The organism is Bradyrhizobium sp. 25ACV (assembly GCF_054863005.1).
In genome coordinates this window covers 1-57,671 of sequence record NZ_JAVAYO010000010.1, presented here as the reverse complement: position 1 = coordinate 57,671, position 57,671 = coordinate 1, and the positions used below count along the sequence as shown (strand labels likewise).

Below are 57,671 nucleotides of genomic sequence, written 5' to 3'. Positions count from 1 at the left end.
CCGCTTGATTGTGATCGGCTTCCACCCAAATTCCGTGTAAGCTTCCGCAACGCACAAACCCGACACGAAAGTCCCGATGGCCAACGCCTTCTTCTCCGATCTGCTCGCCACGATCTCCGAGCGCGGCCGCACGCTGCTTCGTCGAGGAGATTCCGCCGACACCAGACGGGATGCCGACGGACTGATCGATCTCTGCGATGCGCTGCTGTCGGGCCGGGGCGAGGCATCGGGCATAGCCATCGCGCGCGAGGTGCTCGACATCTACCGGGATCTGGATCCTGCGGGACGCCGCGCCTTCTTCCACGGGCTGGTGCGCGATTTCGGCCCGGACCGGGAGCGCCTGTCCAAGGCGATCGAGAAATGGCGCGCCGCGCCGAGCGACGAGGACGCAAGCTCGCTGCATTTCGCCTCGGAGCCGCGGCGGCAGGAGCTGATCCGCCGCCTCAACCGCGCGCCCGGCGGCACCGGCGATCTCGTCAACATGCGCGCCGATCTGCTCGGCATGATGAACGGCCAGTCCGATCTCGCCGCGCTCGATCGCGACGTCTCGCATCTTCTCTCTTCGTGGTTCAACAGGGGGTTTCTCGTGCTGCGCAGGATTGACTGGTCGACCCCGGCCAACATCCTCGAAAAGATCATCCGCTACGAGGCCGTGCACGAGATCTCCGACTGGGACGATCTGCGCCGCCGCATCGATCCGGTCGACCGCCGCTGCTACGCCTTCTTCCATCCCGCGATGGTCGACGAGCCCTTGATTTTCGTCGAGGTGGCGCTGACCGAGACGATCCCCGGCGCGATCGCGCCGCTGCTTGCGGTCGACCGCCAGTATCTGCCGATCGAGCGCGCGCGCACCGCCGTGTTCTATTCGATCTCCAACACCCAGCGCGGTCTCGGCGGCATCTCCTTCGGCAGCTTCCTGATCAAGCAGGTGGTCGAAGAGCTGCGCCGCGAAACGCCCAAGCTCGACACCTTCGTGACGCTGTCACCAGTGCCGGGCTTCATGCCATGGCTGAAGCAGGACAAGGACCTGCCGCTGTCGGACGAGGACCGCGAGGTGCTGAAGCGCCTCGACGACCCCAAATGGTTCGAGAGCCCCGAGACGACGGCACAGCTCCGCGCCGTGATCGAGCCGCTCGCGGCGCACTATTTCCTGAAGGCACGCACGCCGAAGGGCAAGCTGATCGATTCCGTCGCCCGCTTCCATCTCGGCAACGGCGCCAGGCTGGAGCGCATCAACTGGCTCGGCGATCTCTCACCGAAGGGCGTGCGGGAATCCGCCGGCGTGATGGTCAACTATCTCTACCGTCTCGACGACATCGAGAAGAACCACGAAGCGTATGCCAATGACGGCGAGGTCGTGGCGTCCAGCGCGGTGAAGAAGCTGCTGAAAGGTGAAGGGCGAAGGCTGCTGGATATGCGGCTGTCGTAAGCCGCGAACTCAACTGTCGTCCCGGACAAGCGAAGCGCAGATCCGGGATCCATAACCACAGGCTTGGGTTTGGCGAAGACTCGGAGTTATCAGCTCGCTCCATAACCTCTCCCTGGGGTTATGGGTCCCTGCTTTCGCAGGGACGACACTGAGTAAGTGGCGCGATTGTCGCGCGCCACTCGCGCTTAGCAACCCCTACTCCGCCAGAGCTTTCATCTCCTTGTAGAGATCCGACTTGCCTTCAAAACCGATGCCTGCAAGCTCCGGCATGGTGATGTGGCCGTTCTCGACGCGCACGCCATCCGGGAAGCCGCCGTAGGGCTGGAACAGGTCGGGGTAGCTTTCGTTGCCACCCAAGCCCAATCCCGCGGCGATGTTGAGCGACATCTGGTGGCCGCCATGCGGGATGCAGCGGCTCGGGGACCAGCCGTGGGTCTTCAGCACTTCCAGCGTGCGCTGGTATTCGCACAGGCCGTAGGACAGCGCGCAGTCGAATTGCAGCCAGTCGCGGTCGGGGCGCATGCCGCCGTAGCGGATCAGGTTGCGGGCGTCCTGGTGGCTGAAGAGATTCTCGCCTGTGGCCATCGGGCCCGGATAGAATTCGGCGAGCGCGGCCTGCAGCGCGTAGTCGAGGGGATCGCCGACTTCCTCGTACCAGAACAAGGGATAGTCGCGCAGCATCTTGGCGTAGGCGATGCCGGTCTCGAGATTGAAGCGGCCGTTGGCGTCGACGGCGAGCTGCGCGTCCTTGCCGATCTCCTTCAGCACCGCCTCGATGCGGGTGCGGTCTTCCTCGATTGCCGCGCCGCCGATCTTCATCTTCACGACGTTGTAGCCGCGATCGAGATAGCCGCGCATCTCGCCGCGCAGCATCGAGAGGTCCTTGCCGGGATAGTAATAGCCGCCGGCGGCGTAGACGAAGACGCGCGGATTGGCTTTGACGCCGTGCCGTTCGGCGAGCAGGCGAAACAGCGGCTTGCCCGCGATCTTCGCCACCGCGTCCCACACCGCCATGTCGATGGTGCCGACTGCGACCGAGCGCTCGCCATGGCCGCCCGGCTTCTCGTTGGTCATCATCGCGCCCCAGACCTTGTCGGGGTCGAGATTGTCGCCAGCCGCATTCAGCAGCGACTTCGGATCGGCCTCGGTGATGCGCGAGGCAAAACGCTCGCGGATCAGGCCGCCCTGCCCGTAACGGCCGTTGGAGTTGAAGCCGTAGCCGATCACGCGCTTGCCGTCGCGCACCACGTCGGTGACGACGGCGACGAGGCTCGTCGTCATCTTGGTGAAGTCGATATAGGCGTTGCGGATCGGCGATGAGATCGGCTTGGTGATCTCGCGGACGTCGACGATGCGGACGGACATGGGGGTTGCCTTTGGTGGTCGAGAGGAATTCGTCGGACTGTCTCCCCGTCATCCTGAGGTGCGAGTGATGGGGCGCTCAGCGCCCCATCGGGAGCCTCGAAGGATGAACGGCCGAGGTGCAGCCGGGCTGTCGCCCTTCGAGGGCCGCTGAAGGAGCGGCCACCTCAGGGTGACGGTTTTGCATTTGGACGCGCGGCGGATTCGCATCGCCCCAGAATGACGGCGGTCTATTTCTTATCCCTGAAATACGGCTCCACCGGCCCGTGCACCTTGATGGTCAGCGGGTTGCCGTGACGGTCCTTGGCGTTGCCGGCGGTGACGCGGACCCAGCCTTCGCTGATGCAGTACTCCTCGACATTGGTCTTCTCGACGCCCTTGAAGCGGATGCCGACGTCGCGCGCCAGGATGTCCGCGTTGTAATAGGGGCTGTTCGGATCGACCGACAGGCGGTCCGGAAATTCGTCGCTCATGATTGTCTCGCTCATAACAGGGTCTCGATTTGATTCCGTAATCCTTCCGGCCGTGCGGTCGGCGCGTAGCGCGCGATCACCTTGCCGGTACGGTCCACCAGGAATTTGGTGAAATTCCATTTGATGGAGGCGCCTAACAGGCCGGATTGCTGGTGTTTCAGGTACTCATACAGAGGGTGCGCATGGGCGCCGTTGACGTCGATCTTCTCGAACAGGGGAAAGGTGACGTCGTAATTGGTCGAGCAGAACGCCTGGATCTCGCTCGCCTGCCCCGGCTCCTGCGCGCCGAACTGGTTGCAGGGGAAGCCGAGCACCGAGAAGCCGCGCGGCGAGAGATCGCGATGCAGATCCTCCAGACCGCGATATTGCGGCGTGAAGCCGCATTTGCTCGCGGTGTTGACGATCAGCAGCACCTGCCCCTCGAAGCGGCGGAGCGCAACCTCCTCACCCGCGAGCGAGTTGGCCTTGAAATCGTAGATCGCGGACATCGCTAACCCACGGGATCGATCGGCGACGGCGGCACGCCGCCCGCCTCGATCGCTTCGCCGGCGAGCAGGCACAGATCCTCGCGATAGCGGCCGGAGACGATGTGCACGCCGACCGGCGCCTTGCCGACCAGACCCGTGGAGACCACGAGGCCCGGCAGACCCATGAAGGGAATGGCGATCTGCGGCAGCTGAGCTTCCCAGACCCGCTTGAAGGACTCATCGTCCTTGCGATCGAGATGATCGGGGAACGGCAGCTCGCCGGACACCGGCGTCAGCAGCACCGCGTATTTTTCGAAGAACAGCATCCAGTCGCGGGTCAGCGTGGCTCTGCGGGTCAGCGCCTTGGCGTAATTCGCCTGGTCCATCGGCGTGACCCTGCCGCGATTGCCGCGCAGGCACGCCAGCGCACCGGGATCGCCCTCACGCTCGGCCATCTCCAGCTGCGCCTCATAGCCGTCGCCGAGCCAGAGCTTGATCTGCCACTCGACCGCCTCGCGCATCGGCGGCGTGTCCTCGATGACGTCGACGGTCCAGCCCGCGCGCTCCAGCCGCTTGCCGGCATCGCTCACCGCTGCCTTCACCTCCGGCGTCGTGGCAAGGCCGCCCGGATTGAGGCAGAGCGCGGCGCGCTTGTCCCGTGCGGGGCCTTCCAGCGGCACTGGTGCGAACCAGGGATCGCGGATGTCGCGGGCCGACATCGCGGCCAGCGAAATCCTGAGATCGTTGACGGTGCGCGCCAGCGGACCCGACACCGCCATGATCTGCGGCCCGATCGGACGCTCCGGCAGCGCCGGGTTGAAGGCGGGAATGCGGCCCAGCGTCGGGCGCAGGCCGTGCACGCCGCAGGCATAGGCGGGGTAGCGGATCGAGCCGGCAATGTCGGTGCCGTGGGCGATGTGGCCGATGCCGGCCGCGACCGCCGAACCGGCGCCGCCGGACGAGCCGCCCGGGGTCAGAGAGGCGTCACGCGGATTCTTGGTGTCGCCATGGACGAGGTTGGTGGTGAACCAACGATAGGAGAAGGCCGGGCAATTGGTGCGGCCAAGGAGAATGGCCCCGGCTTTGCGGAAATTGGCGACCACCGGATTGTCCTCGCGCGCGATCAAATCGCGCTGGAGCTTCAGGCCGTTGGTGGTGGCAAAGCCCTCCTGGTCGACATTGGCCTTGATGGTGACGGGCACGCCGGCGAGCACGCCGGGGTCCTCGCCCCGCGCGATGGCGGCATCGACGGCGTCGGCCTGCTTGAGCACGTCGTCCGGCCGGTGGTCGATCACCGCGTTGAGCTGGGGATTGACGGCATCCAGGCGGGCAAGCCCGCCCTTGGCCGCCTCCCTGGCGGACACCTTTTTGGACTTGACGAGGGTGGCGAGGTCGGCAGCCGACAGGCGCCAGAGATCTTGCATGGCTTGCTCCGTGTAACCGGCGTCTTTTAGCGCCGGGAACGCGGCAAAGCCATGCGGATTTCGCAGGGGCGAAGGCGCTGGGGCGCCGGGTGGTGCCTCATTCTCCGTCGTCTTTGCGACGGGGAAAGAGTGGGGGCTAATGCCGCGTCGCGGACGCGTCCGGGATGTCCAGCAGCGCCTCGGTGAAGGGAAACTCCAGCACGATCTCGCCTTCGGCGTCGGTCACCTCGATCACGGCATCCAGCAGGGCGCGCTGGGTGCCCTCGGATTTCACCACCTCCAGGATCATCTGGCGGGCGACCTCCCAGGCGCGGTCGGGGTTGCGCAGATCCTCGCCTTCGGGATCCACGATCAGTTCGTCGCCGATACGGGTGTTGAAGTAGTATCTGGGCATCATCGAGATCCAGTTGGGTCGCCTGTACCGGATTGAAAGCTGCACTGCACTCACAACTGCTTTATCAGGACAGGGTTCGCGACCGAATGCGCCGAACGCAAGGCAGCGCCCCGGAAGTGAGAGTTCCCGAGGGCTTTTTTTCGCGGCGCAACATGGGCTTCTCGGGAAAATTTCACTGGCGAACTTCTCGGCGCGCACTAATTTAACGGGTGGGCGATACGTCCGAATTCGCGAAAATGGAGTGCCAAAATGGCCTGGAAAGCCCCGAAGATCGTCGAAGTGCCCTGTGGCATGGAAATCAACATGTATGTGAGCGCCACCCGCAAGTAAGCGGTTGGTGATCTGCGTTCAGCGCAGGTGGGTCTTTAGGTCACGACTGGTTTCCGAATGAGGGAAATCGTGTCGGCCTGAGATCCACCTCGTGACGTTGCTTCCAGGAGACGGATCATGCTTCGCGTCGTCGTCCTGGGCGCCGCAGCCGGCGGCGGAGTGCCGCAATGGAATTGCGGCTGCGAGGGCTGCCGGGCGGCCCGTGAGAACGGCCATGAGCTCTTGAGAACCCAGGCCTCGGTCGCCTTCAGCGGCGACGGCGAGCACTGGTTCCTGATCAATGCCTCCCCGGACCTGCGCCAGCAATTGAATGCCACTCCGCAACTGCACCCCAAGGCCGGGGCGTTGCGCCATACGCCGATTGCGGGCGTGATCCTGACAAACAGCGAAGTTGATGCGGTTGCCGGCCTGCTGTCGATGCGCGAGGGCTCGCCCTTCACGGTCTATGCGCACGAGAAGGTGCTGGCGATCCTGAAGAGCAACAGCATCTTCAACGTGCTGAATGAAAAGAACGTGCGGCGCCAGCCGATCGACATCAGCGAGCCGTTTGAGCCGCGGCTACCGGACGGCGCGCGATCGGGGCTGGAAGTGCTGGCCTTCGCAGTCCCCGGTAAATCCGCCTGGTATCTGGAAGGCAAGGCGCATCCCGGTGGCGCGAGCGGCGACGGCGATACGCTGGGCCTGAAGATCACCGACAAGGCGACCGGCAAGTGTTTCTACTTCATCGCGGCCTGCGCCGAGGTGACCGACACGCTGAAGGCCGAGATCGACGGCGCCGCTTTGGTGTTCTTCGACGGCACGGTCTGGCAGGACGACGAGATGATCAAATGCGGGCTCGGCCACAAGACCGGCAAGAGCATGGGACATGTCGCCATGTCCGGCGACGACGGCGCCATCGCGCGGCTGGCCGACCTCGCTATCGACAGGAAGATATTTCTGCATATCAATAACTCGAACCCGGCGCTGCTACCTGCCTCATCCGAGCGCAAGGCCGTCGAGGCGGCGGGCTGGCAGATACCGGCGGATGGAACGGAGATCGTGCTGTGAATGCGGCGTCAATGACTGGAATGACTGCGCTGTCGATCGGCAAGGATCTGAGGCTCAACTCGGCCGAGGAGCTCGAGGCGACGCTGCGCCATATCGGGGCGACGCGCTATCACAGCCTGCATCCGTTCCATAAGCTGCTGCACGGCGGCAAGCTGAACAAGGGTCAGGTGCAGGCCTGGGCGCTGAACCGCTACTATTACCAGAGCACGATCCCGATCAAGGACGCGGTGGTGATCTCGCGCTTCCGCGACCGCGCCACGCGCCTGGAGTGGCGCCACCGCATCGAGGACCATGACGGCGACGTCGGCAGCGAGGGCGGCATCGAGCGCTGGCTGAAGCTGACCGAGGGACTCGGGCTCGACACGGCTTACGTGGAATCGACCGAAGGCATCCTGCCGGCGACGCGCTTCGCGGTCGAAGCCTACGTCCACTACTGCCGCGAGAAGAGCCCGCTGGAGGCGATCGCCTCCTCGCTCACCGAGCTGTTCGCGCCAAATCTGCATGAAGAACGCATCTCCGGCATGCTGGAGCACTATGATTTCGTCAATCCTGACATCATGAGCTACTTCAAGCGCCGCCTGGCGCAGGCGCCACGCGATGCCGGCTTTGCGCTCGACTATGTCAAGGTGCATGCCACGACGCCGGAGCAGCGCGCGCAAGTGTGCAACGCGCTGATCTTCAAGACCAACGTGCTATGGGTGCAACTCGACGCGCTCCAGCACGCCTATGTCGAGGGCAACATTCCGCCGGGCGCGTTCGTGCCCAAAGAAAACTAAGAAGGCGAGTTGAGGGACAAGAGCAATGGCCGGGCCGCGGAACATCAGCGTCAGCGAGACAAGCCGCCCCGTGCTGCCGCGGCATGCCAAGCTGAAATATGACGAGACGCGGAAGGTCTGGGTGATCCTGGCGCCGGAACGTGTGCTGGCCCCGGACGAGATCGCAGTCGAGGTCCTGCAGCTCTGCAACGGCGAGCGCAGCGTCGGCGATGTCTCCGATCAGCTGGCGGCAAAGTACGCCGCGCCGCGCGAGGCGATCCTCGCCGATGTCATCGTCATGCTGCAGGATCTCGCCGACAAGGGCTTTCTCACGGAGGCCCGGGAGAAGACGTCATGAGCGATGTGCTCGGCAACCCCATGATCCCGCCTGATGCCAGCGACAGCCTCGCGGTGCTGGAGAAGCAGCGCTCGACGGCGGAGACCTTTGGCATTCCGCTCGCGGTGCTGCTGGAGATCACCCATCGCTGCCCGCTGCAATGCCCCTACTGCTCCAACCCGGTCGAACTCGATCGCTCGGGCAAGGAGCTAACCACCGAGGAATGGAAGAAGGTGCTCAGCGAGCTTGCCGAGATCGGCGTGCTGCAGGTGCATTTCTCCGGCGGCGAGCCGACGGCGCGGAAAGACCTCGTCGACCTCGTCAAGCATGCCAGCGACGTTGGTCTCTACACTAATCTCATCACCTCGGCCGTGCTGCTGACGCGCGAGAAGCTCAGCGATCTCGCCGATGCCGGGCTCTGCCATGTGCAGATCTCGTTCCAGGGCATCGAGGAAGGCCTCGCCGATCGCGTTGCCGGCTACAAGAACGGACACCGCAAGAAGCTCGAAGTGGCAAAGTGGACGCGCGAGCTCGATCTGCCGCTCACCGTGAACGCGGTGATGCACCGGCAGAACCTGCACCAGTTGCCTGACATCATCCAGATGTCCGTCGATCTCGACGCCGACCGGCTCGAGGTCGCCAATGTGCAGTATTACGGCTGGGCGTTGAAGAACCGCGCCGCGCTGATGCCGACGGTGGCGCAGCTGGATGAGTGTACGCGTCTCGTCGAGGAAGCGCGCGAGCGGCTGAAGGGCACGCTCGCGATCGACTACGTCGTGCCGGACTACTACGCCTTGCGGCCGAAGAAGTGTATGGGCGGCTGGGGCCGGCAGTTCTTCAACATCTCGCCCGCCGGCAAGGTGCTGCCCTGCCACGCCGCCGAGAGCATCACCGGGCTCGACTTCGAATCCGTCCGCTCCAATCATTCGATCGCCTGGATCTGGCAGAACTCCGAAGCCTTCAACCGCTATCGCGGCACCGGCTGGATGAAGGAGCCGTGCAAGTCTTGCGAATTCCGCGAGATCGATTTCGGCGGCTGCCGCTGCCAGGCCTTCGCGCTGACAGGGGACGCCGCCAACACCGACCCGGCCTGCGCGCTGTCGCCGCTGCACGAGACCATCTTCAAGCAGGCCGAGCGTGAGGCCGAGGGCGAGACCAATCGCTTCCTCTACCGCAATTTCGCCGGCGGCACCCTGGAATCCGAGAATGGGGCCTGACGCCGACGCAGGCACAGCGGCGAGGCGCGCCGATCCCTTTGCGCCGCTGACCTCCGACATGCTCGACGTCGGCGACGGCCATGAGCTCTATGTCGAGAGCGTCGGTCGCAGCGACGGCATTCCCGCGGTCTACCTGCACGGCGGGCCCGGCAGCGGCTGCCAGCCCGATCATCGCCGGCTGTTCGATCCCGACCGTTTCTGCGCCGTGCTGTTCGACCAGCGCGGCTGCGGCCGCAGCCGGCCCAAGGGATCGCGCGAGCACAACACCACGGCGCATCTGATCGCCGACATGGAGAAAATCCGCGAAAAGTTCGGCTTCGATCGCTGTCTGGTGGTCGGCGGCTCCTGGGGCGCGACGCTGGCGCTGGCGTACGCGCAGGCCCATCCCGAGCGCGTCTCCGGCATTGCGCTGCGTGCAACCTTTCTGGGCACGCGAGCCGAGGTCGAGACGGCCTTCACGGTGCGCCTGCAGCAATTCTATCCCGCGCTCTACGAGGATTTTCTGAGCGTGCTGCCGCCCGGGGAACGCGCACACCCGGTGGAAGCCTATTATCGCCGCATCCTCGATGCCGATCCGGCCATTCACGGACCGGCGGCCCGCGCCTGGCACGACACCGAGCGAGCCCTGTCGGAGCACAAGGCGGCAAAGACGCGGCTGGACCTGGCGTCGCTGAACGTCTGGCGCACGCTGCCGGCGACGCCGTTCATGGAGGCGCATTATTTCATCAACGACAGCTTCATGAACGAAGCCCAGCTGCTGCGGAACGCGGACCGGCTCGCCGGAATTCCCGGCATTATCGTGCAGGGCCGCTACGACCTGTTGTGCCCTCCTGAGACATCACACGCACTCGCGAAAGTGTGGCCGGGTTCCGAGATTCGCCTCGTGGAAGAAGCCGGACATTCGCTCTATGATACCGGCGTGAGGGATGCGGTGATGAGGTCGATTGCCGACCTTGCGTCGAAGGCCGCGCGCTAATGCGCGAAAAAGGACAAGAAGAATGCCGCTCGCCGGAAAGGGCATGCTGCTGACGTCGATGAACATCGACGCAGCCCATGAGGCCGATTTCAACCGCTGGTACGATCGCGAACATCTGGAAGAGCGCGTCGCGATCGAGGGCTTTCTGGAAGCGCGGCGCTATGTCGCGCATGCCGCCAATCCCAAATACCTCTCGCTGTATTCGACTGCGACGCTCGACGTGCTCGACAGTCCCGCCTATCGGGCGCGACTGGCCAACCAGACCGAATGGTCGCGGCGGAGCATGGCGCATTTCAAGGACATGCTCCGTGTCGTCGCGCGCATCACCATCAGCAACGGCACCGGCCGCGGCGCTGCGCTCGGCGTGGTACGCCTGCGGCCGACGCCCGACAATGCCGGCGCATGGCGTGATGCGCTGCAAGAAAAGCTGGCGCCGGCGCGGCGCGACGGCATCATCTCGATGCATCTGCTCGAGAGCGAGCCGGAGCTCTCGGGCGCTACCGCGGACATTCCGGCGGTGCGCAACGAAGGCGCGCGTGACTGGTTCGTGCTGATCGACGGCACACATGTCGGCGCGGTCTCGGCCGTCATCGCCGAGCGCTTCACCGGCCCTGCCGCATCGCCCTTCCCGCTGCCCGTCTCGGTCGGGACTTACAGCCTGATGTGGGACCTCGCGAAGAGCGATATCGCGCGCGGCTGAACATATCTGCATCGCAGCATATTGCACCGCACGCGCCTCGCGCGCGGCCGTTAATGCTGTGCGCGCGTAGCTCCCATGAAAGCGGGGACGCGCCGAACTTTGCCGTTGTACTTCGGAAAGGTTCTAATAAGCTAACCCAATGACGTCATTCAGAAACCAGATCGCAGCGCGTTAAGCGTTCGCCAAGCTCAGAAGAGGCCGCCGGGTCTTTGAGCCTGCGCGGACAGGGTAGGAATGAAACCGACCGATATCGCGGCCCCCGACTACTTTCACAAAGTGGTCGATTGCCAATGGGCCTGTCCTGCGCACACCCCGGTTCCCGAATACATCCGACTGATCGCACAAGGCCGCTATAGCGACGCCTACATGATCAATTGGAAGTCGAACGTGTTTCCCGGAATTCTGGGACGCACCTGCGATCGTCCATGCGAGCCGGCGTGCCGCCGCGGACGTGTCGAGGAGACGCCGGTCGCGATCTGCCGGCTCAAGCGCGTCGCCGCCGATTTCAAGGACGACATCAAGCAGCGCCTGCCCCGCCCCTCGCCGAAGAACGGCAAACGCGTTGCCTTCATCGGCGGTGGCCCGGCCTCGCTGACGGTGGCGCGCGATCTGGCGCCGCTCGGCTATCACTGCACCGTGTTCGATGGCGATCCTGAAGCCGGCGGCATGATGCGCACACAGATCCCGAAATTCCGCCTGCCCAACTCGGTGATCGACGAGGAGACCGGCTACATCCTGGGTCTCGGCGTCGAATTCAAAGGCGGCCACCGCATCGAGAGCATGAAGTCGCTGCTCGCGGAGAAATACGACGCGATCTTCGTCGGCTCCGGCGCGCCGCGCGGCCGCGAGCTCGACATTCCCGGCCGCAAGGAAGCAGCTGGTAATATCCATATCGGCATCGAGTGGCTGGCCTCGGTCTCGTTCGGCCATATCGACAAGATCGGCAAGCGCGTGATCGTGCTCGGCGGCGGCAACACCGCGATGGATTGCTGCCGCACCGCGCGGCGCCTCGGCGGCGAGAAAGTCACGGTGATCGTGCGCTCCGGCTTCGAGGAGATGAAGGCCTCGCCGTGGGAGAAGGAGGACGCGCTCCACGAGGACATCCCGATCCTCAACTACATGGTGCCGGTTGAATTCAAGCACGTTGCCGGCAAGCTCATCGGCGTCACCTTCCAGCACGTCAAAGCCGAATATGACGCCAAGGGCCGCCGTAACCTCGTGCCGTCGGGCGATCCCGATCAGACCATTCCCTGCGACGACGTGCTGGTCGCGGTCGGCCAGGAAAACGCCTTCCCCTGGATCGAGCAGGATTGCGGCATCGAGTTCGACAAATGGCACATGCCGAAGGTCGATCCCAAGACCTTCGTCTCGACCAATCCGAAAGTGTTTTTCGGTGGCGACGCCGCGTTCGGGCCGAAGAACATCATCTGGGCGGTCGCGCACGGCCATGACGCCGCATTGTCGATCCACAAGATGCTGTCGGGCGAGGACATCACCGAGCGCCCGCTGCCCGATGTGCATGTCTCATCGCAGAAGATGGGCATCCACGAATGGAGCTATGATAACGACATCTCGAACGACAAGCGCTACAAGGTGCCGCATCGCGACAAGGTGATTGCGCTGAAGGACATCCGTGCCGAGGTCGAGCTCGGCTACGACGTCAAGCTGGCGCTGGGCGAAGCCGAGCGCTGCCTGAACTGCGACGTCCAGACCGTGTTCTCGACCTCGCTCTGCATCGAATGCGATGCCTGCGCCGACATTTGCCCAATGGATTGCATCACCTTCACCGGCAACGGTGAGGAAGGCGATCTGCGCCAGCGCCTGAAGGCGCCGTCGCCGCATCCGGACCAGGACCTCTACGTCTCCTCGGATCTCAAGACCGGGCGCGTGATGGTGAAGGACGAGGACGTCTGCCTGCATTGCGGGCTGTGCGCCGAGCGGTGTCCCACCGGCGCCTGGGACATGCAGAAATACTTCATCGAGATGACCCACGCAGGTTCGACATGCCCGACAAAAAGCCGATCAGCAGCGTAAACGACTTCGTCGTCCGCTTCGCCAACGTCAACGGCTCGGGCTCGGCCAGCGCCAACGAGATGTTCGCGCGCGCGATCCTGCGCCACGGCGTTCCGGTGTCCCCACGTAACATCTTCCCCTCCAACATCCAGGGCCTGCCGACCTGGTACGAGGTGCGGGTGACCGAGGACGGCCATCTCGGCGCCCGCGGCGGCGTCGACATGATGGTGGCGATGAACCCGCAGACCTGGGACAAGGACGTCGCCGGCATCGAGCCCGGCGGCTATCTGTTCTACGATTCCACCAAGCCGATGCCGTCGACCAAATTCCGCGACGACATCACCGTGATCGGCGTGCCGCTCACCGCGATCACCAACTCGACCTACACCGATCCGCGCCAGCGCCAGCTGTTCAAGAACATCATCTATCTCGGCGCGCTCTCGGCGCTGCTCGACATGGATCCGAAGCTGATCGAGCAGCTGATCGGCGAGCAGTACAAGGGCAAGGAAAAGCTGCTCTCCTCCAACGTCCACGCGCTGCATCTCGGTCGCGACTGGGCGCTGCAAAATCTCAAATGCCCGCTCGGGCTGCGGGTGAAGAAGTCCGACAAGGTCGGCGACCGCATCTTCATCGAGGGCAACAGCGCCGCCGCGCTCGGCGCCGTCTATGGCGGCGCCACGGTATGCGCGTGGTATCCGATCACGCCGTCCTCGTCGGTGGCGGAGGCCTTCACCGCCCATTGCAAGAAGTACCGGCACGATCCTGAGACCGGCAAGGCGAAATACGCCATCGTCCAGGGTGAGGACGAGCTGGCCTCGATCGGCATCGTCATCGGCGCGTCCTGGAACGGCGCCCGCGCCTTCACCGCGACGTCGGGCCCCGGCATCTCCCTGATGACCGAATTCATCGGCCTCTCATACTTCGCCGAGATTCCGGCCGTCATCATGAACATCCAGCGCGCCGGCCCCTCGACGGGCATGCCGACCCGCACCCAGCAATGCGACATCATCGCCTGCGCCTATGCTTCGCACGGCGACACCAAGCATGTGCTGCTGTTCCCCGAGGATCCCGCCGAGGCCTTCGAATTCGCGGCCGCAGCGTTCGATCTCGCCGAGCGGATCCAGACCACGATCTTCCTGATGCTCGATCTCGACATCGGCATGAATCACCGGCTCTGCCGTCCGCTGAAGTGGGACGATGCCAAGCAGTATGACCGCGGCAAGGTGATGACATCAGAGATGCTGGACGAGGGCCGCGACTTCGGCCGCTATCTCGACGTCGACGGCGACGGCATTCCCTACCGCACCTACCCCGGCACGCACCCGACCAAGGGCTCCTACTTCACCCGCGGCACCTCGCGCGATCGCTATGCGCGCTATTCAGAGGAAGGCTCGGTCTACGCCGACAACATGCAGCGCCTGATGCGCAAATTCGAGACCGCGCAGGACCTGGTGCCGCGGCCGCTGCAGGCCAATGCGGAACGACCGACCAAATACGGTGTGATCTATTTCGGCTCGACCTCGCCGGCGATGGACGAGGCGATCGGCCTGTTGGAAGCGCGCGGGCATCAGCTCGACCGCCTGCGCATTCGCGCCTTCCCGTTCCACTCGAGCGTCGCGAGCTTCCTCGCCGAGCACGATTTCGTCTACGTGGTCGAGCAGAACCGCGACAGCCAGCTCCGCCAGCTGATCGTCAATGAGAACGGCATCGACCCGGTGCGTCTCGTGCCGATCGTGCACTATGACGGCTCGCCGATCACCGCCCGCTTCATCGCAAAAGCCATTGGCGACCACCAGGATCACCTCAAGGTGACCCCGCTCCGCAAGGCCGTGTCATGACCTACATCGCAAAGCCGAAATTCCATCATCCCGGCCTCAAGAAGAACGAGCTCGGCTACACCCATCGCGACTACGAGGGCAAGATCTCGACGCTGTGCGCCGGCTGCGGTCACGATTCGATCACGGCTTCGATCATCGAGGCCTGCTACGAGCTCTCGATCGAGCCGCACCGGGTGGCGAAGATCTCCGGTATCGGCTGCTCCTCGAAGACGCCGGACTATTTCCTCGGCAATTCGCACGGCTTCAACTCCGTGCACGGCCGCATGCCATCGGTCTTGACCGGCGCCAACCTCGCCAACCGCGATCTGATCTATCTCGGCGTGTCCGGCGACGGCGATTCCGCCTCGATCGGGTTCGGCCAGTTCGCGCACTCGATCCGGCGCGGCGTCAACATGACCTACATCGTCGAGAACAACGGCGTCTACGGCCTGACCAAGGGCCAGTTCTCGGCCACCGCCGACCGCGGCTCGAAGTCCAAGAAGGGCGTCACCAACACCGACAACGCCATCGACCTCGTTGCGATCGCGTTGCAGCTCGGCGCCACCTTCGTCGCGCGCAGCTTCTCCGGCGACAAGACCCAGCTGGTGCCGCTGATCGCGGCCGCGATCCGCCACAAGGGCGCGTCCTTCATCGACGTCATCAGCCCCTGCATCGCCTTCAACAACCACGCCGGCTCGACCAAGAGCTTCGATTATGTCCGCGAGCACAACGACGCCGTGAACCGCCTCGACGTGCTGGTCGGCCGCGATCCGATCGCGGTGGACTACGCGCCGGGCACGGTGCAAATGGTCGAGCAGCATGACGGCAGCAAGATCGCGCTGCGCAAGATCGACGCCGACTACGATCCGCATGACCGGCTGGGCGCCCAGACCTTCCTCGCGCGGCACGCCGCCAAGGGGCAGATCGTCACCGGGCTTCTCTACGTCGACCCCGACGCCGAAGATCTGCACGAGCATCTCAACACGGTCGAGACGCCGCTCAACACGCTGGAAGCGGACACGCTGTGCCCGGGCTCGGCGATACTGGACAAGATCAACGCCAGTCTGCGGTGATCATTTGCTCCGCGCCGAAGCCGGCGACCTGACGCGTATCGTGATCTTCTCCGACACGACCGGCGGTTCGAACGGATAGTGCTTGGCGTCGCCGAGCACCAGCTGCAGGGTGTGAGTCCCCGGCGCAAGGTCCAGCATGGTCTCGGTCTGCCCTGCGCCGAAATGCAGGTGCGACTTGTCCTGCGGAATCGGCTCCTTGGGATCGATGGGATCGTTGACGTCGACCAGCAGATGATGATGACCGGCATTCTGGTAATCGTCGCCGGCATGCGTTACGCCCATGTTGCGCAGGCCGAACCGGACCCAGAATCCACCGCGAACCTTCTGCCCATCGTGCGGCGTGATAAAATAGAGTTTTGCGTCCTTTGGCGCCGTCTTTCCCTGCGAGTAGGCTGCGCCCGGGTGCACTGCGATCGCCGTCGCCAGTGCGACACAATGAATGATCTTCATCAAATCCACTCCAGCACTTACGGACTGAGCGCGACGCGGAATCCATGCGTGGGGTAACGAACATTGGTGTCATAACCATCGCGATTGGATGGCCTCACATATCTCGCATCGTTCTTCCACGAGCCCGAGCGCAGGACGTGCGAGCTGCAGTCCCCGCCACTCCATGCCGAGCCGTCAGTGGGTGCGCCCTGATAGGTCCTGTGCCAGCAGTCCTCGACCCATTGGTCGATACCGCCACCCATGTCGTGGAGGCCGAACGGATTCGGTTTGAAGCTGCCGACCTTCGCCGGCTGCTCGGCCGCGAGGTCACCGCAATCCTTGCATCCGGCCATGCCTGGCTGGAGCTTGTCGCCCCACCAATATTTGCTCTGCGTGCCGCCGCGCGCGGCGTATTCCCATTCGGCTTCGCTCGGAAGCCGGTAGGGCTTCATGGTCGCCTGCGCCAGATACCCCGCATATTGCTGCGCGTCGGTCCAGCTCACATTGCTGATCGGCGCATCGTCTTTGCCGGTCGCGGTGAAGCTGCACGCCTTTGCGGCCGCGCATTCGTTCCATTCCCGCACGGTCACCGGATATTTGCCGATCGAGAACGGTTTGACCGTGACCTGGTGAACAGGACGTTCGGTCGGATCGTCATTGCTTCCCATCGCAAAGCTGCCGCCGCGAATGGGGATCATCTCGGGTTCTCGGACCGCCGTCACCGATGGAGCGGATGCCGGAGATGGTGAAGGCGATGCTGCGGGCGATGGCGTCGTTGTGGGCAACGGAGAAGCCGCGGGTGCAGCTTGAGGCGCCGGTACCGCCGGGCTCGGTAACGACGGAACGGATTGCGGCATCGGCGAAGCTGACGGCGCCGCGATCGGAGGAGCGGCAGCCTGTTGCCCGACCTGGCTGCGGTGCTGCACCAGCACGTACCAAAGCACGTAGCCGGCAATCACCAGCAATGCCATGATCAGAAGAAAGAGCAGGATGCTCTCGCGCCGGCCGCGCGTCCTGCCGACTGCGTCTGCGTCCGGCAGCACGCGATAGACGCGCACCGGATCCGTGATGTTCTTGACCTTGCGGTCCCCGAGCGACTCATAGCCGCACACCACCTTGTGCTTGATCTGCTCGTAGATCGCGCCTGAGATATAGACGTGACCGGGCTCGGCGATACCCTCGATACGTGTGGCGATGTTGACTCCGTCGCCGTAGACATCGTCCGGCTCCACGATGACGTCGCCGAGATTGACGCCAATCCGGTATTCGAGCCGTGAATGCTTGGGCAGCGGGGCGTTGCGGCCGATGAGATTCTGCTGGATGACGATGCTGCAGCGAACAGCCTCGACCGGGCTATCGAAGATGGCGATGAAGCCGTCGCCCGTCGTCTTCACCAGAGTGCCATGGTGCTCAACGATGCTGGGCTGGATGATATCCCGCTCGATCCGCTTGACGCGGACATGCGTGCCCTCCTCGTCGGCCTGCATGATGCGACTGTAGGAAGCGATGTCGCCGACAATGATCGCCGCGAGGCGACGAGGCATGGGGCCGTGTGGAGGCGGCCCGTCCTGACTTCCGGGTCTGAAGTTGCGAATTTCGCCCATTGCGGGGGACTCCACAAACCTACAAAGGCAGCCCCAGCTTACGACCGCCAAAGGCGATCGTCTGTGAAGGCTATCACATTGATGAAATGGAGCAATGTCGAAGGACTCGCAGGGATCGAGTTCCGGCAGGCGAAGGCGTCGCATCGGTTGAACCTTCCTCGCCCTCCCGGTGACTAACGCCGTGCCTGGAACTATCCATCCCGCTCCGCGCTGCGATGATCATGTGCGACTTGCGAGGGTTGAACGCGTCGCACCTGGGCCGCGTCTAAAGCCTACAGCTCAACTCCTGCGCTCGAGGCCATCATGAAGCTTTCTCTCCTGACTGCCCTCGCCGTTGCCGCACTCATCAGCGCGGCCCACGCGGAGGAGGCAGACGACATCCGCGAGGCCAGCAAGGCCGAGGCCGAGACCTTCAACACGCGGATGTATGCGGGCACCCCCGGCAACAAGGCCTATGCCTGCTTCGTCCGCCGCTACGATGCGGAGCATCTGGCGCGGCATCCGAAGCAGAAGGTCGCTTCGATGAAGCTGCTGATCTCGGCCGAACTGGACAGGGAAGACAAGGAGCTCCACAATTCCTTCCGCCTCGGCTTCAGGTACCGCCATCGCTCCGGCGATTTCGACTCCAGCGGTTCTTGTAACCACGCCGTATTCACCAAGGACGGCAACGAGGTTCGCCTCGGTTGCGGTGTCGATTGCGAGGGCGGTGGCATCGGCGTTGCACTGTCAAAAGACGACAGATCGGCGATCGTGCGGCTCGAACGAGTCCGGGTCTGGCAGAACAACAAGCCGGATGACGAGGCCGAGCAGTCGCTGGTCGGCGGTGCCGACGACAGGATTTTCCGCCTCGACCGCACCGACAATAGCGAGTGCGCTTCGCTGGTGACCGACCGCAAGGAACTCGCCGCGCTCCGCCACAAATGATGATATGTCTCCGGCGAATTCAGTCCAGTCGAGGGAGATCGCCATGAACCGCCGGAACATCTTGTGGAGCGCAATCTCGGCCCTGGGCGCGGCATTCGGTGCCTCCAGCGCGAACGCCGCGACGGAAGCGGGCACGGGCAACAGACTGAAAGTGGTCTACCATCTCAGCGACGCCGAGAAGGTCAATTTCGTGCTCGGCAACATCCAGAACCACATCGACGGCGTCGGCGGTCCCGATCACGTCACGATCGCGCTGGTGATCCACGGGCCGGCGCTGAAGGCATTCCACTCGGCCCAGGCCAACCCCGACATCAGCAAACGCGTCGGCGAATTCTCCAAGGACGGCGTCGAGCTCGCCGCCTGCGGCAACACGATGAAGGCGCAGAACGTGACGCTCACCGAGCTGTTGCCGGGCTTCGTCAGCGCGGAAAAGGGCGGCGTGGTTCGTCTGGCGGAGCTGCAGTCGCAGGGGTATCTGTATCTGCGGCCGTAGGGCTGCTGCTTACCACACGACAAGTGCACTCCATCCCCCGCCTGCGGGAGGGTGTCTCCGCAGAGGGACAATCCCCTAGAGGAAAAGCCCTCACCCGGCGCGCGGGACGATGCTTCGCATCGCCCGGACGCGCCGACCTCTCCCGCAAGCGGGAGAGGTAAGGCGAAGCTCGCCGTGCCCCTTCCCAACTCATCTTCATCCCGCTTGACTTATCCATAACTCCACGGTTATGAGTTAACCCATAACTTTCTGGTTATGGATCTTCATGTCCCTCGCCCCCGATCTCCTGTTCAGGACGCTCGCCGACCCCACAAGGCGGGCGATCTTCGAGCGGCTCTGCCGCGAGGGAGAGCAGACCGTCGGGGCCCTGACCGTGAGATCCGGCGTTTCCCAGCCGGCGGTCTCGAAACATCTCGGCGCGTTGAAGCTTGCCGGCCTGGTGCGTGACCGCCATGAGGGGCGGCAGACCCACTACAGCGCGCAGCCCGGCGCACTCGATCCGCTGCTCGACTGGACCAGCCAGATGACCGGGTTTTGGCAGAGGCGGCTCGACGCGCTCGACGATCTCCTGAAGAGGATGGACCAATGACTGAAGCTTCGAGCGAAACGCGCTCCGTCGTGATCGAGCGCGAATTCGCCTTTCCGGCCGAACGGCTCTGGCGCGCGCTGACGCAGCCGCATCTGATCGAGGAATGGCTGATGAAGAACGACTTCAAGCCCTCAGTCGGTCATCGCTTCAATCTTCGCGGCGAATGGGGCGGCGTGCTGGACTGCGAGGTGCTCACCATCGAGCCGCAGAAGACGCTCGCCTACACCTGGAATTTCTCGCATGAGGACGCCGCGTTCGACCTCAAGAGCGTCGTGACCTTCACGCTGACGCCGACCGGCGCGGGCACTCACTTACGCGTCGAGCAGGCGGGCTTCAGCCCGACGCAGAAGCAGGCTTACGGCGGCGCCCATGCCGGCTGGAAGCAGTTCCTTGCCAAGCTGGACGAGGTGCTGGCGCGGGGTGAATAGCCCCGGCCGGCCGTATCCATTCCAATCATTTTGAGAAGGAGACCTCAGTGAGTACGGACATGTGGATTCGTCATATCCATCGCTGGCTGTCGATGGCTTTCACGCTCGCCGTCATCGCCAACATCGTCGCCATGACCATGCAGCTCCAGGCGGTCTGGATCGGCTTCCTGGCGCTGGTCCCGCTGATCCCGCTGCTGGCGACCGGGCTCTATCTGTTCGCGCAGCCCTATCTCGGCCGCCGCGGCAACGCGTGATGCGAGGCGAGACGATGAAGAAGGCAGCAGCGGCGAAGAAAAGCAGCACGAAAGACGCGACTGGGCCGTCGCCCTCCAAGCTGATCGACGGCAGGATCAAGGAACTCGGCGACTGGCGCGGCGAAATGCTGGCGCGGGTCCGCGGCCTGATCAAGCAGGCCGATCCTGAAGTCGTCGAGGAATGGAAATGGCGCGGCGTTCCCGTCTGGGAGCACGACGGCATCATCTGCACCGGCGAGACCTACAAGGAAGTGGTGAAGATGACCTTTGCCAAGGGCGCCGCGCTGGACGACCCGGTCGGCCTGTTCAATTCCAGCCTCGACGGCAATGTCCGGCGCGCGATCGACATTCGCGAGGGCGAGAAGATCAACGAAAAGGCGTTGAAGGCGCTGATCCGCGCCGCGGTGGAGCTGAATACGAGCAAGAAGAAGCCGGCGAAGCGCTAAGGCGTAGCGAGTTCAAAGCGAGTTCGGAGGCTCTCTCCGTTCCCTCCCCCCTTGTGGGGGAGGGGCAGGGAGGGCGGTGCGACACGGGGATTCTTTCCGTCGCGCGATCGCACTCGGTGCATCATCAACAACCAGCACCTTTTGCTGGGCTACCCCTCTCCCTAACCCTCCCCCACAAGGAGGGAGGGAACGCACCTCCGCCGGTGCGCTGGTTGAGGCTAACCCATCAGACGTCCGGCACAGCCAGCTACCTCACGCCACTGCCGCCGGGATCGGGCGCGGGCTCACGACGTATTCGCGCATGACCTTGTCGTTGGCATCGACCTCGATCAGCGCGACGTCGTAGGTCCAGAGATCGGCCAGGTGCTGCAGCACCCGCTTGGCATCGGTCTCGTTGAGCTGCGAGCCCTTGATGACGTGGTGGTGCAGGATCAGCCGGCGGTCGCCGGAGAGATCGACGTCGACCACCTCGATATTGGCGTCGATGAAGCCGACATCGTGCTGCCGCGCCAGCTCGCGGCGGACGCGGCGGAAGCCGCGCTCGTCGTGGATGGCGTCGACCCGGATGCCGGCACGCTCCTCGGGATCGTCGTGCAGATGGAACATGCGGAAGTGCCGCATCAGCTTCGGACTCAGGAACTGGGCGATGAAGCTTTCATCGCGGTAGTTGGCCCAGACGTCGCGCAGCACGCCCATCACGTCGCCCTTGCCGGCGATGTCGGGGAACCATTCGCGGTCCTCGTCTTCCGGCTTGGTGACGATGCGCTCAATGTCCTGCATCACGGCAAAGCCGAGCGCATAGGGGTTGAATCCGGAGAAGCGCGGATCGTCGAATTCGGGCTGGAATACTACGTTGGTGTGCGATCCCAGGAATTCCAGGAAATTGCCGTCGGTGATGCGGCCCTGCTCGTGCAGCTTGGTCATGATGCGATAGTGGACGTAGGTCGCCGTCCCCTCGTTCATCACCTTGGTCTGGCTCTGCGGATAGAAATATTGCGCGATGTGGCGGACGATGCGCAGCAGTTCGCGTTGCCACGGCGCCAGTCGCGGCGCACTCTTCTCCAGGAAATAGAGCAGGTTTTCCTGCGGCAGGCCGAGCAGCTTGCGGCGGCGCTCGATGCTGAGCGCGGACCGGCTCTTGGCCGCGCCCTTAGGGATTGTGCGCCAGAGGTCGTTGAAGACCTCCTCCTCGTGCTGGCGACGCCGCCCTGCCCGCTTCTCTTCGGCGCGCAGATCCAGCTTCTTCTTCCCGGGATAGCGGTCGATGCCGTGCGACATCAGCGCATGCGCGGCATCGAGCGTGCGCTCGACCTCGACGCGGCCGTAGCGCTCCTCGCATTGCATGACATACGTCTTGGCGAAGTCGAGATAATCCAGGATGCCGTCGGCGTCGGTCCACTGCTTGAACAGGTAGTTGTTCTTGAAGAAGTGGTTGTGGCCGAAAGCGGCGTGCGCGATCACCAGGGTCTGCATCGTCGCCGTGTTCTCCTCCATCAAATAGGAGATGCATGGCGAGGAATTGATCACGATCTCATAGGCCAGCCCCATCAGGCCCTTGCGATAGGACGCCTCGTGGTAAGCGAATTGCTTGCCGAACGACCAGTGCTTGTAGAACAGCGGCATGCCGACGGAGGAGTAGGCATCCAGCATCTGCTCGGCGGTGATGACCTCGATCTGGTTCGGATAGACGTCGAGCCCGAGATCTTTCGTCGCCACCACCTCGCAGGCATCGGTGATGCGCTGCAAGGTGTGGAAATCCCAATCCGCGCCTTCGAACAATCGTTCCGTCATGGAGCGGCTTTCTCCTGGGCAGTTTCGCGGCGCTGGAATAGATCGTGGAACACCGGGAAGATCTCGCTGCGCTCGCTGACCTTGCGCATCGAGAGCGGTGCGCCGCTGTTGCGCAGGCGGTCGTAAAGGGTCCAGAGCGAGGAGTCGGAGAGATCGAAGGCGCTGCCGCCGGATTCCCCGACCTCGAGATAGGCGAAGAACTGGCAGACCGGCAGGATCTTGTCGGTCAGCAGGAGCCCTGTGAGCTCGCCGTCGGAATAGGAATTGTCGCCGTCGGAGGCCTGTGCGGCGTAGATGTTCCAGTCCGACGGGTTGAAGCGCTCGCGCACGATCTCGTGCATCGCCTGCAGCGCGCTCGACACCAGCGTGCCGCCCGAGGCCGGGCCGTAGAAGAAGGTTTGCTCGTCCACCTCCTCGGCGCGGTCGGTGTGGCGGATGAAGACGATCTCGACGTGCTTGTAGCGGCGCTTCAGGAACACGTAGAGTAGCATGTAGAAGCGCTTGGCGAGATCCTTCATGTGCTCGGACATCGAGCCCGACACGTCCATCAGGCAGAACATCACCGCCTGCGCCACCGGCTTCGGCACCGTCTCGAAGCGGCGATAGCGGATGTCGAGCGGATCGATGAAGGGAATCCGCTTGGTCTTCGCCTTGAGCTTTTCGAGTTGGGCGAGAAGCACCTCGCGCTCGTCCTCGTCGGTGCAGGCAGCGATCGCAGCTTCCAGCTCCTCGATCTCGTCCTTGCGGGGGCGCTTGAGCGCGATGCGGCGGGCGAGCGCCAGCTTCACCGTCCGGCTCACCGAGATGTTGGCGGGCGAGCCCGACGTGGTGTAGCCGGCACGCTGAATGCCCTCGCTCTCGGTCTGCGCGATCTTGCGCTTGGCCAGATCCGGCAGCTCGAGATCGTCGAGGAAAAGATCGACGAACTCGTCGCGAGAGAGCACGAAGCGGAAGGCGTCCTCGCTGTCGCCCTCGCCCGGGCCGGAATTCTTGGCGCTGCCCTGGCCGGAGCGCTGCAGATAGTCGCCCTCGATGAACTTCTTGTTCCCGGGCAGCACCATGTCGCGCGTTCCGCCTTCGCGGCGGAAGCGCGGCTCGTGCATGCCGTCGAGCGGGATCGTGACCTCACCACCCTCCAGGACGTCCTTGATGTCGCGTTCCTGCGAGGTCTTCTTGACGGCGCCCTGCACCAGGGATTTGGCCCGACGCAAGAACCGCTGGCGGTTCTCAAGACTCTTGCCGCCTGGATTCAGGCGCCTGTCAATAATGTGAATGGGCACTTTACCATCCGCCTCAACCGGCCTGCTTCACACGCATGTACCATTCGACGAGCCGGCGAACCTGACGCTCGGTGTAGCCACGCTCCACCATGCGTGCGACGAACTCGCCGTGCTTCTTCTCCGTCTCGCCGTCCTTCTTCGATCCGAAAGAGATGACCGGAAGCAGGTCCTCGACTTGCGAGAATATCCTCTTTTCGATCACGTCGCGAATCTTCTCGTAGGAGGTCCAGGTCGGATTTTTGCCACCGTTCTGGGCTCGCGACCGTAACGAGAATTTGACGACCTCGTTGCGGAAGTCCTTGGGGTTGGCGATGCCCGCCGGCTTCTCGATTTTGGTCAGCTCCTGGTTCAAAAGCTCGCGATCGAGCAGCTGGCCGGTGTCGGGATCCTTGAAGTCCTGGTCCTCGATCCAGGCGTCGGCATAGTCGACGTAGCGGTCGAACAGATTCTGGCCGTAATCCGAGTAGGATTCCAGGTAGGCCTTCTGGATCTCGTTGCCGATGAACTCGGCGTAGCGCGGCGCCAGATCCGCCTTGATGAATTCGAGATAACGCTTCTCGACCTCCTCCGGCAGCTGCTCGCGGCGGATCGACTGCTCCAGCGCGTACATCAGATGCACGGCGTCGGCGGCGACCTCCTGCGGATCGTGGTTGAAGGTCGCAGCCAGGATCTTGAAGGCAAAGCGGGTGGAGACGCCGTCCATGCCCTCGTCGACGCCGGCGGCGTCGCGATATTCCTGGACGCTGCGCGCCTTCGGATCGGATTCCTTCAGGCTCTCGCCGTCATAGACCCGCATCTTGCCGAACAGGGTGGAGTTCTCGTGCTTGCGCAGGCGCGACATCACCGAGAACCGCGCCAGCGTCTCCAGCGTCGAAGGCGCGCAAGGCGCCGACGCGAGCTCGGAGCCCTGGATCAGCTTCTCGTAGATCTTCTGCTCCTCGGTGACGCGCAGGCAGTACGGCACCTTGATGACGCAGATGCGGTCGATGAAGGCCTCGTTGTTCTTGTTGGCCTTGAAGCTCGACCACTCGGCCTCGTTGGAGTGCGCGAGGATGACGCCGGTGAACGGGATCGCGCCGATGTTTTCGGTGCCGATATAGTTGCCTTCCTGCGTCGCGGTCAGCAGCGGGTGCAGCATCTTGATCGGCGCCTTGAACATCTCGACGAACTCGAGCACGCCCTGGTTGGCGCGGTTGAGGCCGCCGGAATAGCTGTAGGCGTCGGGGTCGTTCTGCGCGTAGGTCTCGAGCTTGCGGATATCGACCTTGCCGACCAGCGAGGAGATGTCCTGGTTGTTCTCGTCACCGGGCTCGGTCTTGGAGATCGCAATCTGGCGCAGCCGCGACGGCTGGATTTTTGCGACACGAAACTGGGAGATATCGCCGCCGAAGGCTTCCAGCCGCTTGTAGCACCACGGGCTCATCAGGCCGGTGAGACGACGGCGCGGAATGCCGTATTTCTCTTCCAGCATCGGGCCGAGCTGATCGGGATCGAACAGGCTGAGCGGGCTCTCGAACACGGGCGAGAGTTCATCGCCGGCCTTGAGCACGTAGATCGGATGCACTTCCATCAGTGACTTCAGCCGCTCGGCGAGCGAGGATTTGCCGCCGCCGACCGGGCCGAGCAGATAGAGGATCTGCTTGCGCTCTTCGAGACCTTGCGCCGCATGGCGGAAGAAACCGACGATGCGCTCGATGGTTTCTTCCATGCCGTAGAACCCGGCGAAGGCCGGATAGGTACGGATCGTACGGTTCAAAAAAATACGGCCAAGGCGGGTATCCTTGGCCGTGTCAATCGTCTGGGGGTCACCGATCGCCGCTAGCAGTCGCTCGGCCGCGTTCGCGTATTTCATGGGATCGCTTCGACACGATTCCAGATATTCCGCCATCGACATGTCGTGTTGGCTTCTCGCCTCGAACGACTTAGCGAAAGCGTTGAATAGAGAATCGTTGTACATGATCCCTCTCCGCGTGAGTTCCGCTACAAGCTGAAACGAAAGCAGTTACCGGACCGTTCCTCAGGCCATTTCGAATCAGCGTGAGCACATGACGATCATTGGACACCCGGGTGCAGACACGACGCAATGCACAACGTAGGCACTCGTTGAGTTACGAACAGGCACCTGCACGTATTTTGTGCGAATCTCCGTCTATATTGGCTCATTTCCAGAAAATGTCACTTGGTCGCAACATCCGGGCGTTACCGGGGATGAGTCCATCCGGCGTTGCAGCATAGCGAGCTGCGAGCGGCGATCTTATGACGCTTGTACGGCGAAGCCTTGAGCGCCGCCGCCTTGGTTGCCGCGTTCATCTTCCTGCTGCAATGCGGCGCGCGGAGTGCTGGCAGCGTGACAGTCGCGGCAGGCGCGCAGCAATGTGTCAAAATCGGTCGCCAGGCCGTCCGACAGGATGACGATGCGATCGTTTCGCGCGCAACGGGCCAGATCGCGGATGCCGCAGAGCTGCTGCTGCAAGGCCGGCGTCGGCGTCAGCACGATCATCTTGTGGCCGCGGCTTTCCTCAGCCGAAATCTCTGCAATCGAATCCCACGGCAGAAATTCATTGCCGATGCGGAGATCGCGGATGCCGTAGGGGGTGACGACCACCACCGCCCCCCGTTCGGCGGGCAGCATCCAGATCAGCCGGCAGGTCACCAGGCCGAACAGCCCGACGCCGGCATAGCCGAGCGTCGTGTCGTAGTCGCCCAAACCGTCCCACAAGTCGAAGGCGAGGCTCGCGCTGAGCAGGGTCATCGCAAAGCCCGCCGCGACCAGCAGCCGCAACTGCGTCGCGCATCGCCTGATTTCGAGATCGCGGGATGCGTCGATGGTCATGGCAGATTGCTGGCTGTCGGCGACAGCAAATGCCAGACCTTCAGGATGGGCGTGCATGCTCTTCCCCAGCATGGCCATTCGCGGCCGAACCACGATGCACCAGACGGACCGGAATCCGCTGATGGCACTCCACGCAGCCACTGGCTGACGACGAAGCGGCCGGAGTTACGCAACCAGACCCGGCCGAAGCTTCGGCCAACGACTTTTTACGCAACAACCGCTACTGCCGCCCGGATCGCCATGATCGCGACGGAGTTACACTGGAGGGTATGACGCCTGTACCCTTGATTGGTTCCCTCCCGGGGGCATGTAAGCTAGAGGATAGCGCGCCAGGACCGGCGCGGAAACCCCTCGCCCGCAGGCTTGGAGATAAATAAGCATCATGAATCCCGTCAAAGAACTGGAAAAGCACGGACAAGCCGTCTGGCTGGACTTCCTGGCCCGCGGCTTCATCGCCAAGGGCGACCTGAAGCGGCTGATCGAGACCGACGGCGTCAAGGGCGTCACCTCCAACCCCTCGATCTTCGAGAAGGCGATCGGCAGCTCGGACGAATATGACGCCCCGATCGGCAAGGCGCTGAAGCGCGGCGACCGGACCGTGGCCGATTTGTTCGAGGCCGTCGCGATCGAGGACATCCAGAACGCGGCCGACGTGCTGCGCCCGGTCTATGACCGCCTCAAGGGCGGCGACGGCTATGTCAGCCTGGAGGTCTCGCCCTATCTCGCCATGGACACATCAGGCACGGTCACTGAGGCTCGCCGGCTCTGGAAGGATGTTGGTCGCAAGAACCTGATGGTGAAGGTGCCGGCGACGCCGGAAGGCCTGCCGGCGATCGAGCAGCTGATCGGCGACGGCATCAGCATCAACATCACGCTGCTGTTCTCCAAGGCAGTCTACCTGGAGGTCGCCGAAGCCTACATCGCCGGGCTCGAGAAATACGTTGCAGGCGGCGGCGACCCCTCGCATGTCGCGAGCGTGGCCAGCTTCTTCGTCAGCCGTATCGACAGCGTGGTCGACAAGCAGCTCGACGACAAGATCGCCCGCGCCAACGATCCGTCCGAGAAGGAGCGGCTCGCCGCGCTCAAGGGCAAGGTCGCGATCGCCAACGCCAAGGTCGCCTACCAGGACTACAAGCGCCTGTTCTCGGGTCCGCGCTGGGACAAGCTCGCCGCCAAGGGCGCCAAGCCGCAGCGGATGCTGTGGGCCTCGACCGGCACCAAGAACAAGGATTACAGCGACGTCCTCTATGTCGAAGAATTGATCGGCCCCGACACCATCAACACCGTGCCGCCGGCAACGCTGGATGCGTTCCGCGACCACGGCAAGCCGCGCGACAGCCTGGAGGAGAACGTCGAGGACGCCTACCGCGTGCTGGAAGAGTTGGAGCGCTCCGGCGTCTCGCTCGATGCCATCACCGAGGAGCTCGTCAAGGACGGCGTCAAGCTGTTCGCGGACGCCGCCGACAAGCTCTACGGCGCCGTCGCGCACAAGCGCGCCACGGTGCTTGGGCCCGCGCTCGACCGCCAGTCTCTCTCGCTCGGCGACGGGCTCGGCAAGGCGGTAACCAAGAGCACCGAGGAATGGCGCGCCTCCGCCAAGATCCGCAGGCTCTGGCAGCGTGACAAGTCGGTCTGGACCGGCTCGGACGAGGACAAATGGCTCGGCTGGCTCGACAGCGCCGCCAAGGCCGACGTCGCCGATTACGAGGACTACGCCGGCCGCGTGAAGGGCCAGAAGTTCTCCGACGCCGTCGTGCTCGGCATGGGCGGATCGAGCCTCGGGCCCGAGGTGCTGGCCGAGACGTTCGGCAAGAAGCCCGGCTTCCCGAAGCTGCACGTACTGGATTCCACCGATCCGGCGCAAGTGCGGGCGATGGAGGCCCGGATCGACATCGCCAACACCGTGTTCATCGTCTCCAGCAAATCCGGCGGCACCACCGAGCCGAACGCGATGAAGGACTATTTCCATGAGCGCGTTGCGCAAGCGCTCGGCCCGAAGGCCAAGACCGGCTTCCGCTTCATCGCGGTGACCGATCCCGGCTCGTCGCTGGAGAAGGCCGCCAAGAAGCTGAACTACGCCCGCATCTTCCATGGCGAGCCCTCGATCGGCGGACGCTATTCCGTGCTGTCGCCGTTCGGCCTCGTGCCGGCGGCGACCGCCGGCATCGACGTCAAGACCTTCGTCAAGCATGCGCTCTCCATGGCGCGCTCCTGCGGACCGGACGTGCCGCCGAGCGAAAACCCGGGCGTGCAGCTTGGCCTTGCCATCGGCCTCGCCGGCCTCGACGGCCGCGACAAGGTGACGATCCTGTCGTCGAAGAAGATCGCCGATTTCGGCGCCTGGGCCGAGCAGCTCATCGCGGAATCGACCGGCAAGGAGGGCAAGGGCCTAATCCCGATCGAGGGCGAGCCGCTTGGCGATCCTTCCGTCTACGGCAACGACCGGTTCTTCATCGACATCCGCATCGAAGGCGAAGCGGACGCCGCCCATGACTCCAAGCTTGCCGCGATCGAGGCGGCTGGGCATCCCGTGGTGCGCATCGTGATGAAGTCGATCGACCATCTCGGCCAGGAATTCTTCCGCTTCGAGATGGCGACCGCCGTGGCGGGCTCGATCCTCGGCATCAACCCGTTCGACCAGCCGGACGTGGAAGCCGCCAAGATCAAGACCCGCGAGCTCACGGCGTCGTTCGAGAAGACCGGCGCCTTGCCGGAAGAGCAGCCGGTGATCCGCACCGATGAGGCCGATCTCTATACCGACGAGGCCAACGCGACTGCGCTGCGCGCCGCCGGCGCCAACGGTGACCTCACCTCGTGGCTGAAGGCGCATCTCGGGCGCTCCAACCACGGCGACTACGTCGCCCTGCTCGGCTATATCGCCCGGGACAAGGTGACCATCGACGCGCTCCAGGCCATGCGGTTAGAGGTGCGTGAAAAGCGGCAGGTCGCAACCTGTGCCGAATTCGGACCGCGCTTCCTGCACTCCACGGGGCAGGCCTACAAGGGCGGGCCCGACAGCGGCGTGTTCCTCCAGATCACGGCTGACGATGCCAAGGACCTGGCGGTGCCGGGCCAGAAGGCCAGCTTTGGCGTGATCAAGGCGGCACAGGCGCGCGGCGATTTCGATGTACTCACCGAACGCGGCCGGCGCGCGCTACGCGTGCACCTCAAGGGCGGGCTCAAGAAGGGCCTTGCGGCACTCAATGCAGCGCTCAACGACGCGCTGAACTAAGGGAATATCGCAGATGCAACTCGGCATGATCGGCCTCGGCCGAATGGGCGGCAACATCGTTCGCCGCCTGATGCGCCACGGACATTCGACCGTAGTCTACGACAAGGACGCCAAGGCCGTCGCTGGCCTCGCCGCAGACGGCGCAGTCGGCTCCTCGACGCTCGAAGACTTCATCTCCAAGCTCGAGCGGCCGCGCACGGCCTGGGTGATGCTGCCAGCGGGGCACATCACCGAGACCACGATCGACACCATCGCGGGCGTGATGCAGGCGGGCGACGTCATCATCGATGGCGGCAACACCTTCTGGCAGGACGATGTCCGCCGCGGCAAGGCGCTGAAGGAACGCGGCATCCACTATGTCGACGTCGGCACGTCGGGCGGCGTCTGGGGCCTCGACCGCGGCTATTGCATGATGATCGGCGGCGAGAAGCAGGTGGTCGACCGGCTCGATCCGATCTTCGCCGCGCTGGCGCCCGGCGCCGGCGACATTCCACGCACGGAAGGACGCGAGGGCCGCGATCCCCGCATCGAGCAGGGTTACATCCATGCCGGCCCGGTCGGCGCCGGCCACTTCGTCAAGATGATCCACAACGGCATCGAATACGGCCTGATGCAGGCCTATGCCGAAGGTTTCGACATCCTCAAGAACGCCAACATCGAGGCTCTCCCGGCAGATCACCGCTACGATTTGGATCTCGCCGACATCGCCGAAGTGTGGCGGCGCGGCAGTGTGATTCCTTCCTGGCTGCTCGACCTCACCTCGACTGCGCTCGCCGACAGTCCGGCGCTCACGGAATACTCCGGCTTCGTCGAGGATTCCGGCGAAGGACGCTGGACCGTCAATGCGGCGATCGACGAGGCCGTGCCGGCCGAAGTCCTCACCGCGGCGCTCTACACACGTTTCCGTTCCCGCCAGGAACACACCTTCGCCGAAAAAATTCTCTCCGCGATGCGCGCCGGTTTTGGCGGCCACAAGGAGCCGAAGCAACCGGGCGCGGCGAAGCCCAAATAAGAGCTCAGTAAGCGCACCCAAGCGAAGGCCGACAATTCGTGACAAAAGACCCGCAAGTAAAGCGCAAGCCGGAAAATTGCGCCTTCGTCATCTTTGGCGTGACCGGAGACCTCACTCATCGGCTGGTGATGCCGTCGCTCTACAATCTGGCGGCCGAGCATTTGTTGCCGGAAAAGTTCTGCGTCGTCGGCGTGGCCCGCAGGGGGCAGTCGGATGACGAACTGCGCAACAGCCTGTTGAAGGGACTGCGCCAGTTCGCGACCCGTCCCGTGGACGACGACATCGCAAGGAAGCTGCTGGAATGCGTGACCTTCGTCGAGGCCGATCCGAAGGATCCGCCGTCGTTCGATCGCCTGCGCGAGCACCTGGATTCGCTGGAATGCGCGCAGGACACCGGCGGCAACCGGCTGTTCTATCTGGCAACGCCGCCCACTGCGTTCGCACCGACGGCGCGCGAGCTCGGCCGCACCGGCATGATGAAGGAGAACGGCGCCTGGCGGCGGCTGGTGATCGAAAAGCCGTTCGGAACCGACCTCGCCTCGGCCAAGGCGCTGAACGCCGAGTTGCTGAAGATCATGGACGAGCACCAAATCTACCGGATCGATCATTATCTCGGCAAGGAGACCGTGCAGAACATCCTGGTGCTGCGCTTTGCCAACGGCATGTTCGAGCCGATCTGGAATCGCAACCACATCGATCACATCCAGATCACCGTGGAAGAGAAGCTCGGCGTCGGTCATCGCGGCGGCTTCTATGATGCCACCGGCGCGCTGCGCGACATGGTGCCGAACCATCTATTCCAGCTGATGTCGCTGGTCGCGATGGAGCCCCCAGCGCGGTTCGACGCGCATTCGGTGCGCTCCGAGAAGGCCGACGTGCTCACGTCGATCCAGCAGCCAAGCCAGGAAGAGGCGCTGAGAAATTCGGTGCGCGCGCAATATCTGGCAGGCCGCATCGGCGACGACGCGATCACGGATTATCGCAAGGCCGAGGACGTCAAGCCCGGCAGCACCACCGAGACCTTTGTCGCGCTGAAGCTGATGATCGACAATTGGCGCTGGGCCGGCGTCCCCTTCTATTTGCGCACCGGCAAGGCCCTGGGCCACAAGCGCACCGAGGTCGCGATCAAGTTCAAGCAGGCGCCGCTGTCGATGTTCTCAGGCACGACCGTGGATCGCCTGTCGCAGAATTTTCTCACCATCGGCATTGCGCCGACCGAGACCATCGAGCTGCAGTTCAACGCCAAGATCCCGGGGCCGAGCGTCACCATCGACGGCGTCGAGATGAAATTCCGCTATGGCGATTATTTTCGGGCCGATCCCTCGACCGGCTACGAGACGCTGATCTACGACTGCATGATCGGCGACAACATCCTGTTCCAGCGCGCCGACGGCATCGAGGCCGGATGGCAGGCGGTGCAGCCGTTCCTGGACGCCTGGAAAAGCGCGGGCACCAACGGCATCGAGACCTATGAAGCCGGCAGCGACGGCCCGGCCTGCGCCGACGAGTTGCTGCGGCGCGACGGGCGAAGCTGGCGGAAATTTTCGTGATGGCGGCGGCCGGACTGCCGGAGCTGATCGTCGCGGCCGACGCCGGGGCGCTGGCGCAAGCCGCAGCCGAACGGGTGATGGCGCGGATCACGGCCAACCCCTCCCGCATCGCGATCTGTCTCACCGGCGGCTCCAGCCCGAAGACGCTCTATCAATTGCTCGGCAGCGACCCCTGGCGCGGCAAGATCCCATGGGACCGGGTGCACTGGTTCATCGGCGACGAACGTTTCGTGCCCGAGAGCGATCCCCTCAACAACATGGCGGTCGCGCGCGCCACCTTTCTCGACCGCAATGCGCCGTCCGGCCATATCCACCCGATCCCGACCACGGCTGACAATCCGGACCGAAGCGCCGAAGCCTATGCGCGCGAGCTGCAGGCCTTCTACGGGTCTGTAAGTCTCGATCCGGCGCGGCCGTTGTTCGACCTCGTTCTGATGGGCGCCGGTCCCGACGGCCACACCGCCTCGCTCTTCCCGGGCTTCCCCGAAATCGAGGAGACCCAACGCTGGGTCGTCGGGGTGCCCAAGGCCAATGTCGCGCCTTTCGTGCCGCGGGTCTCGCTCACTTTGCCCGCTCTGGCCTCCTGCCGCGAAATGCTGTTCGAGATTGCCGGGCACGACAAGCAGCCGATCTTGACGCGCCTCCTCAATGGCGAGACTCTGCCGGCCTTACGCGCGCGCTCGAATGGTGAGACCGTCTGGCTGGTCGACAGGGCCGCGCTTCCGGAGGGAATTCGTGGCGGGCGTTGAAGCATCTTGTGCATTGATCGTGATGGGCGTGTCGGGTTCGGGCAAGAGCACGGTTGCGGAAGCACTCGGCGAGCGGCTCGGCTGGCGCTTCGAGGACGGCGACAGCTTTCATCCCGCCAGCAATGTCGAGAAGATGCGGGCCGGCCATCCCCTCACCGACGAGGACCGCTGGCCCTGGCTCAACGCCATCGCCGACGAAATCGCACGGGTTTGCGGCAAGGGCGGGCACATCATCATCGCCTGCTCGGCGCTGAAGCACACCTATCGCGACGTGCTGCTGCGTGGACGCGACGACGTCCGCTTCGTGTTCCTGAAGGGAACCAAGGAGCTGATCGCCGAACGGCTCGCGCAGCGCAAGGGTCATTTCATGCCGCCTGGGCTACTGACGAGCCAGTTCGACACGCTGGAGCCGCCGGAGGCGGGCGAGCACGTCATCACCGTCTCGATCGACGAAACCGTCGAAGCGATCGTGGACGGCGTGGTGCGGCAGCTGAAGCTGGGCGGGGCGAAGCGCTGAGACCTGGAAACCTGAAGGTTCTGTCATGACGCGAATCTCACTCGTAGTGTCCGACGTCGACGGCACGCTGCTGACCAAGGACAAGAGGCTGACGGAACGTGCGAGGAGTGCGGTGCAGCGGCTGCACAAGGCCGGCATCGGCTTCACCATCACCTCCAGCCGTCCCGCCATCGGCATGCGCTTCCTGATCGAGCCGCTGGCGCTCTGGCTGCCGGTCGGCCCGTTCAACGGCTCCTCGATCGTCGATCCCGAGATGCGGCCGGTCGAGCAACACTTGATCCCGGCCAGCGCCGCCGAGCGGTCCTTGCACATCCTCCGCAAGTTCGGCGCCGACATCTGGCTGTTCACCACTGACAAGTGGCTGATCGACAACCCCAGCGGCAAATATGTCGCACACGAGCAGCATACGATCCGCTCCCATCCCACCATCGTGACGGACTTTTCGCCTTACCTGTCGAGCGCCTGCAAGATCGTCGGCGCCAGCGCCGACGCCGCCGGGCTCGAGGCTTGCGAGAAGGCGATGCAGGAGGCGCTCGGCAGCGAGGCCACCGCGGTGCGCTCGCAGACCTATTATCTCGACATCACCCCGCCGGGCTTCAACAAGGGCACCTTCGTCGAGGCGATGGCCAGGCGCCTGGACATTGCGACCGGTGCCGTCGCCACCATCGGCGACATGCAGAACGACCTTGCGATGTTCGCCGTCAGCGGCATCTCGATCGCCATGGGCAACGCCACCGACAACGTCAAGGACCAGGCGACGCACGTTACGGCGACCAACGAGCAGGATGGTTTTGCCGAGGCGATGGAGATGATCTTGAAGCGGAATGGGGTGGGGTGAGGCCTGATGTGACGAGCCTCGACTAGCGCCCCAACGACGGTGCGTTCCCTCCCCCTTGTGGGGGAGGGGTGGAAGGAAAAGGTGCCTATAGTTACTCCCAAGCGCTGGTGCGCGGTCGAGAGAATCCCCGCGTGGTACCCCCCTCCCTCCCCTCCCCCACAAGGGGGGAGGGAACGGAGAGAGTCCCACAGCCTACTACTTCGACCGCTGCACCGCCGGCTTCTCGCTCTCCTGTCTTGCCGCCGACAGATTATGCGCGGTGTTGACCAGCGCGATGTGTGTCAGTGCCTGCGGGAAATTGCCGGTCTGGCGCCGAGCGTCGGAATCATATTCCTCCGCCAACAGGCCGACATCGTTCGCGATGCCCACGACGCGATCGAGCAAGATCTGCGCCTTGTCGAGATTGCCGGCGAGCACATGGGCATCGGCGAGCCACAAGCTGCAGGCCAGAAACGCGCCTTCGAGCGGCGGCTGCCCCGCAGGCAGCTCGCGCGGATCGTGCCGCAGCACGAAGCCATCACGCATCAGGCATGTCTCGACCGCGGCGATGGTGCCGCGGATGCGCGGATCCGACGGCGGCAGGAAGCCCACGGCCGGCAGCAGCAGCACGCTGGCGTCGAGCAGTTTCGAGCCGTAGGATTCGACGAAGGCGTTCTCCTCCGCGTCAAATCCCCTGTTGCAGACGTCGCGATGAATGGCCTCGCGCAAGGTACGCCAGTGTAGCAGCGGCGCCTTGAAGCCGAAGGTTTCGGCGCTCTTGATGCCGCGATCGAAGGCGACCCAGGTCATCACCTTGGAGAAGACGTAGTGCCTGGGCTGGCCGCGCCGCTCCCAGATGCCGTGATCGGGCCGGTCCCAAACTTCGGCCAGATGATTGAGCACGGCACATTCCAGCGACCATGTCGTTTCATCATCGAGCTTGAGCTTGGCCATGCGCGACTGGTGGAAGGCGTCGATCAGCTCGCCGTAGACGTCGAGCTGGAGCTGCGCATGTGCGGCATTGCCGACGCGCACCGGCTTGGCGCCCTCATAACCGTCGAGCCAGCCCGCCTCCCATTCCAAGAGCCGCCGCTGGCCCCAGATACCGTACATGATCTGCATGTTCGCCGGCGAGCCGGCCGCCGCGCGCAGCAGCCAATTGTGCCAAGCCAGGGCTTCCTCGGTGTATCCCGAGTTCATCAGCGCCAACAGCGTGAAGGTGGCATCGCGCAGCCAGCAGAAGCGATAGTCCCAGTTCCTGCTGCCCCCGAGCTTTTCCGGCAGCGAGGTGGTGGGTGCCGCAACGATGCCGCCGGTCGGCGCGAAGGTCAGCGCCTTCAGCGTGATCAGCGAGCGCATGACGAGGTCTTGATAGTCGCCGTCGCGGGTGCAATGGCCGCACCAATCCTGCCAAAACTTTTCGGTGTCCTGAAGCGCGATCTCCGGATCGATCGGCGCGGGCGGCTCCAGATGCGAGGGGCCGTAGGTCAGCACGAACGGCACGGTCTCGCCGGCCTTCACCTCAAAATCGGCAACCGTGGTCAGATCCTCGCCGCGGGTTTCGACAGGCGTGCGCAGCACGGTCATATCCTGGCCGGCGATGGCCATCAGGGAATGGTCGATCCGCCGCACCCAGGGGATATCGGTGCCGAAGCCGAAGCGGATCACGAGCTCCATCCGCATCTTCACCGCGCCGCTAACGCCGCGGACCAGCCGCACGATGTCGGACGCCTTGCCGCGCGGCGGCATGAAGTCGGTCAGCGTGACGGTGCCGCTCTTCGTCTCGAAACGCGTTTCGAGGATGAGAGTGTTGCCGAGATAGCGGCGTGAGATGCTGGTGACGTCCTCGGCCGGCGTAACCAGCCAGCGGCCGTTCTTATCGCTGCCGAGAATCGCTGCAAAGCAGGCATCGGAATCGAAGGCGGGCCAGCACAGCCAATCGATCGAGCCGTTGCGCCCGACCAGCGCCGCGGTCTCGCAATCACCGATCAGCGCATAGTCCTCGATCCTCTGAGACAATGTCGTGCGAGCCTTGAAAACAGCCCCCTGGAAGCCCTTCGTCAACTCCCGCCATTCAGCGAACGTTCCCGCGTCGCCGCTCGCAAGGCCGCGAAGTCGACCTTCGCGGCGATCTTGTCGAGCGCAACGGGCAGGCGCTGGCGCCAGTTCGGATGTTCGTCGATCGTGCCGGGAATGTTGGGCTGGTCGATCACGCCGAGCAGATCCTCCATGGAGACCGCGAGCAGCCGCGACGGCGTGCGGGACAGGAAGGCCAGCACCGAATAGAGGTCGTTGGCACAAATGCCGTTCTGGCGCAGGATCTCGTCGAGCCTGCCGAGCGCATCCCAGCGCGCCTGGTCGTTCTCGCCGGGATCGAGCCCGAGCGAGCGCTTCATCTTGAGGTCGCCGAAGGAGCGCCAGCCGGCATAGGTCGACAAATCATGCGTGTTCAGCGTGACCAGCGCGTTGGGCCGGTAATGGTCGACGTTGCGGAAATGGCCGGCATCGTCGCGCTCGAACATCATGACCAGATAGGACCAGATGCCGAAATCCTGCATGGTCTCGCGAAAACCTTCCGGCACGGTGCCAAGATCCTCGCCGATCACGATGCATTTGTGGGCCGCGCTCTCGCGCGCCACCGCGCCAAGCAGCGCCTCGAACGGCATCTGCACATAGGCGCCGTTGTCCGGCTTGAAGCCGCGCGGCACGAGATAAAGCCGCTTCAGGCCCAGCACGTGATCAAGCCTGATCGCGCCGGCATGGCGCATCGAGGCCGCCAGCATGTCGGCGAACGGCACGAAGGATTGCGCTTCCAGGCCGCCGGCGTTGAAGCCGGCAAGGCCCCAGTCCTGGCCGATGGTGTTGAGCACGTCGGGCGGCGCGCCGACGGCGAGATGACGGGAGATCGCCATCTGCTCGTTCCAGGCATCGAAGCCGTTGGACTGCACGCCGACGGCGACGTCGAGATAGAGCCCGACGCGCATGCCGAGCTGGCTGGCAAGCTCCTTGGCCGCATGCAGCTGGCTATCTGCGGTCCATTGCACGAATTCGACGAACTCGACCTCGCGCTTGTCAGGCCCATTGCGCAAGCCGGCGCATTTTGCCTCATCCGGTTGCTGCCATTCAACCGGCCATTCCCACCAAGGCGCGGTGAAACGATGGCGCAGCACCTCGAAGCAGGCGAAGCGGGACAATAGCGGCGCGCGGGCGGCGCGGAAGGCGTCGAACGCCTTGCGGCGCGCCGCGCTTGCCGTCCTCAGGAAGCTGTCAAAGGCGGCGCGCAGGCCCAGCCATTTCAAAGCCGCCATGTCGGCATAGGGGACGCGATCGCCCTGGCGCAGACGGGCGGCGGTCGCGGCAGCGTCGGGCACGAGGTCCGCGGAGAATTCGGGAATGGCCTCGACGTCGATATAGAGCGGGTTGAGGAACAGCCGGCTGTTCGGCGAATAGGGGCTGCAATCGGCCGGGTGGTCGTCGAACAGGACATGCAGCGGATTGAGTCCGACACCGTCGGCCCCGAGCTGCTTGGCGAGCCGGACGAGATCGGCAAGATCGGTGAAATCGCCGATGCCCCAATTGCGCTCCGAACGGACGCTGTAGAGCTGCACGGCGAGCAGCCAGCCGCGATCGAAATCGCCGCCGAAGGCGCGCTCGGGCGCCACGATCATCGGCACCTCTTCCGTCACACCTTCGGCATCGGTCAGGGTCAACCGGTGATAGCCGAGCGGCAGGCCGGCAGGCCAGGCGATCACGGGCTCGCGGGCCTCGCCCTCCGCGATCACTTCCCTCTTTGCGGTCAATTTCCACTTCAGCGGCGGCGCGCCGATCGTCGCCAATTCGGTGCGCGGATGCCCTAAGGCACGGACCACGACCGGCCCGCTGACGAAGCGATAAACCCGCTTCTCCGGCAGGGCGTCGAGGATGGATTTGAGGGCCACGGGATCAGTGACCCTCAGCTTTCCGAGGGCGTCGATGAATTCGGATTGAACGCCCTTGATGCGGGCTTGAGCTAAAAGATCCATTCGGCACGCAGCTTGCAGGCCACCCTTTTGCCGGGGGCATCAATTTTAACGAGACGGTGGAAGACGTTAGTCAGCCCTAACTCGCAGACCGCGCTACCCGTTCCCGAGGGAACTAATGACACACAACCGGCTTTCTATATAGGTACCAAGCGTAGGTTCCCGACAAGGGAAACGGGCTCCTGCTTTCTTGTCAATGGCATCACCGTGAACAAGACAATTCAAACTGTCGAAAGTGCCGCAGCCGGCAGCGCTTTCCTGATCGAGGACGTCTATCCCGCAATCGACGCCGGCCGCTTCACCGTGAAGCGGATCGCGGGTGAGCGCATGGAGGTGTGGGCCGATGTCTACCGCGATGGCGACGCCGTGGTCGGGGCAGCGCTGATCTGGCGCCGCGAACAGGACCGCGACTGGAAGCGCGAGCCGATGGACCATCGGGGCAATGACCGCTGGTCCGGCGGATTCACACCCGTTGAGCCCGGCCAATACATCTACGCGATCGAGGCCTGGACCGACGAGTTCGCCACCTGGTCGCACGGGGTCGCGCGCAAGCAGCGAATGGGTGCCGATGTCAGCCTCGATGCGATCGAGGGGGCCGGGCTCCTGACCAAGGCGCATGGCGCGCGCCAGGACGCGGCGGCGGTCATCGTCAGACAGTGCGAGGACTATCTTCAGACCGGCGATGTCGCCTCGCTGCTTGCGGCCGAGCTCGGCAATGCCATGGCAGAGAGCCAGTCCCGGCCGGACCTGACCCGCTCGCAGCCCTTCCCGCTGACCGTCGACCGCGACAAAGCGCGCTTCGGCGCCTGGTATCAGATGATGCCGCGCAGCCAGAGCCAGGTCGCCGGCCAGCACGGCACGCTGCGTGACTGCATCACCCGCGTGCCTGACATCGCCGCGATGGGTTTTGACGTGCTCTACTTCACGCCGATCCACCCGATCGGCCGTCGCCGCCGCAAGGGCCGCAACAATGCGCCGGTGGCAACCGAAGGCGAGCCCGGATCGCCCTACGCGATCGGAGCCGCCGAGGGCGGCCATGATGCGCTGCATCCCGAGCTCGGCACCATCGAGGATTTCCGCGCGCTGGCCGCGACCTGCCTGGAATACGGTCTCGAGCTCGCGCTCGATTTCGTCGTGCAATGCTCGCCCGACCATCCCTGGCTGACGCAGCATCCGGAATGGTTCAAATGGCGGCCGGACCGGTCGGTGCGGACCGCGGATGGACCCTATTCGGACATCGTGATCCCCGATTTCAACTCCGTCGACAGGGCCGGGCTGTGGAATGGGTTTCGCGACGCCATGCTGTTCTGGATCGACCAAGGCGTCACCATCTTCGCCATCGACAACCATGACACCGCGCCGCTTGCGTTCTGGGACTGGCTGATCCGCGACATCCGCCGCCGGCATCCCGAGGTGATCCTGTTCTCCAAGACGTTTGCCCGGCCGAAGCTGATGAAGGGCCTCGCCAAGCTTGGCTTTGCGCAGTCCTTCACCTATTTCCCGTGGCGCACGACAAAGTGGGAGCTGGAGCAATATCTCGGCGAGCTGACGCGCTTTCCCGAGCGCGACTTCTATCGGCCGAACCTGTTCGTCAACACGCCCGACCTGCTGCCCTATCATCTCCAGGGCGGCGAAGCCTGGGCGTTCAAGTCACGCCTTGCGCTGGCGGCGACGTTGTCGGGCAGTTACGGCGTCTACAGCGGGTTCGAGCTACTGGAACACGAGGCGATGCCCGGCCGCGAGGAATATCTGGATTCCGAGAAATACCAGATCCGGCAACGCGACTGGGACCGGCCCGGCAACATCAAGTCCTACATTGCCGGTCTCAACCGAATCCGCAACGACAATGCCGCGCTCCAGCAAACGGCGAACTTGCGGTTTCTCGGCATCGAGGACGGCGAGACGATCGCCTTCGTCAAGGAAGCGGCTGAGCCGGCCAATACCGTCGTCGTCGTGATCGCGCTCTCGGGCCATTTGCGCGAGTGCTGGCTGCCGCTCGGCGACGTCACCGTTGACGCCGGCGGGCAGCGGCACCATGTGACGACACTCGAAAACCTTCTCACCGGCGAACAGTCCCGCATCGAATGGGGCGGGATCAAGTTGCGTATCGATCCCGACCGCGATCCGGCGCTCTTGTTCCGCTGCCTGGCGTAAGGGGTCACGCCATGAATGTTCTGTCTTCCGTCGACACCAAGAAGCTTGAGGCTGCTGAGATCGTGGATGAGCTCTGGTACAAGGACGCCATTATCTATCAGCTCCACGTCAAGGCCTTCGCCGACAGCAACAATGACGGGATCGGCGATTTCGCCGGGCTGACCGAGAAGCTGCCCTATCTCCAGGAGCTCGGCGTCACCGCGCTGTGGCTGCTGCCGTTCTACCCCTCGCCCGGCCGCGACGACGGCTACGACATCGCCGACTATGGCTCGGTCAATCCCGATTTCGGGACCATGAAGGACTTCAAGCGCTTCATCCAGGAAGCGCAGAAGCGCGGCCTGCGCGTCATCACCGAGCTCGTCGTCAACCACACCTCGGACCAGCATAACTGGTTCAAGCGCGCGCGCCGCAGCCATCCGGGCTCCAGCGCCCGCAATTGGTATGTCTGGAGCGACACCGACCAGAAATACCAGGGCACGCGGATCATCTTCACCGACACCGAGAAGTCGAACTGGACCTGGGATCACGAGGCTGGCGCCTTCTACTGGCACCGCTTCTTCTCGCACCAGCCAGATCTCAATTTCGACAATCCGCGCGTGGTCAGCGCGCTGATCCAGGTGATGAAGCGCTGGCTGGACGCCGGCGTCGACGGCTTCCGGCTCGATGCCATTCCCTATCTGTGCGAGCGCGAGGGCACCTCGAACGAGAACCTGCCCGAGACGCATGCGATCATCAAGCGCCTGCGCCACGAGCTGGATTCCTATTCCAAGGGCAAGCTGCTGCTGGCCGAAGCCAATCAATGGCCGGAGGACGTGCAGGAATATTTCGGCCGTGGCGACGAGTGCCACATGGCCTACCACTTCCCGCTGATGCCGCGCATCTACATGGCGATCGCGCAAGAGGATCGCTTCCCGATCACCGACATTCTGCGCCAGACGCCGGACATTCCGGCAAGCTGCCAATGGGCGCTGTTCCTGCGCAACCATGACGAACTCACGCTGGAGATGGTCACCGACGTCGAGCGCGATTATCTCTGGACCACCTACGCCAACGATCCCCGCGCCCGCATCAATGTCGGCATCCGCAGGCGCCTTGCGCCGCTGATGGACAATGACCGGCGCAAGATCGAGCTGATGAACTCCCTGCTGCTGTCCTTCCCCGGCACGCCGATCATCTATTACGGCGACGAGATCGGGATGGGCGACAACATCTATCTCGGCGACCGCAACGGCGTGCGGACGCCGATGCAGTGGAGCCCCGACCGCAACGGCGGCTTCTCGCGCTGTGACCCGGCCCGCCTCTACGCGCCGCTGATCATGGATCCCGTCTACGGCTACGAATCCGTGAATGTCGAAGCGCAGTCGCGCAGCCTGTCGTCGCTGCTCAGCGCCACCAAGCGGCTGATCTCGGTGCGCAAGTCGACGCTCGCTTTCGGCCGCGGCACCATGACCTTCATCCGCCCGGCCAATCGCGCCGTGCTGGCCTATGTCCGGCAATACCGCGACGAAGTGATCCTCTGCGTTGCCAATTTGTCGCGCGCAGCGCAAGCGACCGAGCTCGATCTGTCGCCCTGGAAGGACCGCATCCCGCAGGAGATGCTCGGCCGCACCCGCTTCCCCGCGATCGGCGAACTGCCCTACATGATCACGCTGGGGCCCTACGGCTTCTACTGGTTCCAGCTCCAGGAGCGCGACAAGTCCGAGCCGGTGACGCCGCGCGCGGTGCCGGAGTTCGAGACGCTGGTAGTGCCGGTGAACTCGAACTGGGTGTCGCTCGCCCGCGAGCGCGGCGTGTTCGAGCGGGACGTGCTGCCGGGATTCTTGTCACGGACGCGGTGGTATCCCGAGCACAATCCCAAGCAGATCAAGACCACGCTGACCTCGGCGGTGCCGTTCTGCGACATCGGCGACAACAGGCCCTGGATCGCTTTTTTCGAGAAGGCAGACCAGGACGCCGCGTCGCGCTACGTGCTGCCGATGCAGATAGAGTGGGTGCGCTTCGACCGCGAGCGCTTCAACCCGAAGGCACTCGCCGCCGTGCGCCAGGGCGCGCGCGAAGGCACGCTGCTCGACGTGGCGACCGATCAGATCTTCATCGGCCTGTTCCTGCGCAACCTGTCGCAGAATTTGGTGGTGGAAGAGAACAATCTGCGGCTGGAGTTCAAGGCGACCAGCCGCTTCGCGGATTACACCATCAAGGAGCCAGAACGCATCCGCGCGATCGAGCAATCGAACAGCACCGCGCTGGTCGACAACCAGTACGTCGCCAAGCTCTATCGCCAGCTCGAAGGCGGCATCAATCCCGAGATCGAGATCGGCCATTATCTCACCGAGGTTGCGCGCTTTGCCAATACGCCGGCGTTGCTCGGCAGCGTCGAGCTGGTCGAAGGCGATCAGCGCAGCACGCTCGGCGTGCTCCATGCCTATGTCGAGAACCAGGGTGACGGCTGGACCGTGACCACGGGTTATCTCGATCGCTATATCGACGAGCAACGTGTCTTGTCGGCGGGCGAAGCGCCGCGCGAGACCCAGGAGCAAGCGCCTTATCTGCACTTCATCGCGCAGATCGGCCGGCGGCTCGGCGAGTTGCATGTTGCCCTGGCGGCGGCAAAACCGGACGATCTCGCCCCGGAGCCGATCGGCCCTGCGCACGTCAAACGCCTCGTGTCCGACCTCAAGGCGCGGGCGGAGCGGGTTTTCGAACGGCTGGCCGACAGCCGCGACGGCCTGCGGGAGGCGGACCGGCCGCTGATCGACCGGCTCGCCGCCGTGCGCACGTCCCTGCGCGACCGCCTGAACGCGCTATTGCCTTCCGGGATCGGCGGGCTGAACATCCGTCATCATGGCGACTTCCGCCTCGGGCAGACTCTGATCGTGAAGGACGATATCTTCATCATCGACTTCGACGGCGATAACCGTCTGCCGCTGGCCGACAAGCGGCGCAAGCTGCCTGCCGCGCGCGACGTCGCCGGCCTGATCCGCTCGATCGATCTTTCGGTTAATGCGGCGCTGAGCCGTGCGCTCACGGGTGCTTCCGACGAGCAGGGCCGGATCACCGCCGCGCTCGACGAATGGCGCGAGCGAACCGCCGCGACCTTCCTGTCCGCCTATCGCGAAGCCATGACCGATCGACGGCTGTGGCCGGAGGATCGGCAATCCGCGGAAGGCCTGTTAAGGTTTTTCCTGCTTGATCAAGCCTTCGATGAAGTAGAGTACGAGCTGTCCAACCGGCCTGAGGGGCTCCATGCGCCGCTGACCGGACTGCTTCGCATTCTGTCCAGTGCCGGGAGCGAAGCCCATGCCTAAACTGCCTGCCGAGGCCTATGCGATCATCGAGGGCCGCCACTCAGACCCCTTTCACTATCTCGGACGGCATCCCGAGGGCAATAAAAGCGTGGTGCGCGCTTTTCTCCCCGAGGCCTCAAATGTCGAGGCAATCGGCGAGCATGGCGAAGTCGCTCCGCTCGACCGCGTGCACGATTCCGGCCTGTTCATCGGCGCCCTGCCCAATGGCTCGAAGCACTATCAGCTGCGCGCAAAATTCGGCGGCAACGTTGTCGAGTTCGAGGACGCCTACCGCTTTCCGCCGATCCTGACCGATTTCGACCTCTATTTGCTCGGCGAAGGCACCGATCAGCGCCTCTACGACAAGCTCGGGGCGCATCCGATGCGGCTCGAGGGCATCGACGGCATCGGCTTCGTGGTGCTGGCGCCCAACGCACGCCGCGTTTCCGTGGTCGGCGATTTCAATTTCTGGGACGGACGGCGCCATCCGATGCGGGTGCGCGGCGCCGGGTATTGGGAATTGTTCATTCCGCATGCCAAAGCCGGCGCTCACTACAAGTTCGAGATCATCGGCCCGCACGGCCATCTGCTTCCGCTGAAATCAGACCCGATGGCCTTTGCCAGCGAAGTCCGTCCGAAGACGGCCTCTATCGTGTTCGACGAAACGCATTTGCCACGGCCGCGCCCGGCGCCCGACGGCATCAACGCGCTGTCGGCGCCGATGTCGATCTACGAGGTCCATCTCGGCTCATGGCGTCGCAAGAACGGCGATGAATGGCTGACCTATCGCGAGCTGGCCGAACAGTTGCCGGCCTATGCCCGCGACATGGGCTTCACCCATCTCGAATTCCTGCCCGTGAGCGAGCATCCCTTCGATGGCTCCTGGGGCTATCAGCCGACCGGCCTCTATGCGCCGACCAGCCGCTTCGGCACGCCGGAGGATTTTGCCGCGCTCGTCGATGCCTGCCACCGCGAAGGGGTCGGCGTGCTGCTCGATTGGGTGCCCGGTCACTTCCCCGACGATCCGCACGGGCTCGGCAGTTTCGACGGCACCGCGCTCTACGAGCACGCCAACCCGCTCCAGGGCCGCCACCTCGACTGGGGCACCTTGATCTACAATTACGGCCGCACCGAAGTGACGAACTTCCTGGTGTCGAACGCGCTGTTCTGGATGGAGCGTTATGCCATTGACGGCTTACGCGTCGATGCCGTCGCGTCCATGCTCTATCTCGACTACAGCCGGCCGCCCGGCGCCTGGATCCCGAACCAATATGGCGGCCGCGAAAACATCGAGGCCATCAACTTCCTGCGCCGCTTCAACACGGAAGTCTTCGCGCGCTTCCCGCAGGCGACCACGGCGGCCGAGGAATCCACCGCCTGGCCGCAGGTCTCACGCCCGGTCGAATTCGGTGGGCTCGGCTTCGGCTACAAGTGGAACATGGGCTGGATGCACGACACGCTGAACTACATCAGCAAGGATCCGATCCATCGCAAGCACCACCACGGCGACATCCTGTTCGGCCTGCACTACGCCTTCTCGGAAAACTTCATCCTGCCGCTCTCGCATGACGAGGTCGTGCACGGCAAGCGCTCGATCCTCGGCCGCATGCCCGGCGACGAGTGGCAGCGCTTTGCAAACTTGCGCGCCTATTACAGCTTCATGTTCGGCCATCCCGGCAAGAAGCTGTTGTTCATGGGCGCGGAAATCGCTCAGAGCCGCGAATGGAATCACGACCAGTCGCTCGATTGGCACCTGCTCGAATACAAGTATCATTCCGGCATCCAGTCGTTGATCCGCGACCTCAACCGGCTCTACCGCGCGGTGCCGGCGCTGCACCAGATGGACTGCGACCAGGCCGGCTTCGAATGGCTGATCACGGATGACGCCAACCGCAACGTGTTCGCCTGGCTGCGCAAGGGATTCGACGAGCAGGCGCGGTGTCTCGTCATCATCAACTTCTCTCCCAATGTCTATCGCAACTATCGCGTTCGCGTGCCCTTTGCCGGCAAGTGGAAGGAAGTGTTCAATTCGGACTCCGCCCATTATGGCGGCAGCAATGTCGGGAACATCGGTGAGGTTCATGCCGTTGAAGGCAAGGCGCCCGAGCTCCGCCTCACCATTCCGCCGCTCGCCGCGATCTTCCTCGTTCCGGAAAGCTGACACATGCGCCTGACTGCTGGATCGCCTGCACGCCTCGGCGCAAGCTGGGACGGACGCGGCACCAATTTCGCGCTGTTCTCGGCGAACGCACAGAAGGTGGAACTCTGCCTGTTCGACGCGCAAGGCCGCCGCGAGCTCGAGCGCATCGAGCTGCCTGAAAGAACCGAGGATGTCTGGCACGGCTATCTCAACGACGTCTCGCCGGGGCAACTCTACGGCTATCGCGTGCACGGCCCCTACGAGCCCGAGCATGGCCACCGCTTCAATGCGAACAAGCTGCTGCTCGATCCCTATGCCAAGCGGCTCGCGGGACGCCTGGTCTGGAGCGATGCGCATTTTGCCTACCGCACCGGGAGCCCGCGCGAGGATCTGTCCTTCGACCGGCGCGACAACGCCCGCGGCATGCCAAAGGCCGTCGTGGTCGACGAGACCTTCAACTGGGGCCGCCGCGAGATCCGTCCCAACATCCCCTGGGAAGACACAGTCATCTACGAGGCCCACGTCAAGGGTTTGACGCAGAAGCGCGACGACGTACCGCCGAACCTGCGCGGCACCTATGGCGGGCTCTCCTCACCAGCGATGATCGAGCACCTGAAGAAGCTCGGCGTCACCACGGTCGAGCTGCTGCCGGTGCACAGCTTCGTCGATGACCGCATCCTGGTGGAGAAGAAGCTCGCCAATTACTGGGGCTACAACTCGCTCTCCTTCTTCGCGCCGGAGCTACGCTACGCCCAGGACAATGCGCTCGACTCCTTCCGCACCACGGTGGCGCGCCTGCACGATGCCGGCATCGAGGTGATGCTCGACGTCGTCTACAACCACACCGCCGAAGGCAACCATCTCGGCCCGACGCTGTGCTACCGCGGCATCGACAACGCCTCCTATTACTGGCTCAACCGCGAGAACCCGCGCTATTACGACGACTTCACCGGTTGCGGCTCGTCGGTCAATCTCACCCATCCGCGCGTGCTGCAGATGGTGATGGATTCCTTGCGCTACTGGGTCGAGGTCTGCCACGTCGACGGCTTCCGCTTCGACCTTGCCACCACGCTCGCGCGCGGGCCGAACGGTTATGATCGCGGCATCTCGTTCCTGACCGCGATCCGGCAGGATCCGGTGCTCGCGACGGTCAAGCTCGTCGCCGAACCCTGGGACCTTGGCCTCGGCGGTTACCAGGTCGGCGCATTCCCCTCGCAATGGTCGGAATGGAATGATCGCTATCGCAGCGCCATGCGCCGCTACTGGAGCGGCGAAGGTAGCCTGATCGGCGACATCTCCAGCCGGATGACGGCATCCTCCGACCTGTTCAACCATGACGGACGGCGGCCGCGCGCCAGCATCAATCACATCACCGTCCACGATGGCTTCACGCTCGCCGACCTCTTCAGCTACAACGAGAAGCACAACGAGGCCAACGGCGAGGACAACCGCGACGGCTCCAACGACAACCACAGCAACAATTGCGGTGTCGAGGGTCCGACCGACGATCCTGATATCATCGCCCTGCGCCGCCAGCTTCGCAAGAACGTGCTGGCCTGTCTGATGCTGGCCCAGGGTGTTCCGCTGATCCTCGCCGGCGACGAGGTCGGCAACTCGCAGTCCGGCAACAACAACGCCTATTGCCAGGACAACGAGATCGGCTGGGTCGGCTGGGACAATCTCGGCAAAGAGGGCGACGACATGGTCGATTTCGTCGGCCATCTCGCCGACATCCGCCGCCGGTTCTCGCAGCTTCGCAGCCATCGCTGGCTCGACGGCCGCCCCGCAGACGGCGTGTCGTACGGCGCATTGTGGCTGACACCTGCGGGCGACGAAATGACGGAGAACGACTGGAAATTCCCGGAGGGAAGATTCCTCTCCTATGTGATGGGCCCGGTGGAACCGGGTGGGGCCGCGATCTTTATCGTACTGAACGCCGCCCCCGAAGAGATCGCATTCAAATTGCCCAAAATGACCGAATACAAGAGCTGGCAGCAGATCTTGAACACGACCGATGCCAAGCTGAATACGGTCGAGTTCCCGCCCGGGAGCGACAGCAAGGCGCCGCCGCGCTCCGTGCTCGCCTTCGCGGGGGCGCTATGAGGCCATCCTTCGGGGCGAGGCCGACAAAGGACGGCGTGTCGTTCCGACTGTGGGCGCCTGGCGCGCGCCGTGTCGACCTCCTGCTCGACCGAAGACACGCGATGCAGCGCCGGCAGGATGGCTGGTACGTGGCGGAGATTTCCGGCCTCACCGCCGGCAGTCCCTACAAGTTCAGGATCGACGACGAGATCGAGGTACCCGATCCCGCCTCGGCCTTTCAGCCCGAGGATGTGTTCGGCCCGAGCGAGGTGATCGATCACGACGCCTTTTCGTGGCGTGCGCGCGATTGGCGCGGCCGCCCCTGGGAAGAGACGGTGCTGATCGAGACCCATGTCGGCACCTTCACCTCTGAAGGCACCTATCGCGCCATGATCGACAAGCTCGATCATCTCGTCGCAACCGGCATCACCGCGCTGGAATTGATGCCGCTGGCCGATTTCGCCGGGCGGCGCGGCTGGGGCTATGACGGCGTGCTGTGGTATGCGCCCGACAGCGCCTATGGCCGGCCCGAAGACCTGAAGACGCTGATCGACGAAGCGCATCTGCGCGGGCTGATGGTGTTCCTCGACGTCGTCTACAATCATTTCGGGCCCGAGGGGAATTATCTCGGCCGCTATGCGCCGACCTTCTTCACCGACGCGCACACACCCTGGGGCAGTGCGATCGACTATCGCGTGCCGCAGGTGCGCGCATTCGCAGTCGAGAACGCGCTGTCCTGGCTCAGCGACTACCGTTTCGACGGCCTGAGGCTGGATGCCGCCAATCACATCATGGCAATCCCCGGCGAGCAGTCGATGCTGCAGGACCTCAGCGTCGCGGCCGGCGAGCTTGCCAAGGCCACGGGGCGGCACATCCATCTCGTGCTGGAGAACGGCGACAATCGCGCCAGCCTGCTCGACGCGGCGCAGGAGCCGCCGAACGGCAGATATCGCGGACAGTGGAACGACGATTATCATCACGTCTGGCACGTGATGCTGACCGGCGAACTCGCCGGATACTACGCGGATTACCAAACGCCTCGACTCGATCTCGCCCGCGCGCTGGCCTCCGGCTTCGTCTACCAGGGGGAGGTTTCGGAGTTCTGGGGCAAGAAGCCGCGCGGCGAGCCGAGCGGCAAGCTGCCGCCGGCGACCTTCGTCAATTTCCTGCAAAACCACGACCAGATCGGCAACCGTCCGCTCGGCGACCGGCTCGAGAGCCTGGCATCATCGCAGCAGATCGAAGCGGCGCTCGCAGTGACCCTGCTCGCGCCGATGGTGCCGATGATGTTTCAGGGCGAGGAATGGGGCTCCACGGCGCCTTTCCCGTTCTTCTGCGATTTCCACGGCGAACTGGCCGATGCCGTCCGCAAGGGGCGCAAGCAGGAATATGCCTGGGCTTACGAGAAGTATGGCGACGAGGTGCCCGACCCGCTCGATCCGGCAACGCTGCAATCGGCCGTGCTCGACTGGACCGGCCGCACGCCGCAGCAGGACGCGCGGCTCGCGCTGGTCCGGGAGCTGCTCGCGCTTCGCCGCAAGGAGATCATGCCGCGGCTGAGGGGCGCGAGTTTCGGCGAGGCCGAGGCGGCCGACAGCGGCCTGCTCACCGCGCATTGGCGCATGGGCGACGGCACCGTGCTGCGACTGACCGCCAACCTGTCGGACCACGAGATCATCTGCAACGTCAGCGCGGGTACGCCGATCTGGGGCGGCGAGACCGGCGACCGGCTTCCGCCCTGGTCGGTGGTCTGGCGCCTCGGAGGTTAGGATGCCTCCCGCCATTCCGCTCGCGACCTACCGGCTTCAGCTCACCGCGGATTTCGACTTCGACAAGGCCGCCGCGGTGGTGCCCTATCTGAAGGCGCTGGGGATCACGCATCTCTATGCCTCGCCGGTGATGAAAGCGCGCAAGGGCTCGACCCACGGCTACGACACCGTCGATCACAGCCAGTTCAATCCGGAGCTTGGCGGCGAGGCCGGCTTCGCCCGGCTGGGCGAGGCGCTGACCAAGCACGACCTCGGCCTCATCATCGACTTCGTGCCCAACCATGTCGGCGTGCATTTTGCCGACAATCCCTGGTGGCTCGACGTGCTGGAATGGGGCCAGGCTTCGCCCCACGCGGTCTCCTTCGACATCGACTGGGATCAGCTCGCTTACCGCGCCCGCGGCGGCGTACTGCTGCCCATCCTCGGCGCGTCCTATGGCGAGGCGCTCGAGCACGGCGACATCGAGCTGCGATACGATCCTGATGAGGGCAGTCTTTCCGCCTGGTATTTCGAGCATCGCCTACCCGTCGCGCCGGAGCGCTATGGCGAGATGCTGCGCATGATCGTGAAGGAAGCGGATGCCGCCGAGAGGGAGGCCGGCAAACTTCTGCTGTCGCTTGCGGCGCGCTATACCGGATTGCGCCGTCCCAACCGCAAGGAGGCACCGGCGTTCAAGGCCGAGCTCAGGGAGATCCCTGGTGCCGCCGAAATCATCGCACGCGGCCTCGCCGCCTATCGTGCCGCCAAGGACCGTCCCGCGCAGACGCTGGCGCTGCATCATCTGCTCGAACGCCAGCACTATAAGCTCGGGCACTGGCGGCTTGCCTCCAGCGATATCAACTATCGCCGCTTCTTCGACGTCAACGGGCTCGCCGGTCTGCGCGTCGAGGACGCGAGCACCTTCGCCGCCACGCACCGGCTGGTGAAGCAGCTCATCGCCACCGGCAAGCTGCAGGGCATCCGGCTCGATCACATCGACGGCCTGCGCGATCCCGCGCAATATTGCCAGCGGCTGCGCCGGCTGGTGCGCGACGCGCAAGGAAATACAAAGCCGTTCTACACGGTGATCGAAAAGATCCTGTGCGAGCACGAACGCCTGCCGCACTTCGCCGGCGTTCAGGGCACCACGGGCTATGAATGGATGAACGTCATCACCCATGCACTGGTCGAGGCCGGGGGCCTCGGGGCGCTGGACGAGACCTGGCGGCAGGTCAGCAACCGGCCGCCGCGGCTTGCACCTTACGTCAAGGACGCCAAGCGGCGCGTGCTGGAGACGCTGCTCACCAGCGAATTCACCGTGCTGACCCGCCTGCTCGCGCGCATCGCCAACGGGCATTACTCGACGCGCGATTTCTCCGCCGACAGCCTGCGGCAGGCGCTCGAGCTCTATGTGCTGCATTTCCCGGTGTACCGCACCTATCTGACCAACAGCGGCCCGACCGCGCCCGACCGCAAGCTGATCGACGACACCATCGCGCGCGCCCGCGCGGAATGGTTCGCCGCGGACGAAGGCATCTTCGACTTCCTGCGCGACGCGCTGACCATGGACCTGCTCAAGCCTGGCCGCCCCCCGCACAGCGCCCCGCGCGTGCGTCGTTTCGCGCTGAAGGTGCAGCAATTCACCGGACCGATGATGGCGAAGTCGCTGGAGGACACCGCGTTCTATCAATTCCACCGGCTGCTCGCGCTGAACGAGGTCGGCGGCGATCCCGCCAGCACCGGGCTCACGATTTCCGCCTTCCACGAGACCATGCAGGCCCGCGCCAGGGAATGGCCGCTGGGAATGACGGCGACCTCCACCCACGACACCAAGCGCGGCGAGGACGCCCGCGCGCGCATCGCGGCGCTCAGCGAGATTCCCGGCGAATGGACCAGCGCGGTGGCGCGCTGGAAGGTGTTGAACGCGCCGCACCTCACGCTCCACGGCAATTACCGAGCGCCGTCGGCGACGTTCGAATACATGCTCTACCAGACCCTGCTCGGAGCCTGGCCGCTGCAGGGACCGGTCGATGCCGGCTTCGTCGAGCGCATCCAGGCCTATGCGCTGAAGGCCGCGCGCGAGGGCAAGGAAGAGACGAGCTGGCTCAACCCGCATGAAGCCTATGAGAACGGCGTCAAGGGTTTCATCGACAAGATCCTCGATCCCGCACTATCCGGCGAATTCCTGGATTCACTACAAACGCTGGCCCGGCGCCTGGCGCTGCTCGGCGCCTTGAATTCTCTGAGCCAGCTCACCCTCAAGGCGACGCTGCCCGGCGTACCCGACTTCTATCAGGGCACCGAGTTCTGGGACCTGTCGCTGGTCGACCCCGACAACCGCCGCCCGGTCGATTTTGGCGCGCGGCACGCGGCGCTGAGTTCGCTGGACGATCCGGATTGGCGTGGCCTGACCAAGAGTTGGCCCGACGGCCTGATCAAGCTGGCCTGGACACGGCGTCTTCTCAAGACGCGCAATGAATTCGCCGACGTCTTCGCTCAAGGCGACTATCAGCCGCTGGCGGTGCGCGGCGCAGATGCCGACCACATCATCGCCTACGCCCGCCGCCATGGCCGCGCTGCGGCGATCGTCGTGGTCGGGCGCCAGTTCGCGCAGTTCACCCAAGCGGGCCGGGAATGGCCCGCGCTGGAGGGAATTGACGCCGCCGTCGATATCACGGGCTATGCCACGACGGGCCTTGAGGGCCACGAACTGCCGGTCACGCAGGCTTTCCGCGATTTTCCCGCCGCTGTCATCGAGGCCCGCACGGCAAGCGCCATCAGGCCCGCGCGGCCGCGCGTGCGCGCCTGAAGCTACTTTCCGTCATCCTTGGTCAGCAGCAACTGCCCGCGCTTCCTGATCGTGGCCTGTGCCATCTCGGCAAAGCGCTGCAACAGCCAGGGCAGCACCACCTGGACCTTGACATGGTCTTCAGCGACGTCGACCTGACCCGTCGCGATCTGCCCAAGCGCGCGAATGCGAAACGCCATGCTGTCGCCGGTCCAGCGCTCCTCCTCGACCTGCATCACCGGAATGCTGGCTGCCGCCCGGCCGAGCCCGGTCTTGAGCCGGCGCACCGCCTCTTCGCGGCCGAGACGGTGCGGGATAGAAACGACAAGTGGTGCTGACATGGCCTTGCCCCGTGATGATCGATCCTCACATAGTCATGCCGGATGAAGCGGCAAAGGTTCCATGCAACTTGGACCTGTAGCCCTGTTTCAAAACCGGAACTTAAAAACCTGCGGCAAGTTGCCCTCGCACAAGGGGACAGGTGCAAACGACCCTTTCATCGAAGGGCTGAGGAGATTCGCATGTCAATCGGTACGATCATTCTGATCATTCTGGTCATCGCCCTGCTTGGCGGCTTCAGCGGCATCGGCGGCGGCCCGTTCTACGGCACCGGCTATTACGGCGGCGGCGGCCTCGGACTGGTCATCGTCATCCTGTTGATCCTGCTGCTGCTGGGACGGATCTAGCAAGCACAACTGCGTAGGGTGGGTTAGCCGTGCGGCTGCGCGAAGCGCAGTCCGCTCGGCGTAACCCACCTCTTTCGTTTTCGCAGCGACAGAAGTGGTGGGTTACGCTTTGCAGATGCGCTTCACGCATCTGCAAAGCTAACCCACCCTACTTCTTCTTCCCCGCAAGCTTCTTGATCGCCGCCTTGATCGACGCGGCGGCATCGTCATAGTCCTCCCACGCCTTTGACCGCGGCAGCAGGCCCGGCACGGTCCGCAGCGTATAGCGCTGCGGATCGAGATCGCTCTTCCCCTGCGCCCAGGTGACGGGCATCGAGACCGTGGCACCGGCTCGCGCCCGCGGCGACAGCGGGGCCACCGCCGTCGACATCCGGTCATTACGGAGATAGTCGAGGAAGATCTTCCCCTTGCGCAGCTTCTTCGACATGTTGAGCAGATAGCGCTCAGGATCGTCGTCGGCCATCCACTGGCAGACGCCTTGCGCGAAGGCCTTGGCTTCCTTCCAGCTCACCTTGTCGCGCGCGCCGTGAAGCAGCGGCACCACCACATGCAGGCCCTTGCCGCCCGTGGTCTTGCAGAAGCTCTCCATACCGATATCGGCCAGCCGCTGCCGCATCTCCTTGGCGGCCTCGACCACATCGGCGAACTCCACATCCGGCGCCGGATCGAGATCGAACACCAGCCGGCCCGGCGTATCGTAGGCATCAGGCGCGCAATTCCAGGGATGCAACTCGACACCGCCGATCTGCGCGACGGCGGCCAGCCCTTCGACGCGATCGATCTGCAGATACGGCTTGCGATCGCCTGAGACCTTGGCCAGTTCGAGCAAATTCGAGGTGCCCTGCATCGCATGACGCTGGAAGAACGTCTCGCCGCCGATGCCGTCGGGCGCACGCACGATCGAGCACGGGCGCCCTTTCAGATGTTCGATCATCCACTCGCCAACCGCCTCGAAGTAGCGCGCGAGATCGAGCTTCGTCGCGCCCTCGCCGTCACGGCCGTCGGGCCACAGCTCCTTGTCCGGCTTGGAGATGACGACGCCCATCACCTCGGCGGTGCCGGTGTCCTTCGATCGCTTAGCTGTCTTCGCCGCGCGCTTGCTGGGCGTGGGCTCGGCTAGCTCGGTGTCGACAGGCGTCTCCGCCTCGACCTCCTCGGCGGGCTTGTCCTGCCGCAAGCCCTTGAACGCGGCCTGGCGGATATTGCCGTCGGCGGTGAAGCCGGCGAACTCGATCTCGGCGACGAGTTCCGGCTTCAGCCAGTGCACCTCGCGGCTCTTCTTCGGCGCGTTCTTGCCGCCGAAGGGGCTCTCCTTGGCCTCCATGGCCTTCAGGGACGGCATGATGCGCTTGACCTTGTCGGCGCCGAAGCCGGTGCCGACCATGCCAACGAAGGCGAGATGATCGCCGCGCTGCACCCCGGCCATCAGCGAGCGGAATTTGCCGTTGGTGGTCTTGTAGCCGCCGATCACCACTTCGTGGCCCGCGCGACATTTCGATTTGACCCAACTCTCGGTGCGGCCGGAGCGATAGGCAGCGTCCAGCTTCTTCGACACCACGCCTTCGAGCTCGAGCTTGCAGGCCGATTGCAGCACCGCATCGCCGCCGCTCTCGAAATGCTCGACATAGCGGATCTGGGCCGATTTCCGCTTGCGGGCCTGCAGCAGCTTCTTGAGCTGCGCCTTGCGCTCGCCAAGCGGCAGCCGGCGGTAATCCTGTCCCTCGGCGAACAGCAGGTCGAACGCAAAGAAGATCAGCTCGCCGGTCTTGCCGTCCGACAGCGCCGCCTGAAGCGAGGAGAAGTTCGGCGCACCGTTATGGTCGAGCGCCACGATCTCGCCGTCGATCATGACGTCCGCCAGCGACCCAGCTTCTTTCGCGATCGCCGCGAACTTGTCGGTCCAGTCGAGGCCCTTGCGCGTCTTCAGCGTTGCCTCGCCGTTCTCGACCCGGAGCTGCACCCGATAACCGTCGAACTTGATCTCGTGGCACCAGCCCTCGCCAGCCGGCGGCCGCTCGACCAGCGTACAGAGCTGCGGCGCGACGAAGTCCGGCATCTCCGAGACCTTCTTCGCATTAGTGGCGGTCGTCGTCTTTTTCTTTGCCGGTTTGCTTGATTTCAATGCCGTACGCGGCGCCGGCTTGACCGTCTGCCCTTTCGCTTCCTCGGCCCGGTTGGATTGCCAGACCGCGTCGGCCTTGGTCTTGGCACCCTTGGCCAGCATGAATGGCTTTGGCGCACGCCCCTTACCCTCGGCGATCTGCTCCATCGCACGGCCGGAGGCGACTGATTTGTCCTCGTCGAGAATGTCGTTCTTGGCCCCTTCGCGGACGAATTCGTCGCGGTGCTTGATCAAGAGCCAGTTGGTGCGCTTGCCGCCGGTACGGTCGTTGCGCATGCGGACCAGGACCCAGCTTCCGTGCAGCTTGTCCCCATGCAAGGTGAACTTCAAATCGCCCTTCTTGAAGCCGCGTTCGGGATCTTCCGACTCCCAGGTGCCACGATCCCACAGCATCACCGTGCCGCCGCCATACTGCCCTTCCGGAATCGTGCCTTCGAAATCGCCATAGTCGAGCGGATGATCCTCGACCTCGACCGCCAACCGTTTGTCGTGCGGATCGAGCGAGGGACCCTTGGTCACCGCCCAGGACTTGAACACGCCGTCGAATTCGAGCCGCAAATCATAGTGCAGCCGGCTCGCATCGTGCTTCTGGATCACGAAGCGGCGCTGCTTCGACGGCATCACCGCGGTCTTGCCCGACGGCTCCGGCGTCTTCTCGAAATCACGTTTTTGTCGATAGGTGGAGAGTTTTTGCAGCACGACCGGTCCCGCTTCTCTTTCGGGGATTCAAGCCTATCACGGCCAAAGTCCCATCCGGAACCAAAACCCAGCGGAGCGGTTGGGGTTCCAAAATGCCTTGAAAACACTGGAGAATGGAATGGCCCCGCGCGCCTATTGGAAGGGAACGTTGAAGCTGTCGCTGGTCAGCTGTCCGGTCGTGCTTTATCCGGCGACCACCGCGGCTGAGAAGACGCGGTTTCACCTGATCAACCGCGAGACCGGCAACCGGCTCAAGCAGCAGATGATCGATGCCGAGACCGGCGATGTCGTCGAGAGCGACCAGAAGGGCCGCGGCTACGAGCTGCGCAAGGGCAAATATGTCGAGATCGAGCCGGAGGAGCTCGAGGCGGTCCAGATCGAGAGCAACCACACCATCGACATCGAGAGCTTCGTGCCGAGCGAGGAGATCGACCAGCGCTACCTCAACCATCCCTATTACCTTGCACCCGACGGCAAGGCCGCGGTCGATGCCTTTGCGGTGATCCGCGACGCCATGAAGGACCAGGAGCGCGTGGCGCTCGCCAAGATCGTGCTCACCAACCGCGAGCACATCATGGCGATCGAGCCGCTCGGCAAGGGCCTGCTCGGCACCACGCTGCGCTTCCCTTACGAGTTGCGCGACGAGGACCAGTTCTTCGACGACATCAAGAGCCCTAAGATCACCAAGGACATGGTCGAGCTCGCCAGCCACATCCTCCAGACCAAGGCCGCCCATTTCGACCCCGGCAAGTTCAAGGACGAGTACGAGAACGCGCTGAAGGCGCTGGTGAAACGCAAGGCCAGCGGCAAGAAGATCGAGCTGCCGGAACCCGAGGAGCGCCCCAGCAACGTCGTCAGCCTGATGGACGCGCTGAAGCAGAGCCTGAAAGGACGTGGCGGCAAGAAGACGGCCGCGAAGTCGCATGCGCGGCGGGCAACTGGACGGCAGCGAACCGCGAAGAAGGCGCATCGGTCTACGGCGCGACATCGGAAGGCGGGCTAACTGCTTGCCCAGCACTCGATATCGTAGGGTGGGCAAAGCGAAGCGTGCCCACCACCTTTATCAAAATCGCGAGAATGGTGGGCACGGCGCTTTGCGCCTTTGCCCACCCTCATATGGGGATTTGTGAGTCAAGGCCTGTCGACTGGCTTGAGTGAGGTTGGTCGGGTGAGAGGGCGGCGCGCGG

The 57,671-nt window shown here is 64.1% G+C and carries 46 protein-coding genes; 31 read left to right on the top strand and 15 right to left on the bottom strand.

Going from position 1 to position 57,671, the window contains the following annotated elements; translation table 11 throughout:
• Positions 1 to 76: 76 nt before the first annotated feature.
• Complete coding sequence (locus RAD04_RS23095; RefSeq protein ID WP_461625604.1) at positions 77 to 1,429, top strand: malonyl-CoA decarboxylase; 1,353 nt, start codon at positions 77 to 79, stop codon at positions 1,427 to 1,429.
• Between the two features lie 195 nt (positions 1,430 to 1,624).
• Here RAD04_RS23095 and tarD read toward each other — a convergent pair whose 3' ends face one another.
• From tarD to RAD04_RS23070, 5 genes are all read right to left on the bottom strand, one after another.
• Complete coding sequence (gene tarD / locus RAD04_RS23090; protein ID WP_461625603.1) at positions 1,625 to 2,794, bottom strand: D(-)-tartrate dehydratase; 1,170 nt, start codon at positions 2,792 to 2,794, stop codon at positions 1,625 to 1,627.
• A gap of 227 nt (positions 2,795 to 3,021) precedes the next feature.
• Positions 3,022 to 3,279: a DUF3297 family protein gene (locus RAD04_RS23085; protein WP_018318553.1), complete on the bottom strand. Its 258-nt coding sequence runs from the start codon at positions 3,277 to 3,279 to the stop codon at positions 3,022 to 3,024.
• Positions 3,276 to 3,752 (bottom strand): glutathione peroxidase, encoded by a 477-nt coding sequence (locus RAD04_RS23080; RefSeq protein ID WP_038950953.1) that lies wholly within the window; start codon positions 3,750 to 3,752, stop codon positions 3,276 to 3,278. Before RAD04_RS23080 ends, RAD04_RS23085 begins: the two co-directional genes overlap by 4 nt.
• Before the next feature lie 2 nt (positions 3,753 to 3,754).
• Positions 3,755 to 5,155: an amidase family protein gene (locus RAD04_RS23075; protein ID WP_461625602.1), complete on the bottom strand. Its 1,401-nt coding sequence runs from the start codon at positions 5,153 to 5,155 to the stop codon at positions 3,755 to 3,757.
• A 136-nt stretch (positions 5,156 to 5,291) separates the two neighbouring features.
• Positions 5,292 to 5,549 carry a DUF6894 family protein gene (locus tag RAD04_RS23070; protein WP_026202038.1) on the bottom strand — a complete coding sequence of 86 codons (258 nt, stop codon included), beginning with the start codon at positions 5,547 to 5,549 and terminating at the stop codon, positions 5,292 to 5,294.
• A gap of 249 nt (positions 5,550 to 5,798) precedes the next feature.
• Between RAD04_RS23070 and pqqA the strand changes: the two genes are divergently transcribed.
• The 10 genes from pqqA (at position 5,799) to RAD04_RS23020 (ending at position 15,814) form a co-directional block, all read left to right on the top strand.
• Positions 5,799 to 5,879, top strand: coding sequence for a pyrroloquinoline quinone precursor peptide PqqA (pqqA, locus tag RAD04_RS23065; protein ID WP_007595659.1), 81 nt, complete (start codon positions 5,799 to 5,801; stop codon positions 5,877 to 5,879).
• 117 nt (positions 5,880 to 5,996) lie between these two features.
• Positions 5,997 to 6,926: a pyrroloquinoline quinone biosynthesis protein PqqB gene (gene pqqB, locus RAD04_RS23060; RefSeq protein ID WP_461625601.1), complete on the top strand. Its 930-nt coding sequence runs from the start codon at positions 5,997 to 5,999 to the stop codon at positions 6,924 to 6,926.
• A complete protein-coding gene (gene pqqC, locus RAD04_RS23055) occupies positions 6,923 to 7,702 on the top strand; it encodes a pyrroloquinoline-quinone synthase PqqC (RefSeq protein ID WP_461625600.1) in 780 nt (259 codons plus the stop codon). The genes pqqB and pqqC overlap by 4 nt, the downstream gene beginning before the upstream one ends.
• A gap of 25 nt (positions 7,703 to 7,727) precedes the next feature.
• Positions 7,728 to 8,039, top strand: a complete 312-nt coding sequence (gene pqqD, locus RAD04_RS23050; protein WP_091966345.1) for a pyrroloquinoline quinone biosynthesis peptide chaperone PqqD — start codon at positions 7,728 to 7,730, stop codon at positions 8,037 to 8,039.
• Positions 8,036 to 9,235 (top strand): pyrroloquinoline quinone biosynthesis protein PqqE, encoded by a 1,200-nt coding sequence (gene pqqE, locus RAD04_RS23045; RefSeq protein WP_461625599.1) that lies wholly within the window; start codon positions 8,036 to 8,038, stop codon positions 9,233 to 9,235. Before pqqD ends, pqqE begins: the two co-directional genes overlap by 4 nt.
• The gene (gene pip / locus RAD04_RS23040; protein WP_461625598.1) at positions 9,225 to 10,211 is read left to right on the top strand and encodes a prolyl aminopeptidase; all 987 of its coding nucleotides are present in this window, start codon (positions 9,225 to 9,227) and stop codon (positions 10,209 to 10,211) included. The genes pqqE and pip overlap by 11 nt, the downstream gene beginning before the upstream one ends.
• 22 nt (positions 10,212 to 10,233) lie before the next feature.
• Complete coding sequence (locus RAD04_RS23035; protein ID WP_461625597.1) at positions 10,234 to 10,911, top strand: hypothetical protein; 678 nt, start codon at positions 10,234 to 10,236, stop codon at positions 10,909 to 10,911.
• Between the two features lie 234 nt (positions 10,912 to 11,145).
• Positions 11,146 to 12,945, top strand: coding sequence for an FAD-dependent oxidoreductase (locus RAD04_RS23030; RefSeq protein WP_461625596.1), 1,800 nt, complete (start codon positions 11,146 to 11,148; stop codon positions 12,943 to 12,945).
• Positions 12,915 to 14,762: a 2-oxoacid:acceptor oxidoreductase subunit alpha gene (locus RAD04_RS23025; protein WP_461625595.1), complete on the top strand. Its 1,848-nt coding sequence runs from the start codon at positions 12,915 to 12,917 to the stop codon at positions 14,760 to 14,762. Before RAD04_RS23030 ends, RAD04_RS23025 begins: the two co-directional genes overlap by 31 nt.
• Positions 14,759 to 15,814 carry a 2-oxoacid:ferredoxin oxidoreductase subunit beta gene (locus tag RAD04_RS23020; RefSeq protein ID WP_461625594.1) on the top strand — a complete coding sequence of 352 codons (1,056 nt, stop codon included), beginning with the start codon at positions 14,759 to 14,761 and terminating at the stop codon, positions 15,812 to 15,814. Before RAD04_RS23025 ends, RAD04_RS23020 begins: the two co-directional genes overlap by 4 nt.
• Here RAD04_RS23020 and RAD04_RS23015 read toward each other — a convergent pair whose 3' ends face one another.
• Positions 15,815 to 16,264: a DUF4399 domain-containing protein gene (locus tag RAD04_RS23015; protein WP_091966351.1), complete on the bottom strand. Its 450-nt coding sequence runs from the start codon at positions 16,262 to 16,264 to the stop codon at positions 15,815 to 15,817.
• A 17-nt stretch (positions 16,265 to 16,281) separates the two neighbouring features.
• Entirely contained in the window at positions 16,282 to 17,847 is a 1,566-nt protein-coding gene (locus RAD04_RS23010; RefSeq protein WP_461625760.1) for an SUMF1/EgtB/PvdO family nonheme iron enzyme, read from the bottom strand.
• 303 nt (positions 17,848 to 18,150) lie between these two features.
• Between RAD04_RS23010 and RAD04_RS23005 the strand changes: the two genes are divergently transcribed.
• The 6 genes from RAD04_RS23005 (at position 18,151) to RAD04_RS22980 (ending at position 20,981) form a co-directional block, all read left to right on the top strand.
• The gene (locus RAD04_RS23005) at positions 18,151 to 18,771 is read left to right on the top strand and encodes a hypothetical protein (protein ID WP_461625593.1); all 621 of its coding nucleotides are present in this window, start codon (positions 18,151 to 18,153) and stop codon (positions 18,769 to 18,771) included.
• Between the two features lie 43 nt (positions 18,772 to 18,814).
• Positions 18,815 to 19,264 carry a DsrE family protein gene (locus tag RAD04_RS23000; protein ID WP_461625592.1) on the top strand — a complete coding sequence of 150 codons (450 nt, stop codon included), beginning with the start codon at positions 18,815 to 18,817 and terminating at the stop codon, positions 19,262 to 19,264.
• A 265-nt stretch (positions 19,265 to 19,529) separates the two neighbouring features.
• Positions 19,530 to 19,853, top strand: coding sequence for an ArsR/SmtB family transcription factor (locus tag RAD04_RS22995; protein ID WP_028145658.1), 324 nt, complete (start codon positions 19,530 to 19,532; stop codon positions 19,851 to 19,853).
• Complete coding sequence (locus tag RAD04_RS22990) at positions 19,850 to 20,281, top strand: SRPBCC family protein (protein ID WP_028145659.1); 432 nt, start codon at positions 19,850 to 19,852, stop codon at positions 20,279 to 20,281. The genes RAD04_RS22995 and RAD04_RS22990 overlap by 4 nt, the downstream gene beginning before the upstream one ends.
• A gap of 59 nt (positions 20,282 to 20,340) precedes the next feature.
• Positions 20,341 to 20,535 (top strand): hypothetical protein, encoded by a 195-nt coding sequence (locus tag RAD04_RS22985; protein ID WP_461625759.1) that lies wholly within the window; start codon positions 20,341 to 20,343, stop codon positions 20,533 to 20,535.
• A 14-nt stretch (positions 20,536 to 20,549) separates the two neighbouring features.
• A complete protein-coding gene (locus RAD04_RS22980; protein ID WP_461625591.1) occupies positions 20,550 to 20,981 on the top strand; it encodes a DUF1801 domain-containing protein in 432 nt (143 codons plus the stop codon).
• Positions 20,982 to 21,233: 252 nt separating this feature from the next.
• Here the strand turns inward: RAD04_RS22980 and RAD04_RS22975 are convergent, their stop codons facing one another.
• The 4 genes from RAD04_RS22975 to RAD04_RS22960 all read right to left on the bottom strand — a co-directional run bounded on the left by RAD04_RS22975 (position 21,234) and on the right by RAD04_RS22960 (position 26,963).
• Complete coding sequence (locus RAD04_RS22975) at positions 21,234 to 22,772, bottom strand: SpoVR family protein (protein WP_461625590.1); 1,539 nt, start codon at positions 22,770 to 22,772, stop codon at positions 21,234 to 21,236.
• Complete coding sequence (locus tag RAD04_RS22970) at positions 22,769 to 24,046, bottom strand: YeaH/YhbH family protein (protein ID WP_461625758.1); 1,278 nt, start codon at positions 24,044 to 24,046, stop codon at positions 22,769 to 22,771. Before RAD04_RS22970 ends, RAD04_RS22975 begins: the two co-directional genes overlap by 4 nt.
• Before the next feature lie 19 nt (positions 24,047 to 24,065).
• A complete protein-coding gene (locus RAD04_RS22965) occupies positions 24,066 to 26,009 on the bottom strand; it encodes a PrkA family serine protein kinase (RefSeq protein WP_461617645.1) in 1,944 nt (647 codons plus the stop codon).
• 297 nt (positions 26,010 to 26,306) lie between these two features.
• Positions 26,307 to 26,963 carry an STM3941 family protein gene (locus tag RAD04_RS22960; protein ID WP_461625589.1) on the bottom strand — a complete coding sequence of 219 codons (657 nt, stop codon included), beginning with the start codon at positions 26,961 to 26,963 and terminating at the stop codon, positions 26,307 to 26,309.
• Positions 26,964 to 27,267: 304 nt separating this feature from the next.
• On the opposite strand from RAD04_RS22960, the gene RAD04_RS22955 reads away from it, so the two are divergent.
• From RAD04_RS22955 to RAD04_RS22930, 6 genes are read left to right on the top strand one after another with little or no spacing between them, the layout of a single operon-like run.
• The gene (locus tag RAD04_RS22955) at positions 27,268 to 30,117 is read left to right on the top strand and encodes a bifunctional transaldolase/phosoglucose isomerase (RefSeq protein ID WP_461625588.1); all 2,850 of its coding nucleotides are present in this window, start codon (positions 27,268 to 27,270) and stop codon (positions 30,115 to 30,117) included.
• Positions 30,118 to 30,130: 13 nt separating this feature from the next.
• Positions 30,131 to 31,129: a phosphogluconate dehydrogenase (NAD(+)-dependent, decarboxylating) gene (gene gnd, locus RAD04_RS22950; protein ID WP_461625587.1), complete on the top strand. Its 999-nt coding sequence runs from the start codon at positions 30,131 to 30,133 to the stop codon at positions 31,127 to 31,129.
• Positions 31,130 to 31,167: 38 nt separating this feature from the next.
• On the top strand, positions 31,168 to 32,679 hold the full coding sequence (gene zwf / locus RAD04_RS22945) for a glucose-6-phosphate dehydrogenase (protein WP_461625586.1): 1,512 nt from the start codon (positions 31,168 to 31,170) through the stop codon (positions 32,677 to 32,679).
• Positions 32,679 to 33,428: a 6-phosphogluconolactonase gene (gene pgl, locus RAD04_RS22940; protein WP_461625757.1), complete on the top strand. Its 750-nt coding sequence runs from the start codon at positions 32,679 to 32,681 to the stop codon at positions 33,426 to 33,428. Before zwf ends, pgl begins: the two co-directional genes overlap by 1 nt.
• A complete protein-coding gene (locus tag RAD04_RS22935) occupies positions 33,415 to 33,945 on the top strand; it encodes a gluconokinase (protein ID WP_461625585.1) in 531 nt (176 codons plus the stop codon). Before pgl ends, RAD04_RS22935 begins: the two co-directional genes overlap by 14 nt.
• 25 nt (positions 33,946 to 33,970) lie before the next feature.
• On the top strand, positions 33,971 to 34,783 hold the full coding sequence (locus RAD04_RS22930; RefSeq protein WP_461625584.1) for an HAD family hydrolase: 813 nt from the start codon (positions 33,971 to 33,973) through the stop codon (positions 34,781 to 34,783).
• A 195-nt stretch (positions 34,784 to 34,978) separates the two neighbouring features.
• On the opposite strand, the gene RAD04_RS22925 is transcribed toward RAD04_RS22930, so the two are convergent.
• A complete protein-coding gene (locus RAD04_RS22925) occupies positions 34,979 to 36,781 on the bottom strand; it encodes a glycoside hydrolase family 15 protein (RefSeq protein ID WP_461625583.1) in 1,803 nt (600 codons plus the stop codon).
• 41 nt (positions 36,782 to 36,822) lie between these two features.
• Positions 36,823 to 38,784 carry a 4-alpha-glucanotransferase gene (gene malQ / locus RAD04_RS22920; RefSeq protein WP_461625582.1) on the bottom strand — a complete coding sequence of 654 codons (1,962 nt, stop codon included), beginning with the start codon at positions 38,782 to 38,784 and terminating at the stop codon, positions 36,823 to 36,825.
• Positions 38,785 to 38,988: 204 nt separating this feature from the next.
• Here malQ and RAD04_RS22915 point away from each other — a divergent pair, with 204 nt between their 5' ends.
• From RAD04_RS22915 to treY, 6 genes are read left to right on the top strand one after another with little or no spacing between them, the layout of a single operon-like run.
• Positions 38,989 to 40,935: a maltotransferase domain-containing protein gene (locus RAD04_RS22915; protein WP_461625581.1), complete on the top strand. Its 1,947-nt coding sequence runs from the start codon at positions 38,989 to 38,991 to the stop codon at positions 40,933 to 40,935.
• Between the two features lie 11 nt (positions 40,936 to 40,946).
• Positions 40,947 to 44,240: a maltose alpha-D-glucosyltransferase gene (treS, locus tag RAD04_RS22910; protein ID WP_461625580.1), complete on the top strand. Its 3,294-nt coding sequence runs from the start codon at positions 40,947 to 40,949 to the stop codon at positions 44,238 to 44,240.
• The gene (glgB, locus tag RAD04_RS22905) at positions 44,233 to 46,380 is read left to right on the top strand and encodes a 1,4-alpha-glucan branching protein GlgB (RefSeq protein ID WP_461625579.1); all 2,148 of its coding nucleotides are present in this window, start codon (positions 44,233 to 44,235) and stop codon (positions 46,378 to 46,380) included. Before treS ends, glgB begins: the two co-directional genes overlap by 8 nt.
• Positions 46,381 to 46,383: 3 nt before the next feature.
• Positions 46,384 to 48,462, top strand: coding sequence for a glycogen debranching protein GlgX (gene glgX / locus RAD04_RS22900; RefSeq protein ID WP_091961048.1), 2,079 nt, complete (start codon positions 46,384 to 46,386; stop codon positions 48,460 to 48,462).
• The gene (treZ, locus tag RAD04_RS22895; RefSeq protein WP_461625578.1) at positions 48,459 to 50,210 is read left to right on the top strand and encodes a malto-oligosyltrehalose trehalohydrolase; all 1,752 of its coding nucleotides are present in this window, start codon (positions 48,459 to 48,461) and stop codon (positions 50,208 to 50,210) included. The genes glgX and treZ overlap by 4 nt, the downstream gene beginning before the upstream one ends.
• 1 nt (position 50,211) lies before the next feature.
• Entirely contained in the window at positions 50,212 to 52,998 is a 2,787-nt protein-coding gene (gene treY / locus RAD04_RS22890) for a malto-oligosyltrehalose synthase (RefSeq protein ID WP_461625577.1), read from the top strand.
• A gap of 2 nt (positions 52,999 to 53,000) precedes the next feature.
• Here treY and RAD04_RS22885 read toward each other — a convergent pair whose 3' ends face one another.
• The gene (locus RAD04_RS22885; protein ID WP_179739129.1) at positions 53,001 to 53,318 is read right to left on the bottom strand and encodes a polyhydroxyalkanoic acid system family protein; all 318 of its coding nucleotides are present in this window, start codon (positions 53,316 to 53,318) and stop codon (positions 53,001 to 53,003) included.
• Between the two features lie 180 nt (positions 53,319 to 53,498).
• Between RAD04_RS22885 and RAD04_RS22880 the strand changes: the two genes are divergently transcribed.
• Positions 53,499 to 53,663, top strand: a complete 165-nt coding sequence (locus RAD04_RS22880) for a DUF3309 family protein (protein ID WP_007595743.1) — start codon at positions 53,499 to 53,501, stop codon at positions 53,661 to 53,663.
• Positions 53,664 to 53,811: 148 nt separating this feature from the next.
• Here the strand turns inward: RAD04_RS22880 and ligD are convergent, their stop codons facing one another.
• Complete coding sequence (ligD, locus tag RAD04_RS22875) at positions 53,812 to 56,484, bottom strand: DNA ligase D (RefSeq protein WP_461625576.1); 2,673 nt, start codon at positions 56,482 to 56,484, stop codon at positions 53,812 to 53,814.
• A 118-nt stretch (positions 56,485 to 56,602) separates the two neighbouring features.
• On the opposite strand from ligD, the gene ku reads away from it, so the two are divergent.
• Positions 56,603 to 57,487 carry a non-homologous end joining protein Ku gene (ku, locus tag RAD04_RS22870; RefSeq protein ID WP_461617628.1) on the top strand — a complete coding sequence of 295 codons (885 nt, stop codon included), beginning with the start codon at positions 56,603 to 56,605 and terminating at the stop codon, positions 57,485 to 57,487.
• Positions 57,488 to 57,671: the final 184 nt, after the last annotated feature.

What these genes read in the sequence shown, in the direction of transcription:
- RAD04_RS23095 (WP_461625604.1), top strand. Translation starts at nt 77, where the DNA reads ATGGCCAACGCCTTCTTCTCCGATCTGCTCGCCACGATCTCCGAGCGC.
- tarD (WP_461625603.1), bottom strand. Translation starts at nt 2,794, where the DNA reads ATGTCCGTCCGCATCGTCGACGTCCGCGAGATCACCAAGCCGATCTCA.
- RAD04_RS23085 (WP_018318553.1), bottom strand. Translation starts at nt 3,279, where the DNA reads ATGAGCGAGACAATCATGAGCGACGAATTTCCGGACCGCCTGTCGGTC.
- RAD04_RS23080 (WP_038950953.1), bottom strand. Translation starts at nt 3,752, where the DNA reads ATGTCCGCGATCTACGATTTCAAGGCCAACTCGCTCGCGGGTGAGGAG.
- RAD04_RS23075 (WP_461625602.1), bottom strand. Translation starts at nt 5,155, where the DNA reads ATGCAAGATCTCTGGCGCCTGTCGGCTGCCGACCTCGCCACCCTCGTC.
- RAD04_RS23070 (WP_026202038.1), bottom strand. Translation starts at nt 5,549, where the DNA reads ATGCCCAGATACTACTTCAACACCCGTATCGGCGACGAACTGATCGTG.
- pqqA (WP_007595659.1), top strand. Translation starts at nt 5,799, where the DNA reads ATGGCCTGGAAAGCCCCGAAGATCGTCGAAGTGCCCTGTGGCATGGAA.
- pqqB (WP_461625601.1), top strand. Translation starts at nt 5,997, where the DNA reads ATGCTTCGCGTCGTCGTCCTGGGCGCCGCAGCCGGCGGCGGAGTGCCG.
- pqqD (WP_091966345.1), top strand. Translation starts at nt 7,728, where the DNA reads ATGGCCGGGCCGCGGAACATCAGCGTCAGCGAGACAAGCCGCCCCGTG.
- pqqE (WP_461625599.1), top strand. Translation starts at nt 8,036, where the DNA reads ATGAGCGATGTGCTCGGCAACCCCATGATCCCGCCTGATGCCAGCGAC.
- pip (WP_461625598.1), top strand. Translation starts at nt 9,225, where the DNA reads ATGGGGCCTGACGCCGACGCAGGCACAGCGGCGAGGCGCGCCGATCCC.
- RAD04_RS23035 (WP_461625597.1), top strand. Translation starts at nt 10,234, where the DNA reads ATGCCGCTCGCCGGAAAGGGCATGCTGCTGACGTCGATGAACATCGAC.
- RAD04_RS23030 (WP_461625596.1), top strand. Translation starts at nt 11,146, where the DNA reads ATGAAACCGACCGATATCGCGGCCCCCGACTACTTTCACAAAGTGGTC.
- RAD04_RS23025 (WP_461625595.1), top strand. Translation starts at nt 12,915, where the DNA reads ATGCCCGACAAAAAGCCGATCAGCAGCGTAAACGACTTCGTCGTCCGC.
- RAD04_RS23020 (WP_461625594.1), top strand. Translation starts at nt 14,759, where the DNA reads ATGACCTACATCGCAAAGCCGAAATTCCATCATCCCGGCCTCAAGAAG.
- RAD04_RS23015 (WP_091966351.1), bottom strand. Translation starts at nt 16,264, where the DNA reads ATGAAGATCATTCATTGTGTCGCACTGGCGACGGCGATCGCAGTGCAC.
- RAD04_RS23010 (WP_461625760.1), bottom strand. Translation starts at nt 17,847, where the DNA reads ATGGGCGAAATTCGCAACTTCAGACCCGGAAGTCAGGACGGGCCGCCT.
- RAD04_RS23005 (WP_461625593.1), top strand. Translation starts at nt 18,151, where the DNA reads ATGAAGCTTTCTCTCCTGACTGCCCTCGCCGTTGCCGCACTCATCAGC.
- RAD04_RS23000 (WP_461625592.1), top strand. Translation starts at nt 18,815, where the DNA reads ATGAACCGCCGGAACATCTTGTGGAGCGCAATCTCGGCCCTGGGCGCG.
- RAD04_RS22995 (WP_028145658.1), top strand. Translation starts at nt 19,530, where the DNA reads ATGTCCCTCGCCCCCGATCTCCTGTTCAGGACGCTCGCCGACCCCACA.
- RAD04_RS22990 (WP_028145659.1), top strand. Translation starts at nt 19,850, where the DNA reads ATGACTGAAGCTTCGAGCGAAACGCGCTCCGTCGTGATCGAGCGCGAA.
- RAD04_RS22985 (WP_461625759.1), top strand. Translation starts at nt 20,341, where the DNA reads ATGTGGATTCGTCATATCCATCGCTGGCTGTCGATGGCTTTCACGCTC.
- RAD04_RS22980 (WP_461625591.1), top strand. Translation starts at nt 20,550, where the DNA reads ATGAAGAAGGCAGCAGCGGCGAAGAAAAGCAGCACGAAAGACGCGACT.
- RAD04_RS22975 (WP_461625590.1), bottom strand. Translation starts at nt 22,772, where the DNA reads ATGACGGAACGATTGTTCGAAGGCGCGGATTGGGATTTCCACACCTTG.
- RAD04_RS22965 (WP_461617645.1), bottom strand. Translation starts at nt 26,009, where the DNA reads ATGTACAACGATTCTCTATTCAACGCTTTCGCTAAGTCGTTCGAGGCG.
- RAD04_RS22960 (WP_461625589.1), bottom strand. Translation starts at nt 26,963, where the DNA reads ATGGCCATGCTGGGGAAGAGCATGCACGCCCATCCTGAAGGTCTGGCA.
- RAD04_RS22955 (WP_461625588.1), top strand. Translation starts at nt 27,268, where the DNA reads ATGAATCCCGTCAAAGAACTGGAAAAGCACGGACAAGCCGTCTGGCTG.
- gnd (WP_461625587.1), top strand. Translation starts at nt 30,131, where the DNA reads ATGCAACTCGGCATGATCGGCCTCGGCCGAATGGGCGGCAACATCGTT.
- pgl (WP_461625757.1), top strand. Translation starts at nt 32,679, where the DNA reads ATGGCGGCGGCCGGACTGCCGGAGCTGATCGTCGCGGCCGACGCCGGG.
- RAD04_RS22930 (WP_461625584.1), top strand. Translation starts at nt 33,971, where the DNA reads ATGACGCGAATCTCACTCGTAGTGTCCGACGTCGACGGCACGCTGCTG.
- malQ (WP_461625582.1), bottom strand. Translation starts at nt 38,784, where the DNA reads ATGGATCTTTTAGCTCAAGCCCGCATCAAGGGCGTTCAATCCGAATTC.
- treS (WP_461625580.1), top strand. Translation starts at nt 40,947, where the DNA reads ATGAATGTTCTGTCTTCCGTCGACACCAAGAAGCTTGAGGCTGCTGAG.
- glgB (WP_461625579.1), top strand. Translation starts at nt 44,233, where the DNA reads ATGCCTAAACTGCCTGCCGAGGCCTATGCGATCATCGAGGGCCGCCAC.
- glgX (WP_091961048.1), top strand. Translation starts at nt 46,384, where the DNA reads ATGCGCCTGACTGCTGGATCGCCTGCACGCCTCGGCGCAAGCTGGGAC.
- treZ (WP_461625578.1), top strand. Translation starts at nt 48,459, where the DNA reads ATGAGGCCATCCTTCGGGGCGAGGCCGACAAAGGACGGCGTGTCGTTC.
- treY (WP_461625577.1), top strand. Translation starts at nt 50,212, where the DNA reads ATGCCTCCCGCCATTCCGCTCGCGACCTACCGGCTTCAGCTCACCGCG.
- RAD04_RS22885 (WP_179739129.1), bottom strand. Translation starts at nt 53,318, where the DNA reads ATGTCAGCACCACTTGTCGTTTCTATCCCGCACCGTCTCGGCCGCGAA.
- RAD04_RS22880 (WP_007595743.1), top strand. Translation starts at nt 53,499, where the DNA reads ATGTCAATCGGTACGATCATTCTGATCATTCTGGTCATCGCCCTGCTT.
- ku (WP_461617628.1), top strand. Translation starts at nt 56,603, where the DNA reads ATGGCCCCGCGCGCCTATTGGAAGGGAACGTTGAAGCTGTCGCTGGTC.